This is a genomic window from Elusimicrobiota bacterium (assembly GCA_026388095.1).
In the GTDB taxonomy this organism is placed as follows: Bacteria; Elusimicrobiota; Elusimicrobia; order UBA1565; family UBA9628; genus UBA9628.
In genome coordinates this window covers 1-54,556 of record JAPLKL010000051.1, presented here as the reverse complement: position 1 = coordinate 54,556, position 54,556 = coordinate 1, and the positions used below count along the sequence as shown (strand labels likewise).

59 protein-coding genes (1 of these 59 cut by a window edge) are annotated in these 54,556 nt (G+C 67.6%); 14 read left to right on the top strand and 45 right to left on the bottom strand.

The window, feature by feature from the left end; genetic code table 11:
* The 9 genes in view from NTY77_13600 to NTY77_13560 are tightly spaced (at most 20 nt apart) and all read right to left on the bottom strand, a layout consistent with a single transcriptional unit that may run on beyond the window.
* A protein-coding gene (locus tag NTY77_13600) for a sugar phosphate isomerase/epimerase (GenBank protein ID MCX5796523.1) crosses the window boundary here: on the bottom strand, window positions 1-617 show its 5' portion. The gene continues 238 nt to the left of window position 1, outside the view; only the first 617 of its 855 coding nucleotides appear in the window; the start codon lies at window positions 615-617; its stop codon lies off the left edge, out of view.
* Window positions 614-1,051, bottom strand: a complete 438-nt coding sequence (locus NTY77_13595) for a VOC family protein (GenBank protein MCX5796522.1) — start codon at window positions 1,049-1,051, stop codon at window positions 614-616. Before NTY77_13595 ends, NTY77_13600 begins: the two co-directional genes overlap by 4 nt.
* Window positions 1,048-2,439 (bottom strand): aspartate aminotransferase family protein, encoded by a 1,392-nt coding sequence (locus NTY77_13590; GenBank protein ID MCX5796521.1) that lies wholly within the window; start codon window positions 2,437-2,439, stop codon window positions 1,048-1,050. The genes NTY77_13595 and NTY77_13590 overlap by 4 nt, the downstream gene beginning before the upstream one ends.
* Complete coding sequence (locus tag NTY77_13585; GenBank protein ID MCX5796520.1) at window positions 2,439-3,077, bottom strand: acylneuraminate cytidylyltransferase family protein; 639 nt, start codon at window positions 3,075-3,077, stop codon at window positions 2,439-2,441. Before NTY77_13585 ends, NTY77_13590 begins: the two co-directional genes overlap by 1 nt.
* Window positions 3,074-3,790: a class I SAM-dependent methyltransferase gene (locus tag NTY77_13580; GenBank protein ID MCX5796519.1), complete on the bottom strand. Its 717-nt coding sequence runs from the start codon at window positions 3,788-3,790 to the stop codon at window positions 3,074-3,076. Before NTY77_13580 ends, NTY77_13585 begins: the two co-directional genes overlap by 4 nt.
* Window positions 3,787-4,086 (bottom strand): hypothetical protein, encoded by a 300-nt coding sequence (locus NTY77_13575; protein ID MCX5796518.1) that lies wholly within the window; start codon window positions 4,084-4,086, stop codon window positions 3,787-3,789. Before NTY77_13575 ends, NTY77_13580 begins: the two co-directional genes overlap by 4 nt.
* Window positions 4,083-5,012, bottom strand: a complete 930-nt coding sequence (locus NTY77_13570) for an N-acetylneuraminate synthase family protein (GenBank protein MCX5796517.1) — start codon at window positions 5,010-5,012, stop codon at window positions 4,083-4,085. The genes NTY77_13575 and NTY77_13570 overlap by 4 nt, the downstream gene beginning before the upstream one ends.
* 20 nt (window positions 5,013-5,032) lie before the next feature.
* Window positions 5,033-6,796 carry a radical SAM protein gene (locus NTY77_13565; GenBank protein MCX5796516.1) on the bottom strand — a complete coding sequence of 588 codons (1,764 nt, stop codon included), beginning with the start codon at window positions 6,794-6,796 and terminating at the stop codon, window positions 5,033-5,035.
* A gap of 12 nt (window positions 6,797-6,808) precedes the next feature.
* Window positions 6,809-7,696, bottom strand: coding sequence for a class I SAM-dependent methyltransferase (locus NTY77_13560; protein MCX5796515.1), 888 nt, complete (start codon window positions 7,694-7,696; stop codon window positions 6,809-6,811).
* A 97-nt stretch (window positions 7,697-7,793) separates the two neighbouring features.
* Here NTY77_13560 and NTY77_13555 point away from each other — a divergent pair, with 97 nt between their 5' ends.
* Window positions 7,794-8,720: a phosphoglycerate dehydrogenase gene (locus NTY77_13555; GenBank protein MCX5796514.1), complete on the top strand. Its 927-nt coding sequence runs from the start codon at window positions 7,794-7,796 to the stop codon at window positions 8,718-8,720.
* An 8-nt stretch (window positions 8,721-8,728) separates the two neighbouring features.
* Complete coding sequence (locus NTY77_13550) at window positions 8,729-9,670, top strand: GDP-L-fucose synthase (protein ID MCX5796513.1); 942 nt, start codon at window positions 8,729-8,731, stop codon at window positions 9,668-9,670.
* Between the two features lie 28 nt (window positions 9,671-9,698).
* On the opposite strand, the gene NTY77_13545 is transcribed toward NTY77_13550, so the two are convergent.
* The 10 genes from NTY77_13545 to NTY77_13500 all read right to left on the bottom strand — a co-directional run bounded on the left by NTY77_13545 (window position 9,699) and on the right by NTY77_13500 (window position 19,949).
* A complete protein-coding gene (locus NTY77_13545; GenBank protein ID MCX5796512.1) occupies window positions 9,699-9,839 on the bottom strand; it encodes a hypothetical protein in 141 nt (46 codons plus the stop codon).
* Complete coding sequence (locus NTY77_13540) at window positions 9,836-11,383, bottom strand: radical SAM protein (GenBank protein MCX5796511.1); 1,548 nt, start codon at window positions 11,381-11,383, stop codon at window positions 9,836-9,838. The genes NTY77_13545 and NTY77_13540 overlap by 4 nt, the downstream gene beginning before the upstream one ends.
* Before the next feature lie 416 nt (window positions 11,384-11,799).
* On the bottom strand, window positions 11,800-12,516 hold the full coding sequence (locus NTY77_13535; protein ID MCX5796510.1) for a glycosyltransferase family 2 protein: 717 nt from the start codon (window positions 12,514-12,516) through the stop codon (window positions 11,800-11,802).
* Complete coding sequence (locus tag NTY77_13530) at window positions 12,513-13,736, bottom strand: DegT/DnrJ/EryC1/StrS family aminotransferase (protein MCX5796509.1); 1,224 nt, start codon at window positions 13,734-13,736, stop codon at window positions 12,513-12,515. The genes NTY77_13535 and NTY77_13530 overlap by 4 nt, the downstream gene beginning before the upstream one ends.
* An 8-nt stretch (window positions 13,737-13,744) precedes the next feature.
* Window positions 13,745-14,485, bottom strand: coding sequence for a sugar phosphate nucleotidyltransferase (locus NTY77_13525; protein MCX5796508.1), 741 nt, complete (start codon window positions 14,483-14,485; stop codon window positions 13,745-13,747).
* 1 nt (window position 14,486) lies between these two features.
* Window positions 14,487-15,497: a kinase gene (locus tag NTY77_13520; GenBank protein ID MCX5796507.1), complete on the bottom strand. Its 1,011-nt coding sequence runs from the start codon at window positions 15,495-15,497 to the stop codon at window positions 14,487-14,489.
* Window positions 15,494-16,975 carry a radical SAM protein gene (locus tag NTY77_13515; GenBank protein ID MCX5796506.1) on the bottom strand — a complete coding sequence of 494 codons (1,482 nt, stop codon included), beginning with the start codon at window positions 16,973-16,975 and terminating at the stop codon, window positions 15,494-15,496. Before NTY77_13515 ends, NTY77_13520 begins: the two co-directional genes overlap by 4 nt.
* The gene (locus tag NTY77_13510) at window positions 16,976-17,908 is read right to left on the bottom strand and encodes an NAD(P)-dependent oxidoreductase (GenBank protein MCX5796505.1); all 933 of its coding nucleotides are present in this window, start codon (window positions 17,906-17,908) and stop codon (window positions 16,976-16,978) included.
* The gene (locus NTY77_13505) at window positions 17,905-18,945 is read right to left on the bottom strand and encodes an alpha-ketoacid dehydrogenase subunit beta (protein ID MCX5796504.1); all 1,041 of its coding nucleotides are present in this window, start codon (window positions 18,943-18,945) and stop codon (window positions 17,905-17,907) included. The genes NTY77_13510 and NTY77_13505 overlap by 4 nt, the downstream gene beginning before the upstream one ends.
* A gap of 2 nt (window positions 18,946-18,947) precedes the next feature.
* Entirely contained in the window at window positions 18,948-19,949 is a 1,002-nt protein-coding gene (locus NTY77_13500) for a thiamine pyrophosphate-dependent dehydrogenase E1 component subunit alpha (GenBank protein ID MCX5796503.1), read from the bottom strand.
* Between the two features lie 120 nt (window positions 19,950-20,069).
* Between NTY77_13500 and NTY77_13495 the strand changes: the two genes are divergently transcribed.
* Window positions 20,070-20,723 (top strand): HAD family hydrolase, encoded by a 654-nt coding sequence (locus NTY77_13495; GenBank protein ID MCX5796502.1) that lies wholly within the window; start codon window positions 20,070-20,072, stop codon window positions 20,721-20,723.
* Here NTY77_13495 and NTY77_13490 read toward each other — a convergent pair.
* From NTY77_13490 to NTY77_13480, 3 genes are read right to left on the bottom strand one after another with little or no spacing between them, the layout of a single operon-like run.
* Window positions 20,720-21,481 (bottom strand): hypothetical protein, encoded by a 762-nt coding sequence (locus NTY77_13490; protein ID MCX5796501.1) that lies wholly within the window; start codon window positions 21,479-21,481, stop codon window positions 20,720-20,722. The two genes, NTY77_13495 and NTY77_13490, sit on opposite strands and share 4 nt — an antisense overlap.
* Window positions 21,478-22,440 carry a glycosyltransferase gene (locus tag NTY77_13485; GenBank protein ID MCX5796500.1) on the bottom strand — a complete coding sequence of 321 codons (963 nt, stop codon included), beginning with the start codon at window positions 22,438-22,440 and terminating at the stop codon, window positions 21,478-21,480. The genes NTY77_13490 and NTY77_13485 overlap by 4 nt, the downstream gene beginning before the upstream one ends.
* Window positions 22,441-22,461: 21 nt before the next feature.
* Window positions 22,462-23,199, bottom strand: coding sequence for a TlyA family RNA methyltransferase (locus NTY77_13480; protein MCX5796499.1), 738 nt, complete (start codon window positions 23,197-23,199; stop codon window positions 22,462-22,464).
* Between the two features lie 45 nt (window positions 23,200-23,244).
* On the opposite strand from NTY77_13480, the gene NTY77_13475 reads away from it, so the two are divergent.
* The 3 genes from NTY77_13475 to NTY77_13465 all read left to right on the top strand — a co-directional run bounded on the left by NTY77_13475 (window position 23,245) and on the right by NTY77_13465 (window position 26,437).
* Entirely contained in the window at window positions 23,245-24,114 is an 870-nt protein-coding gene (locus tag NTY77_13475; protein ID MCX5796498.1) for a DMT family transporter, read from the top strand.
* Between the two features lie 80 nt (window positions 24,115-24,194).
* Window positions 24,195-26,171: a hypothetical protein gene (locus NTY77_13470; GenBank protein ID MCX5796497.1), complete on the top strand. Its 1,977-nt coding sequence runs from the start codon at window positions 24,195-24,197 to the stop codon at window positions 26,169-26,171.
* A gap of 20 nt (window positions 26,172-26,191) precedes the next feature.
* The gene (locus NTY77_13465) at window positions 26,192-26,437 is read left to right on the top strand and encodes a hypothetical protein (GenBank protein ID MCX5796496.1); all 246 of its coding nucleotides are present in this window, start codon (window positions 26,192-26,194) and stop codon (window positions 26,435-26,437) included.
* 10 nt (window positions 26,438-26,447) lie between these two features.
* Here the strand turns inward: NTY77_13465 and NTY77_13460 are convergent, their stop codons facing one another.
* The 5 genes from NTY77_13460 to xseA all read right to left on the bottom strand — a co-directional run bounded on the left by NTY77_13460 (window position 26,448) and on the right by xseA (window position 29,810).
* Window positions 26,448-26,741, bottom strand: coding sequence for a hypothetical protein (locus NTY77_13460; protein MCX5796495.1), 294 nt, complete (start codon window positions 26,739-26,741; stop codon window positions 26,448-26,450).
* A 61-nt stretch (window positions 26,742-26,802) separates the two neighbouring features.
* A complete protein-coding gene (locus NTY77_13455; GenBank protein MCX5796494.1) occupies window positions 26,803-27,426 on the bottom strand; it encodes an HAD family phosphatase in 624 nt (207 codons plus the stop codon).
* Window positions 27,417-28,373 (bottom strand): RluA family pseudouridine synthase, encoded by a 957-nt coding sequence (locus NTY77_13450; protein MCX5796493.1) that lies wholly within the window; start codon window positions 28,371-28,373, stop codon window positions 27,417-27,419. The genes NTY77_13455 and NTY77_13450 overlap by 10 nt, the downstream gene beginning before the upstream one ends.
* Entirely contained in the window at window positions 28,370-28,609 is a 240-nt protein-coding gene (locus NTY77_13445) for an exodeoxyribonuclease VII small subunit (protein MCX5796492.1), read from the bottom strand. The genes NTY77_13450 and NTY77_13445 overlap by 4 nt, the downstream gene beginning before the upstream one ends.
* Window positions 28,584-29,810: an exodeoxyribonuclease VII large subunit gene (gene xseA / locus NTY77_13440; protein MCX5796491.1), complete on the bottom strand. Its 1,227-nt coding sequence runs from the start codon at window positions 29,808-29,810 to the stop codon at window positions 28,584-28,586. The genes NTY77_13445 and xseA overlap by 26 nt, the downstream gene beginning before the upstream one ends.
* 54 nt (window positions 29,811-29,864) lie before the next feature.
* Here xseA and NTY77_13435 point away from each other — a divergent pair, with 54 nt between their 5' ends.
* Window positions 29,865-30,554 (top strand): hypothetical protein, encoded by a 690-nt coding sequence (locus NTY77_13435; GenBank protein MCX5796490.1) that lies wholly within the window; start codon window positions 29,865-29,867, stop codon window positions 30,552-30,554.
* Window positions 30,555-30,557: 3 nt separating this feature from the next.
* Here NTY77_13435 and NTY77_13430 read toward each other — a convergent pair whose 3' ends face one another.
* The 18 genes from NTY77_13430 to NTY77_13345 all read right to left on the bottom strand — a co-directional run bounded on the left by NTY77_13430 (window position 30,558) and on the right by NTY77_13345 (window position 46,731).
* Window positions 30,558-31,919, bottom strand: coding sequence for a hypothetical protein (locus tag NTY77_13430; GenBank protein MCX5796489.1), 1,362 nt, complete (start codon window positions 31,917-31,919; stop codon window positions 30,558-30,560).
* Entirely contained in the window at window positions 31,916-33,217 is a 1,302-nt protein-coding gene (locus NTY77_13425) for a replication-associated recombination protein A (protein ID MCX5796488.1), read from the bottom strand. Before NTY77_13425 ends, NTY77_13430 begins: the two co-directional genes overlap by 4 nt.
* Before the next feature lie 4 nt (window positions 33,218-33,221).
* A complete protein-coding gene (locus tag NTY77_13420; GenBank protein ID MCX5796487.1) occupies window positions 33,222-33,530 on the bottom strand; it encodes a cell division protein ZapA in 309 nt (102 codons plus the stop codon).
* Between the two features lie 2 nt (window positions 33,531-33,532).
* Window positions 33,533-33,772, bottom strand: a complete 240-nt coding sequence (locus NTY77_13415; GenBank protein ID MCX5796486.1) for a hypothetical protein — start codon at window positions 33,770-33,772, stop codon at window positions 33,533-33,535.
* A complete protein-coding gene (gene pheT, locus NTY77_13410) occupies window positions 33,769-36,168 on the bottom strand; it encodes a phenylalanine--tRNA ligase subunit beta (protein MCX5796485.1) in 2,400 nt (799 codons plus the stop codon). The genes NTY77_13415 and pheT overlap by 4 nt, the downstream gene beginning before the upstream one ends.
* Window positions 36,152-37,144 carry a phenylalanine--tRNA ligase subunit alpha gene (gene pheS, locus NTY77_13405; protein MCX5796484.1) on the bottom strand — a complete coding sequence of 331 codons (993 nt, stop codon included), beginning with the start codon at window positions 37,142-37,144 and terminating at the stop codon, window positions 36,152-36,154. Before pheS ends, pheT begins: the two co-directional genes overlap by 17 nt.
* Window positions 37,145-37,231: 87 nt before the next feature.
* A complete protein-coding gene (gene rplT / locus NTY77_13400) occupies window positions 37,232-37,579 on the bottom strand; it encodes a 50S ribosomal protein L20 (protein MCX5796483.1) in 348 nt (115 codons plus the stop codon).
* Window positions 37,580-37,616: 37 nt separating this feature from the next.
* Window positions 37,617-37,814, bottom strand: a complete 198-nt coding sequence (rpmI, locus tag NTY77_13395; GenBank protein MCX5796482.1) for a 50S ribosomal protein L35 — start codon at window positions 37,812-37,814, stop codon at window positions 37,617-37,619.
* A 9-nt stretch (window positions 37,815-37,823) separates the two neighbouring features.
* On the bottom strand, window positions 37,824-38,315 hold the full coding sequence (gene infC / locus NTY77_13390) for a translation initiation factor IF-3 (GenBank protein MCX5796481.1): 492 nt from the start codon (window positions 38,313-38,315) through the stop codon (window positions 37,824-37,826).
* 118 nt (window positions 38,316-38,433) lie between these two features.
* Window positions 38,434-39,936 (bottom strand): glutamine synthetase family protein, encoded by a 1,503-nt coding sequence (locus NTY77_13385; protein ID MCX5796480.1) that lies wholly within the window; start codon window positions 39,934-39,936, stop codon window positions 38,434-38,436.
* An 89-nt stretch (window positions 39,937-40,025) separates the two neighbouring features.
* Window positions 40,026-40,799, bottom strand: a complete 774-nt coding sequence (locus tag NTY77_13380; GenBank protein ID MCX5796479.1) for a TSUP family transporter — start codon at window positions 40,797-40,799, stop codon at window positions 40,026-40,028.
* A gap of 88 nt (window positions 40,800-40,887) precedes the next feature.
* Window positions 40,888-42,195, bottom strand: coding sequence for a hypothetical protein (locus tag NTY77_13375; GenBank protein MCX5796478.1), 1,308 nt, complete (start codon window positions 42,193-42,195; stop codon window positions 40,888-40,890).
* Between the two features lie 16 nt (window positions 42,196-42,211).
* Entirely contained in the window at window positions 42,212-42,694 is a 483-nt protein-coding gene (locus NTY77_13370) for an anti-sigma factor (GenBank protein MCX5796477.1), read from the bottom strand.
* The gene (locus NTY77_13365; GenBank protein ID MCX5796476.1) at window positions 42,691-43,242 is read right to left on the bottom strand and encodes a sigma-70 family RNA polymerase sigma factor; all 552 of its coding nucleotides are present in this window, start codon (window positions 43,240-43,242) and stop codon (window positions 42,691-42,693) included. The genes NTY77_13370 and NTY77_13365 overlap by 4 nt, the downstream gene beginning before the upstream one ends.
* 38 nt (window positions 43,243-43,280) lie before the next feature.
* Complete coding sequence (locus NTY77_13360) at window positions 43,281-44,348, bottom strand: D-alanine--D-alanine ligase (GenBank protein MCX5796475.1); 1,068 nt, start codon at window positions 44,346-44,348, stop codon at window positions 43,281-43,283.
* A 7-nt stretch (window positions 44,349-44,355) separates the two neighbouring features.
* Window positions 44,356-44,622, bottom strand: coding sequence for a TMEM165/GDT1 family protein (locus NTY77_13355; protein MCX5796474.1), 267 nt, complete (start codon window positions 44,620-44,622; stop codon window positions 44,356-44,358).
* The gene (locus tag NTY77_13350; protein ID MCX5796473.1) at window positions 44,619-45,185 is read right to left on the bottom strand and encodes an O-acetyl-ADP-ribose deacetylase; all 567 of its coding nucleotides are present in this window, start codon (window positions 45,183-45,185) and stop codon (window positions 44,619-44,621) included. The genes NTY77_13355 and NTY77_13350 overlap by 4 nt, the downstream gene beginning before the upstream one ends.
* A gap of 1 nt (window position 45,186) precedes the next feature.
* On the bottom strand, window positions 45,187-46,731 hold the full coding sequence (locus NTY77_13345; protein ID MCX5796472.1) for a response regulator: 1,545 nt from the start codon (window positions 46,729-46,731) through the stop codon (window positions 45,187-45,189).
* Between the two features lie 83 nt (window positions 46,732-46,814).
* Between NTY77_13345 and hpt the strand changes: the two genes are divergently transcribed.
* From hpt to NTY77_13310, 7 genes are read left to right on the top strand one after another with little or no spacing between them, the layout of a single operon-like run.
* On the top strand, window positions 46,815-47,363 hold the full coding sequence (gene hpt / locus NTY77_13340; GenBank protein MCX5796471.1) for a hypoxanthine phosphoribosyltransferase: 549 nt from the start codon (window positions 46,815-46,817) through the stop codon (window positions 47,361-47,363).
* Window positions 47,353-49,158: an ATP-dependent zinc metalloprotease FtsH gene (ftsH, locus tag NTY77_13335; GenBank protein ID MCX5796470.1), complete on the top strand. Its 1,806-nt coding sequence runs from the start codon at window positions 47,353-47,355 to the stop codon at window positions 49,156-49,158. Before hpt ends, ftsH begins: the two co-directional genes overlap by 11 nt.
* A 10-nt stretch (window positions 49,159-49,168) precedes the next feature.
* Window positions 49,169-50,014, top strand: a complete 846-nt coding sequence (folP, locus tag NTY77_13330) for a dihydropteroate synthase (protein ID MCX5796469.1) — start codon at window positions 49,169-49,171, stop codon at window positions 50,012-50,014.
* Window positions 50,015-50,016: 2 nt separating this feature from the next.
* Window positions 50,017-51,387 (top strand): phosphoglucosamine mutase, encoded by a 1,371-nt coding sequence (gene glmM, locus NTY77_13325; protein ID MCX5796468.1) that lies wholly within the window; start codon window positions 50,017-50,019, stop codon window positions 51,385-51,387.
* Entirely contained in the window at window positions 51,384-52,106 is a 723-nt protein-coding gene (locus tag NTY77_13320; GenBank protein ID MCX5796467.1) for a pyridoxine 5'-phosphate synthase, read from the top strand. Before glmM ends, NTY77_13320 begins: the two co-directional genes overlap by 4 nt.
* Window positions 52,107-52,110: 4 nt before the next feature.
* Window positions 52,111-53,976 (top strand): glutamine--fructose-6-phosphate transaminase (isomerizing), encoded by a 1,866-nt coding sequence (gene glmS, locus NTY77_13315; protein MCX5796466.1) that lies wholly within the window; start codon window positions 52,111-52,113, stop codon window positions 53,974-53,976.
* Window positions 53,960-54,424: a hypothetical protein gene (locus NTY77_13310; GenBank protein ID MCX5796465.1), complete on the top strand. Its 465-nt coding sequence runs from the start codon at window positions 53,960-53,962 to the stop codon at window positions 54,422-54,424. The genes glmS and NTY77_13310 overlap by 17 nt, the downstream gene beginning before the upstream one ends.
* Window positions 54,425-54,556: the final 132 nt, after the last annotated feature.

Sequence of the window (54,556 nt, the reverse complement as noted above, 5' to 3'; positions counted from 1 at the left end):
CAGCGGCCGATGGCGGAGAATTCCTCCGCGGGGGCGTAGCCCAGGGAAGCGGAGTTCCCGATATCGTGGTTGGCGCGGACCGCGGGATGCCCGACAGCCTCCAGGAGCGAACGGAAGCGGACCGGCTCCAAAGAGGTCTCCAGGCAGAGCAGGACGCCGCGGCGCTCGGCCTCCGGGGCGGCGGCGCGCAGGACCTCGGTCGTCTCCGCGAAGGCGCGTCCGTCCTTGATGGCCGAGGCGTCCACGAACGGGATGTCGATGTGCTCCAGGCCCGCCTCTCCGGCGGCCGCGATGATCCGGGCGAGCATGTCCCGGCGGCGGGACAGTTCCGCGGGAGGCGCCGAGTGCAGCGGATGGACCATGAAGAGGTCGGCGCAGGCCGAGCGGACCTCGACTCCTGTGCGGCGCGCGAGGGCCGCGATCTCGGCGCGGCCTTCGCGGCTGAGCAGCGGGTTGGCCTCCCAGTCCGGCTCGTCGACGATCCACTCGATGCGGTCCAGGCCGCAGTCCCGGGCACGGGCGAACTCGTCGCGCCAGCCGCGGGCCGGGAAGGACTGTATGCGGCCGCCTTCCGGAGGCGAAAGCCGGCCTTGCATGACGGCCAAAGCGGCGCTCATCCCAGCTCCTCTACGAGCTCGACGATGGTCCCGTCCGGATCGTGGGCGTAGGCCACCTTGACTCGTCCGTCCGGCGACACCGCGGGAGCGCTGTTGACCTTGAGCCCGCGCCGCCGCAGCCGGCGGCAGAGTCCGTCCGCGTCCCGCACGGTGAGGGCGATATGGGAGGCGCCCACGTCCTGGGAGCGGACCTGGCGCCGCGCCGGCCGCGGATGGGAGAGGTACTGCAGGAGCTCGATCATCCCCCCTGCGGGCGCCTTCAGCTTGGCCCACCGGACCCGCGCGCCGCGCAGGCCGACGACGGAGTCGAGGTACGGGCCTGCTTCGGTCTCTTCCCGCCAGACGCGCAGGCCGAGGAGGCCGCGGTAGAACCTGAGGGAACGCCGCAGATCGGTGACGACGATCCCGGTGTGCCGCAGGGCGGGTCCTTTCATCGGCGCGCCGCCGCGGCCAGGCACTCGGCCAGGGCCTCCTCTATGACCCCGATCCCTTCCAGCAAGGCGTCTTCCGCGATGGTCAAGGGGGGGCCGAGCTTGATGGAGCCCACGCCGGTCCGGATGAGCAGCAGGCCTTTGTTCACGGCGGACTTGGTCACGCGGTCCGCCAACTCGGTGTCCCAGACGTCGGGTCGCGCGCCGGTCAGCAGCAGAGCCCAGACCAAGCCTTCGCCGAACACGTGCGCGACGTTATTCGGGAAGCGCCGCTGGATGGCGAGCAGGCGCTCGCGCACGACCGGGCCCAGGCGCGCGGCGCGCTGGGGCAGGCGTTCGTCCTGGAGGACCTCCAGGGTGGCCGCTCCCGCGGCCGCGCAGAGGGGATTGCCGGAATGAGTGCTGTTGAGGCTCGGGTCCGCGTCCAGGATCTCGGCGCTGGAGAGCACCGCTGAGAGCGGCACGCCGGAGCTGATGCCCTTGCCGCAGCAGATGATATCCGGCCGCACGCCATAGTGCTCCAGGGCGAACATCCGGCCAGTGCGTCCGAAGCCGGACTGCACCTCGTCGAAGGAGAGGAGGGCGCCGTGGCGGTCGGCCCAGGCGCGGACCGCCGGGATGTAGCCTTTCGGATAGAACATCGCGGACCAGCCCTGATAGCTCTCGATGAGGAATCCCGCGACATCCTCGGCGCGGATGCCGGAGGCGAGCAGGGCCTTCATGTCCCGCTCGAAGCGCTCCGGGCCCGTCAGGCGGGCGCCGGCATCCCAAGGGTAGGGGAAGGGCAGGTGGTGGATGTTCGGGTCCCGGGGACCGATCCAGGCCTTGGCGCTGTCGCGCCCGGCCATGGTCTGCGCCCCCAAGGTCTTGCCGTGGAAGGCGTTGCCCCAGCAGATCATCTTGAGCTTGGTCGCTGAGCGCTTGCGGCCGTGGAGGCGGGTCAGCTTCAGGGCGCATTCCGTGGCCTCGGCGCCGGTCGTGAGCAGGAAGGCTTTCTCGATGCCTTCGGGGGCCGCCTCGACCAGCCGGCGCACGAGCCGTGCGCGCACGGCGGAGGGGAAATAGTAGCTGTGCACCATCGAGCCTTCGACCTGCGCGCGCAGGGCCGCGATGACCTTGGGATGAGAATGGCCGGTGTTGGCCACGAAGATGCCCGAAGTGAAGTCGATCCAGCTGTTGCCCCAGGCGTCCCATACGGTGTGGCCCTCGGCGCGGTCCCAGAGGACGGGATATTGGTCCCAGGTCATGGAGGCCGGCTCGTAGCGGGAGAGCTCCCGCAGGATGGGGATGGCCTCGGGGGGCGGCTGCGGGGTGACGATGCGCCGATGCGCCGTTTCGACCTTGGGCACCGGGACCGGGACGAGGATGGGTGTGAAGAAAGAATCGCTCATCAGTCGAGACTCCCGTGGCGTTCGATTAGGTGGAGCATGATGGCCTCCACCGCCCAGAACTGCGTTTCGTTGTCGATCTCGTAGTTGTAGTGGTCCTCTATCACCAGAGGTTCGCGGCGGGCGCCGAACCAGCGGCCTTCGCCCAGGTGCGCCGCTTTGTGGACGTAGACGTTGCCGTCGTCATAGAACCAGCCCTTCATCTGCTGGCGGGGCACGTTGTCCATCGTCCCCCATTCATACTGGTAGGTGGTGAAGCCCGTGGCCAAAGTGTCGGCGCCGCTGGCGAAGAACCTCTCGATGGCCCGGTCGATGAGCCCGCCGATGCGCACCGGCGAGGTGGGCTGGAGCAGGACCAAGTGGTCGGGTTTCTCCTGGAGCACGATGTGCTTGAGGACCGCCGCCGTGGTGGCTCCGTCGCTGGCCAGCTCGGCGGGCCGCCAGAGCACCTCGGCGCCGGCCCGCTGGGAGACTTCGGCGATCTCGCGGTCCTCCGTGGAGACGACGAAACGGTCGAGGCGCCGGGCCCGGCGGGCCGCCTCGATGGACCAGACCACTAGCGGCTTGCCCGCGATCGGCCGCAGGTTCTTGCGCGGGATGCCTTTCGACCCGCCGCGCGCGGGGATCACGCCCAGGATCATGCGCCCTCCTTGACCGCGGTCCCCAGGAGCATGACCTCCTTGGAGAAGCGGATCCATCGGTTGAGCCATTCCGGCCAGGGCGCCCGGTCCCAGGGCCGGTAGGGCAGCGGCAACAGGGCCGTGGCGCGGGCGAGCAGCCCCAACGGGGGAAAAGCCCAGACCGCGGGCAGCTGCAGGAAATAGTCCACGCGCACCTGGCCGAAGCCGGCGAGGGTCAGCGCGTCGGACAGGGCGTTGGCGCCGAAGGGCCGGATATGGCCGAGGTCCTCGAAGAATATCCGCTGGGTGTGGCGCCAGCTCGGAGTCATGAGGACGATCCTGCCCCCGGGGCGCAGGACGCGCCGCGCCTCGCGGAGCAGGTGCTCGGGCCGGCTGAGGTGCTCGATCAGCGACTTGGAGAAGGCGTAGTCGAAGGAGTCGTCCGGGAAAGGCAGCCGGCCGCCCTCGAGGTCCACGGTGCTGACCTCGCAGCCGGCCGCCAGGAGGGAGGCGCTGGCCGCCCCGTCCACCCCGGCTCCGGTGAAGCCGAGGGAGAGGAACTGCTGGAGGAACTCTCCCCGGCCGCAGCCCAGATCGATGATCCGTCCCGGGCGGGGGAGGAAACGGCGCGCGAGATGTCCGGCCAGGCGCGCCGGATAGTCGGTCCGGGGCAGGCGCGCCTCCGAGTAGGTCAGCTCAAGGTAGTCCGGCTGCGCCCCTCGTTCAGCGCTCATCCCGCCCTCATCCAATCTGCCACGTTGACCGCCTTGTCGTCCACGTAGAGATCGGCCGTGGGCTTGCCGAAGTGGAGCTCGTGGTAACGGACTCCCCAGTCCGCCAGTTGGCGTTCGGTCGTTTGCCGCCAGTCGATGCCGGTCGTGGCGCCGCGCGCGGTCTGCAGGAGGATGCGGTGCCCCGCCGCGAAGAGAGCGTCGACCCTCGCGATGACTTCCGGCCGGGGCCGAGCCCGCTCATAGTCCCCCTCCGTGTTCGTGCAGAGCGTGCCGTCGATGTCGAAGCAGTAGGTCACCGGTTCTGTGAGTTCTCCGGGTGCCAGTAGGTGCGCAGCTTCTTGCTGTTGGCCGATTCTTTCGGCGAGACGGTCTTTTCCCCTGCCCCCAAAGCGCTGCGCAAGGAGCGGATATCGCGGACCATGTACTCGAGCCCCCGCGGCTCCAAGGACGCCGATTGGTCGCTTCCATACATGGAGCGGTTGAGGGTGATGTGGCGCTCGATGGCCGTCGCTCCCAGCATGACCGCCACCAGGGGACCGAAGACGCCGACCTCATGGCCGGAGTAGCCGACCGGGCAGCCGTAGCGCTCCCGGAGGGTCCGCAGGCAGAAGATGTTGAGCTCCGAGTCCTCGGCCGGATACACGGAGACGCAGTGCATCAGGGTGAACGGGCAGCGGTGCTTGCGGAAGACCTCCACGGCGCGGTCGATCTGAGCGAAATCGCTCATGCCCGTGGAAACGTAGGTGTGGCGGCCTTCTTTGGCGATCTCTTCCACCAGCGAGAGGTGGGTCAGGATGGGTGAAGCGACCTTGTTGAACGGGAGGTCGTACTGCTGCAGGAATCTCTGGCTGTCGATGTCCCAGGCCGAGGCCGACCACTGGAGGCCGGCCTTCTTGCAGTGGCGGTCGATCTCGTCGAATTCCTTCTTGCCGAACTCCAAGCCCTCTTTCTGGGCGCGCTGGGTCTTCCCCCAAGGGCTCTCGCGCGGGCTATCGAGGAATTCCCTGGTGTAGACCTTGTCGATGGTCCGTTTTTGGAATTTGACCGCGTCGCAGCCGGCCTGCCGGGCCGCGTCGATGAGCTGTTTGGCGGTCTCGATGTCGCCATTGTGGTTGATGCCGACCTCGGCGATGATGAAGACATGCGCCGGGATATGGATCGGTCCCCGGATCTCAAGGGCGGCCTGTTCTTTTTGGGCAACGGTTCCAGCGGTCTTGTTCATGGTCTCTCCGTTTTAGTGGACTAGCGGCCCTCCCGCAGCGCGGCCATCGCCGTTTCGCTCGGGGTCATGGGTTCGGGTCTCGATTCATGCATGAGTCTGCGCAGCGATCTGTAGTCGGCCGGCGCCGGCTGCGGCCGAGGCCGGGACAGCAAGTGCTGCTTGAGCCGGCTCCAGAAGACCGTCCAGGAGCTCCTTCGGAATTCCTGCCTGAGCAGCCACAGTAAGATGAGCGTCCGTCCGAAAGGATAGCAATAAGCCGAGATCAGGTCATAGCCGAGGCCCCGCTGCAGATTGAAAGGCAGGTCGGAAGAGCTCTCCGCGGCTCGACCGGTGCGCGCCCGCCTCGGGAACAGGATCTTTAGGATCGGGCGGGGCAGGCGGTGGGTCCGGCGATAGTGGTGGGTGACTTCGAGCAGGATGCGGCGGCGCCAGGACTGTACGGTGAGGAAATCATGGGTGGTCAAGTTCAGGAACTTCGTCTCGTCCGACGCGTTGATGTCCGAAATGGCCAATAGGTACCGCTCTTCTTCCCGCAAGGTGCGTCCGATGAGGCCGTGGTGCCGCGCGAATTCGTAGACCGGCGTTCCCGGCAGGGCTTGGATATAGTTGATGCTCAGACGCTCGATGGGAGGGTCGTCGAGGGATTCGGTCGCGCGTTTGCAGAACTCAGTGGTCTCCCGGATCGTCTTCTCCGTCTCGCCGGGCATGCCCAGGACCAGTTGGTATATGGTGTAGAGGCCCGCCTCGCGCGTCCAGCGCGCCGCATTCTCATTGTCCTGCTGGGAGGCCCGCTTGTCCATGACTTCGAGCATGTCCGGGCTGCCGGTCTCCATCCCGTAATAGACCGCCACGCAGCCCGAGTCGCGCAGGTCTCGGAGGATCTGCGGCGTGACGGAGCGCACCCGGACTCCGCCCACTCCATAGAGCACATCCTCGGCCTTGATGGACGAGATGAAAGCCTGGAGCTGGCGCGGGTCCGAGCCGAAATTCTCATCGGCGAACATGAAGAAGCCGACATCGTGGCGGTCCTTGAGATACCGGACGTGCTGCATGATGCGCTCGACCGGGATGGCGCGATAGCCCTTGTCCCAGCGATGGCAGAAGGTGCAGCGCCCGACGCACCCTTTCGAGGTGATCAGATTCGCCAGCTTCCGGCCTTGGCGCCGCGGCTCATGGGTGCGCGGGTCCTGCCGGAAGTCGGGACGGCTGGAGGGATCGCCGATGAAATTTTCGATACGAGAATGCTTTTCCAGGACGCCGAAGTCCACATCGAGGAGCTCCGCGGCCGGGAGGGGGCGCTCATAGCCGGTGAACCGCAGGTCGCCATTCCGATCCAGATACGTGATGCCCGGGATCCGGGAGCAGGCGTCTCGGTCCTGATCGGGATCCTCCGCCAGGTGGCGCAGCAGGTTGCGGGCGACGAGCTCGCCTTCGCCTATGACGCAAAAGTCGACGGCGGCCAAGCGGTGGAGTATCTCGGCCGAGGCCGCCAGGTTCCCGCCCACTATGACCCGGGCCCGCGGAGCGACCCGCTTGATCATGGCGGAGAGCCGCTTGGTGTAGGCGTAGGCTGTCGAGACCACGGCCGATATGGCGACCACATCCGGCTGGAACTCCGCGACGAAACGTTCGACCTCCTCGAAGGGCGGCCGCAGTCCGTCGATGTCGTAGAAGCGGGGGTCCCAGCCGTCCCGCCGCAGGCTTTGGATGACGGCGAGCGCGCCGAAGGGCGGGAAGTCGGTCGGGACTTGCCGGATCGGGGTGGTGCAGACGAGGATTCTCATTCGTCGGCGGTCCTAAGATCCGTTCTCGAGCACGGCCCAGAGGGTGTCGGCGTGCCCGGCGCGGACCAACGCCTCGCCGTAGGCCTGGTCGAGGGAGCCCGGGAAGAGTCGCCCATAGAAGCCGAGGCCTCCCGGCTTGCCGGTGAGCATCCAGCGCAGGTGGTTCGATAGATCGTAGCGCTGCACCCCCGAGATCTCGGGGCGGGCGCCGGCTTGGCGCGCGGCCTGTCCCAGGGTCTGCGGGGAGAAATACCAGAGGTGCGCATCCTGGTAGTAGAAAGGGGCATAAGCCGGGAGCCGGTAGAGGGCGATGAGGGCGTCGTCCACGCTAGGCACCTCGACGACGACCCGGCCTCCGGGCTTGAGCCGGCCGAGCAGACCGCGCAGGAAAGCGACCGGGTGGCGAACGTGCTCGAGGACGTGGAAGAGCACGATGCGGTCATACCGCTGTTCTCCCAGTGCGTCCAAAGCGTCGACCATGGCCAGCCGGAGCTCCGCCGAAGCCCAGGCGCGGTGCCGGTGGGAGGGCTCCACGCCAGTGACGCCGCCCAGGAAAGGACGGGCCGCGTCCAGGAAGGCGCCGGAGCTCGCGCCGATCTCGAGCAGGGACAACTCGGGGGCCAGCAGAGTCTTGAGGCGCTCGACCCGTCTTCGGGCCTCGGGCAGTTCCTGCCTATAGGCCTGTGCGGGGGGGACCCCGGGTTCGTGTTCGTCTCGGTAGTGCTCGGAATAGAACTTCGCCAATTCGTCTTCCGTGGGCAAAGGGTCCAGGAAGACCAGGCCGCAGCTTCGGCAGCGCATGACGCGCCGAGCGGCGTCATGCCGCACGCCTTCCTGGATCACGGTAGGATTTCCCTCGGCGCAGAGTTCGCAGCGCAGGTCCGTGGCCATCTTGTTCATTTCGTGAACATTATACATTATCTTGAGGTGGGGACCTGCCTGCCGGCAGTCATCCATTCAAGGTTGCGCGGGCAAGTTTTGTATCATAGCTCTCAAGATGCGTCTAGCGGTCACTCCCCAATCTTTCTCCAAAAATCCGGTCTTGCGGCGGGAGCTCCTGCAGCTTTTCCCGGACTGCGTGTTCAACGAGCATCTGAGCCATCCCACCCAGGCGGAGCTGGCGCGGCTGCTGGAGGGCTGCGACGGCGCGGTGGTGGGCCTGGAGCCCATCGGCGAGAAGCTCATCTGCCGTCTGCCGCAGCTCAAGATCATCTCCAAGTACGGGGTGGGGCTCGACAACCTCGACCTGGCGGCCTGCGCCAGGCATGGCGTCATGGTGGGCTGGACCCCGGGCTTGAACCGGCTCTCCGTGGCGGAGATGACCTTGGGCATGATGCTGGCCCTGCTGCGGCACATGGTCTCCACCTGCCACAAGCTCAAGGACGGCTGCTGGGAGAAGGCCATCGGCGCCGAGCTCACGGGCAAGACCGTGGGCATCATCGGCGTGGGGCATGTGGGCAAGGAGGTGGCCAGGCTCCTGGAGCCTTTCCACTGCCGCATCCTGGCCAACGATATCCTGGACCTCGGCGCCTACTGCCGCAAGCACGGGCTCATCCCCGCCACCAAGGCGCGCATCTGGAAGGAGGCGGATCTGGTGACCATCCACGCGCCTCTGACCCCGCGCACGCGCCGCCTGGTGGACCGCAAGGTCCTGAGCCGGATGAAGGAGACCTCTTTCCTCATCAACACGGCCCGCGGCCCCATCGTGGATCCCAAGGCCCTCAAGTGGGCGCTCCAGAAGGGAGTCATCGCGGGCGCGGCCTTGGACGTCTATTGCGAGGAGCCGCCCCAGGACAAGGAGTTCCTCAACCTGCCCCACCTCATCTGCACGCCGCACCGGGCGGGCAGCTCACGGGAAGCGGTGCTGGCCATGGGCCGCAGCGCTATCGCTCATCTCAAGAAGTTCTTCCTGGCCGGGATGTAGGCGGCTCCATGGACAGGGATTGCGCGATATACGTGAGCGGCCATGCCGGCTTGGTGGGTTCGGCTTTGGTGCGCCTCCTGCGCCGCAAGGGCTTCCGGCGCGTGGTCACCCGGTCTCGCCGGCGGCTCGACCTGACCGACCGGGCCGCGGTGGAGCGGTTCTTCCGGTCCTGCCGGCCGCGGTACGTCTTCCATGCGGCGGCCGAGGTGGGCGGCATCTCGGCCAATTCCAGCCGGCCCGCGGATTTCATCTATCAGAACTTGGCCATCCAGACCAATGTCATCGACGCGGCGCACCGGCACGGAGTCGAGCGGCTCATCTTCTTCGGAAGCTCCTGCGCCTATCCCAAGTCGGCGCGCGTGCCCATCCGCGAGGACAGCCTGCTCACCGGAGCCTTGGAGCCCACCAACGAGCCGTATGCGGTGGCCAAGATCGCGGGGCTCAAGATGTGCCAGGCCTACAATCGGCAGTATGGCTCGGATTTCCTGACCGTGGTCCCCGCGAACCTGTACGGCCCCGGCGACCATTTCGCCGAGGACGGGCATGTCGTGGCCGGCCTCATGCGCAGGTTCCATGAGGCCAAGGTCAGCCGCTCGCCCGGCGTGACTCTCTGGGGCTCGGGGCGGCCCCGGCGGGACTTCCTTTACGTCGACGATCTGGCCGAAGCCTGCCTGTTCCTGATGCGGCGGGCGGAGCGCCTGCCTTGCGATCTGATCAACATCGGCTCCGGCCGGGAGACCTCGGTCCGGGACTTGGCCCGCTCAGTGCTTCGAGTCGTGGGTTATCGAGGCCGCATCGCGTTCGACGCCTCTAGGCCAGACGGCGCGCCGCGGCGATTTCTGGACAGCCGGCGCATCGTTGCGTTGGGCTGGCGGCCAAGGACGGCTTTGGCGGAAGGACTGCGGCTGACTTACGCTTGGTACCGCCGAACCCGGGCATCCCGGCCATAACACGGGCCCCCCCAAGCCCGGCCGGGCGTCAGGCTCGCCCTTGCGGCAGCAAGGACAGCACGAGTTTCGACAGGCGCACGACGATGAGGGCCCCCGCGGCCATGACGACGATGATGGGGGACAAGAGGAGGACCCACACGACGAGAAGCGCCCGCTTGGCGGCATTCATGCGATGTTCAGTTCGCTCTTATAGAACAGCTCGTGGCGCAGGCTGCGGATGAGCCGCAATTCCGGCGCCCAACGATACATCCTGTTCCGCAGTTTCAGCGAATAATAGTGGCCGACGAAGCGGGCGGCCGCCTGGGCGGCCACGCGCAGAGGAGCGTTCTTGAGGCTCCCCATGACATTGGTCAGGGCGTGGGCGAGGATGCTCATGTAAGAGATGTTGCCGAGATAGCGTCTCCCCTCGGCCCCGAACCAGGGGTTGCGCAAGCCTTCGGTGTCATAGTCGTCGAATATCCAGTCCGCCCAGCCCTCCAGGCTTTGCGGCGGACGCAGGCCATGGTCGAGCGCCAGCTGGAAATCCGGCGTGCCGGGAAGCGGCGTATAGATGGCCATGGTCTCGAGCTGGCAGTCGGGATTCTCATCTTTGAGCCGGAAGGCCAGGTCGATGGTCGCGTCGATGTCGTCGAAGGTCTCGGTCGGATAGCCGATGATGAGGCTGAAGGCGGGGATGATGCCGTGCTCCCGGCACCGTTGATTGGCGGCCAAGGTCTGCTCGACCGAGATGCCTTTGTTCATGAGCTTGAGGATGCGGGGGGACCCGGATTCGGCGCCGAACTTGAGCGTGTGGGCGCCGGCTCTCTTGAGGGCGGAGACCTCGGCATCCGTGGCCTTGCAGAACACGTCGACCCGGGTGCCGGAGGTGTAGAACGAGATGCCGAGGCCGCCGGCGATGATCCCCTCGCAGATGGCGTTGGCCCGGCCCCGGTTGATGTAGAACTCGTCATCGCGGAGCCAGATCCTATTGAGGCGGAAGCGCCGGACCGTCTCCGTGATCAGGCCCAGGCTCTTGGCCACCGACATGGCCCGCCATTTGTGCTGGCGGATGGCGGCGCTGCTGCAGAACCCGCACTGGAACGGGCAGCCGCGGCTGGTCTGGCCGATATCGAGGGCGCGCGAGCTCTCTTGCAGGTACATGTCGGGGTGGATGTATTTCTCCACGTCGACCAGGTCCCAGGGGACGGGAAGCAGCCCCTCGACGTCCAGCAGCGGCCGCGGCTCGGTCCTGACGGCCCGGCCGCCCTCCTTGAACGCGATGCCCTTGATCTGACGCAGGCCGGCCTTGCGGGACAGAGCCGAGACCAGTTCCAGGGCGGTCTCATCGCCTTCGCCGATGCAGACGATATCGACATCCGCATGCTGGACGGTCTGCTCGGGCAGGACGGACGGGTGGCAGCCGCCCCAGACCAAAGGCACGCGCCCTCCCGTCAGCTCCCGGCACATCCGGGCCAGGCGCAGGGCGTGTCGGACCTGCGTCCCGGTCATGGTCGATATGCCGATGCAGAGGAGCTCGCTTGAGATGTGGGTCTTGAGGGTCTCCTGGGTGATGGCCTGGGTCCTCTGATCGAGGACCGTGACCCGGTAGCCGGCCTTGAGCAGGGGCGCGGCCACGGCCAGGACGGCGTGGGGCGGCGCGATCGTGGAGCCGAAATCCATGCCGGTCTTCGGGTAGAGCAGCAGGACGTTGGGCTTCAGCTGTTGCTCAGGCATAGAGGGATCAACGGGGGATGATGGCGTGCATAGTATATCAACAATCCCTGACGGAGGTCGGCTGGCCCCAGGGAAGGGGTGCGCCCACTGAAAGTAGGTAGTCTGGCGAAATGCCGTACCGGCCCTGGCGGCGCAGAGCGCCGCCAGGCGCGCGCCCCCACTATTCCTCTGGGGCGCGCAACTTCATGAAAGAATCTTTTATATGTTCGCCGCGACAGAGGAAGGGTCGCGGCGGGCTCGCGGCCATACGGGCCGCGAGCGCAGGACGCAATGAGGCCGACGGCGAAAGGGTTATCCACCGACTCTGTACGTACAGAGTCGGTGGATAAAATCGGACGGCAGGTCCGGAGATTCACCTACTTATGATGGGTGCACTCCCAGGGAAGGCGGGAGAACAGCGGCGGGCCCGGGCGCGCTCAGACCTTGCGGGACGGCTTCCAACAGACGGTCTCGGTCAGGATCTGGGCGTAATAGGCCGCGCCCCAGCGCAGGACCTGGAGCTTGCGCACGCCCCCGATGCGGTCCGGCTCGTCCACGGGGATCTCTCCGACGCGCAGGCGGCTCTTGGCCGCCCGGATGGAGAGCAGGGGCTCCACCCCGATGACGGTCCCGAACCACTTTTCGGTGAAATAGGACTCTTCCTTGTGCAGGTCGAGCTCGTTGAACAGGCTCGTCCGATAGATGCGGTAGATCACCATGGCGTCGGTGTAGCGGCCGCCGTGGAAGAGGTTGATGGAGGCCGTGAAGAGCCAGTTGCCGAAGGCGGTCACGGCGTCGTCGTCGTCGCTCTTGGCGCCTGTCTTGTACCGGGACCCGATGACCATGTCGTAGCCCTGCTGGAAGGCCGCGATCAGCTTGGGGATGGCATCGGGAGGCGAGTTGCCGTCCGGGCTGAACGTGATGACCGTGTCGCCCTTGACCAGGGGCCAGGCCTCGATGTAGGCGTGGCGGATGCCGCGCTTCTTCTGCACGTAGAGGTCATAGCCCTGGGCCCGGGCATAGTCCTGGGTGCCGTCCGTGGAGCCGCCGTCCACGATCAGGATCTGGTCCACCCATTCCTTGCGGATCTGGGGCATGATGACCTTCATGCCTTCGACCTCGTTCATGGTGGGGACGAACAGCGTCGTCTTCATCGCGCCGCTCCCCGCGTCCGCCCGAGCTTGCGCGCGGACAAGAAGCGCTCCACCGTCTCCAGCAGATAAGCCACATGCTCCGGCCCCAGGTCCTGATGCACCCCGACGTGCAGGCCGTTCTCTCCGAGGTATTCCGCTTCGGGGAACTGCCCCTTGCGGTAGCCCAGGAACCTGAAGCCGGGGCACTGGGTCGGCATGGAGCTGAACAGGTGCCGGGTCTCTATGCCGTTCTTCTCCAGGAACTCTCCCAGCTCGTTGCGGCTGAAGGGCGCGTCCTCGCCCAGGATGATGGGAAACGCATGCGGGCCGATCCGTTCATGCTTCTCTTCTTTGAACGTTCGCAGATAGGGGGCGAAGCGGCGCAGGCCCCGCATCAGCGCGAGCAGGTTGCGCCGTCTTTTGGCGATGATGCCTCGGTACAGGTCCAGGCTGCCCAGCCCCACCGCCGCCTCCAACTCGTTCATCTTGCATGAGTAGCCGATGCGTTCGAAGACGAAACGGATGTCGGTGCCCTGGCCGAACTTGAAGCGCCGCGGGCAGAACTCGGCCTGGCCCGTGTTGAGCACGCAGACTTCGCACTGGCAGGCGCGGCCGTGGCTGCGCAAAGAGCGCAGGATGGCGGCGAACTCGGGCCGGTCGGTGGTGACCACGCCGCCCTCGATGGTCGTGATGATGTGAGCGATGTAGGTGCTGAACGCTCCCAGGTCTCCCAGCCCGCCCACCGGCCGGCCTTTGTAGAGCGCGCCGTGGGCCTCCGCCGCATCCTCGACTACGAGCAGCTTGCGCCTCCTGGCGATGCGGTTGATCGCGTCCATGTCCGCGGGCTTGCCCATGAGGTGGACCGGCATGAGCGCCCGCGTGCGGCGCGTGACGGCCCTTTCGATGCGCGCGGGGTCGATGTTGAGGGTGTCCCGCTCCACGTCCACGAAGACCGGCTTGAAGCCCGCGTGCAGGACCGCGTTGCCGGTGGCGACGAAGGACAAGGCGGGCACGATCACCTCGTCGCCGCGCCGGGCGCCGAGGTCGTGCAGCACGGCCAGGGCCAGGATGTCGGCGTCCGTGCCCGAGCTCACGGCCACGGCATGGGCGGCGCCCGTCGCTCGCGCGAACTTCCGCTCGAATTCGCCGACCAGCCTCCCGCTGGAGACGCGGCCGGCGTCGAGCGCCTCGTCGATGAGGCGGCGGGCGCGCGGGGTGATGGTGATGGTGCCGAATGGCATGTGCACGGTCATCCTCCTGGCGGGGGCTCCGCGCGCAGCCGGGCATCAGCCTCGGCGTAGCGTTGCGGAGTCCCGATGTCCACGACGCGTTGCGCTACGGGCCAGCCCCAGGCCAGGCCCTCGCGCGCCAAAGCCGGCAGCAGGTCGCGCTCCAGCGATGTCGGGCGGCCTGCGGGGATGGCTGCGAGGGCGGCCCCCGTGAAAAGGTATATGCCGGCGTTCATGAGCTGTCCCGGGCCCGCCTCGGACTTCTCGACGAATCCTGTGACGCGGCCCTGCGGGTCCAAAGACACGGAGCCGTAGTCGGACCCTGGTTCCGGGGGGGCCAGCACCACGCTGGCTCGGCTGTCGTGGCCCTGATGGAAATCCCAGAACCGGCGCAGATCGGCCCGGCAGAGGGAGTCGCCGTTCATGACGAAGAATGACGAGCTGCGCAAGAGGCTCTCGGCGTTCTTGATCGCGCCGGCGGTGCCCAGCGGCCGGTCTTCGCAGGACACCAGGACTTCCCGGCCGGATGCGGCGCTGGCGACGTAGTGTTTGCGGATGCGATCGGCCATGTAGCCCGCGCAGAGGATGAAGCGCCGGGAGCCGAAGCCGGAGACATAGTCGAGCAAGATGTCCAGGAAGGGCCGGCCGGCCACCTCGGCCATGGGCTTGGGCCGGTCCGGGACCGCTTCGCGCAAACGCCGGCCCAACCCGCCGCAGAGCACCAGCACGTCCGCGGCCTGGAGCGCCGAGCCTTGGGCCATCCTACAGCGCCTCACAACCATGGGGGTCGCTGGGGCTGTAGAAGATGATTCGGCTGCCCATGCTCTCGAACTCGAAGGGGACATGCAGGAGCTTCTTGAGGCGCTTGCAGATCCCGGGCTGGTCCTCCGGCTTGGCGAAGAGCAGGATGAAGCCTCCTCCGCCGGCGCCGAGGATCTTGCCGCCCAGGGCCCCGGCGCTCCGGGCCGTCGCGTAGATCTCGTCGATCTGCGGATTGGAGATCTTGCCGGTCAGGCTGCGTTTGATGAGCCAGCCTTCATGCAGGAGCCGGCCGAATTCCGTGATGTCGCGATTGCCGTTGAGGACCTCCAGGGCCGTGTCGGTCAGCTCGCATATCGCCTTGAGCTCCCGGCTGCGCGCCTTGGTCCTCTTGACCTGCTCCTGGGCGATATGGGACGAGATGCGCGGCACTCCGGTGTAGAACATCATCAGATGCCGCTGCAAAGAGGAGATGCGTTTGGGGGGCAAGGTGACCGGCCGCAGCTGGAGATGCCGGGTGCCTCCGAAATAGATCAGATTGAACCCGCCGAAGGCGGCCAGCATCTGGTCCTGGGCGCCCACGTTCTCCTTGAGCACGTCCTGCTCGATATGGATGGCGTTGGTGGCCAATTGCCGGCGCGTGGGCATGATGCCCTTCAATCCGTAGAGGGCGTGCAGCAGGCCCACGGTGAAGGCCGAGCTGGAGCCGATGCCGGAGCGGGCGGGCAGGTCGCCGTCGTGGTGGATCTCCATGCCGTCGCGGATATCCATGAACTGCAGGCAGGCGCGCGCCGAGGGATGGTGGATCTCCGCGATCTGCTGGACGTTCTCGATGCGGGAATAGACGATGCGGTGCTTGTGCTCGAAGAACGGCGGCAGATAACGGCAGGTGATGTAGCAGTACTTGTTGATGGTGGTGGCGAGGACCTGCCCGTAATTGGCCTCATACCAGACCGGGTAATCGGTGCCCCCGCCGAAGAAGGAGATGCGGAAAGGCGTTCGGCTGATGATCATGAGGCCTCCTGGGGCGCGGCGTGCTTGCGGCGGAGCTTGTGCTGGAGCATGCCCTCGATGTGCTTCAGGGTCTCCGGGCCGAACTTGCGCAGGACCATGTCGCGGTACTCCGGACGCCGGTAGTAGCGGTCGAAGGCCGAGTCCCGGAAGCGCAGGACCTCGCCGGCGCTCAGATGCCGGGTCGGCAGGGGCAGGGTCTCTTCCGAGAACTGGGAGTACCCGGTCCAATGCTCCGGCAAAGGGGCCCGGTCGCGCAAGGAGTCCTCGTAGAGGCGCGAGCCCGGATAGGCCATGGCCACGTAGAAGTTCGCGTACTCGCAGTTGAGCTCCGCAGCCAAGTCATAGGTCTGCTGGAGGCTGAGGCGGTCGTCCTCGGGCAGGCCGAAGATGAAGTTCCCCACCACGTGGATCCCGGCCTCATGGGTCATGCTCACGGCGCGGCGGATGCTGTCCTGGCTCAGCTTGCCCTTGGCCACGCCCCGGCGCACCTCCTGGCTGCCGGATTCGATCCCGTAGGCCAGCCAGTTGACCCCGGCCTGCTTCATCTTGGAGAGCATCCGCTCGTTGACGGTGTCGACGCGAGCGTAGGCCCAGATGTTGAGTCCGTAGCCGCGCGCGATGAGCAGGTCCAGGAGTTCCAGGACCGCCGACTCCTTGAGCACGAAGAGTTCGTCCAGGATCTTGATGTTGCGCACGCCGTACTTCGTGGCAAGAAGGTCCACGTCCTGCGCCACCCGGGCCGGGCTGCGGAATCGGATGCCGGGCCGGCCGTCGTAGAGGGCCGACACGTTGCAGTAGGTGCAGCCGAAAGGGCAGCCCAGGCTGGTGTAGATGACGCCATAGGGCTGCCTTTGGTCGAGGCGGTCGAAGCAGTGCCAGTTATGGGCGCGGTACTTCTCCATGGGCAGGAGGTCCCAGGCGGGCGCCGGGAGGCCGTCGAGGTCTTTCAGGAGCTCGGCCCAGCCCGCGCCGCCCCGATGGGTCCAGATGCCCCGGATGCCTTCCGGGCCGCGGCCGGCCTTGAGCGCCGCCAGGAGCGCGTCCAAGGCCAGGAAGGTCTCTCCTCGGCAGACGAATTCAGCCCCGGTCTCCTCCAAGGTTCGCTCGGGCAAGGCCGAGGGGTGGATGCCATAGACGATGACCGGCACGCCCGGCAGCCGCTCGCGCAGGGCCCTGCAGAGACGGATGACGGCGTCCATCTTCGGCGTGGATGACGCGGAGGGGTTGGCCCCCGCCGCGGCGACGCCGATGAGGCGGGGCGCGAGATCCCGGGCGGCGGCGTCGGCCGCGCGCTCGGGCGACCAGCCCGCCGCGTCCGCGTCCATGATCCTGGCGGAATGGCCCTTCTCACGCAGGAAAGCGGCGGTCAGGGCGGTCCAGATGGGAGGTTCGCAGCCGGAAAGGCTCCCGGCCAAGGCCCCGTACATCCGGTCCCTGTCGCCCGGGTTGATGAAGAGGATATCGACGGGCTCGGGCATTCAGTTGTTGGCGAAGGCGTCGCGCTTGAGCACCTGGTAGCCCTTGACCAGTTCCCGGATGCCCTCCGACAGGGAGACCTTCGGCTTGAACCCGGTCTTTTCGACCTTCTCGTTGCTGACGATGTAGTTGCGCTTGTCCGGGTCCTCTCCCACCTTGGCTTCCACGAAGTAGAACTCGGGGACCTGCTTCTTGATCTCCGCGCAGAGCTCTTCTTTGCTGAGGTTGGCGTCGCTGAGGCCCACGTTGTAGGCCTGTCCCTTCATCTGGTCGAAGTTGGCCATGGCGTGCAGGAAGGCCGCGGCCACGTCGCGGACATGGATGAAGTTGCGCTTGAAGTTGGCCTCGAAGAGCACGATGAAGCGGTCGTTGACGGCCCGGTAGGTGAAGTCGTTGACCAGGAGGTCGAGCCTCATGCGCGGGCTGACGCCGAAGGCTGTGGCCAGGCGGAAGGTGACCGTGTCGCCGGCGGCGAGGAGGAGCCGCTCCGCCTCGACCTTGAGCTTGCCGTAAAGGGAGATGGGCCGCAAGGGGGTCTCCTCGGTGCAGTGGACCCCGTCCTGGCCGATGCCGTAGCCGGAATTCGTCGTCGGATAGAGGATCCTCTGCCCCGGCCGGCGCAGTTCGACGAGGAGCTTGAGGGCGTCCACGATGATGCCCTGCGCCTCCTGGGGGAACCGGTCGCAGAGGGGGGCCCCGGTGAGGCAGGCCAGGGGGATGACGTACTGCGCGTCCTTGAGGTGTTCCTCGATGAGCTTGCGGTCCCGGGCGTCGCCCCGCGCGATGGTGAGCCTTCGGTCGGCGCAGCAGTCCAGCAGCGAGGTCTGCCGGTACATGAAGTTGTCGATCACCGCCACCTCGTGCCCCTGCTCGAGCAGGCGCGGCACGAGGATGGAGCCGATGTAGCCCGCGCCGCCCGTCACCAAGACCTTCATGCCATGACCTCCTGGACCGCTTTGACGATATCGGCTGAGCCCGGGTAGAACGCCTTCTCCAAAGTGTAGCCCGCCGGGGTCGGGACATCCGCGCAGGCGATACGCTTGACGGGCCGCTTGAGGTAGGCGAAGCCCTTCTCCGCCGCCAAGGCGGCGAGCTCCGCCGTGACCCCGCCGGTCTTCCACCCGGTGTCGCAGACCACCAGGCGCCCGGTCTTGCGCAGGGACTTCAGGATGGCCGTCGTGTCCAGCGGGCACAAGGTCCGCGGGTCGATGACCTCGGCGGAGATTCCCTGCGGGGCGAGCTCATCGGCCGCGGTCAGAGCTTCGATGACCATTTGGGAGACCGCCACTACGGTCGCATCCTTACCGCGCCGGCGCACCAGGGCCTTGCCGAAGGGGACGCGGTAGAGCGTTTCTGGGACGTGGCTCTTGTGCTTGTAGAGCCAGCGATGCTCCAGGAACAAGACCGGGTTGCCGTCCGCGATGCTGGAGAGCAGGAGGCCCTTGGCGTCGTAAGCCGTGGCCGGCATGACGATCTTGAGCCCGGGGATGTGGAGGAAGAGCCCCTGCAGGGCTTGCGAATGCTGAGCGGCCGAGCCCCAACCCCGCCCGGTCACCGCCCGGATGACGAGCGGGACATGGCTGCGGCCTCCGAACATGTAGCTCCATTTCGCCGCATGATTGGCGATCTGATCCATGGCCAGGAGCAGGAAATCAGGCCGGTTGTGCACGTAGACCGGCCGCAGGCCGGCCAGGGCGCTTCCTACGGCCATGCCGGTGAGGGCGTTCTCGGAAAGGGGCGTGTCGAAGACCCTCTTGCTGCCGTATTTGCGGTGCAGGTCCAAAGTGCTGCCGAAGATGCCGGATGGGTCGTCGACGCCTTGCCCCATGACATAGACCCGGGGGTCGCGCTCGAGGGCCTGGTCCAGGGCCTCGCGGATGGCTTCGCCGTAGGAGAGCTTGCGGGCCTGGCGCCCCGCGTGTTCGTCGAAATCGGGAGCGGACTTCTCGACGAGGACCTTGGTCCAGGGCATGGCTAGGCGGCTCGCTCCGAGAAGAAGAGATGCCGCTCCAGGGCCTCGGGCCCCGGCAGGGGGCCGGCCTGGGCGAAACGGAACGCCTCACGTATCTCGGCCGAGATGCGCTCCTGCATGCCTTGGATGTCCTGAGGGCGCACGGTGCCGCTGGCTAACAAGCGTTTTTCCAGAAGGCGGATCGGGCAGCGCTTGAGCCAGCGCTCCGCCTCGCCGGGCTTGCGATAGCGCTCGGCGTCCGGGTCCCCCGCTCCGGAATGGGCGCGCCAGCGATAGGCTTGGCATTCCAGGAAGTAGGGGCCCTTGCCGCGGCGGGCGTGGGCCACGGCTGCCGCGGCCTTGCGATAGACATCCAGGACGTCCGTCCCATCGACCTGGGCCGCGGGGATGTCGAAGGCCCGGGCTCGCAGGACGATCTCCCGCGTATGCTGGCGGGCGTCGATGTGGGAGCACACGGAGTAGAAGTTGTTCTCGCAGACGAAGACCACGGGCAGCTTCCAGAGCCGGGCGCAGTTCATGCTCTCGTAGAAGGCGCCCTCCTCTGAGGCTGCGTCGCCAAAGAACACGACCGCGACCCGATCTTGGCCCAGGCGCTGGGAGGCGAGCGCGGCGCCGACCGCGAGGGGGACGCCCCCGCCCACGATGGACGAGGAGCCCAGCAGGCCCACCGCAGGGTCGATGAGGTGCATGGAGCCGCCGTGCCCCCGGGAGCAGCCGGTCTCGCGGCAGTAGAACTCCGCGATCATGGCCTTGAGATCGCCGCCTTTGGCCAAGTAGTGGCCGTGGCTGCGGTGGTTGCTCAGGACGTAGTCGTCTTGGCGCAGGTTCGCGCACACACCGACCGGGACCGCTTCCTGGCCGATGCATAGATGCACCGGCGTCTTCATCTCGTCCTTCGGGTATTCGGCCTCGATGGCCAGTTCTACGCCTCGGATGCGCTTCATGGCGCGCAGGAGTTCCCGCTGTACGGTGCGCGGGGGCTTGGGAGCGGATGAGCGCCTCATGCCGGGGATTCTATCATTTGCCGACGAGCCAGAGTAAGGCGCTGTCCTCGTAGGCCGGGGGGACTTGGAATGGCGTACAGCCGTTGCGGCCACGGACGGGACAATGCTACAAAATGGACGGTGAAGATCGAGGCCGTCGTTTTCGATTGCGATGGGGTCATCCTGGAATCTACGGATATCAAGACCGAGGCCTTCCGCGCTCTGTTCCGGAAAGACCATCCGCGACGCATCCCGGAGATCTTGGACTACCACGTGCGCCACATGGGCATCTCCCGGCACGTCAAGTTCCGCCACATCTGCACCGAGATCCTGGGCGAGCGCTACACCCCGCGGCGCGAGGCGCAGCTGGCCGCGGATTTCTCCCGTCTGGTCTTCGACCGGGTCCTGAAGTGCCCGGTCGTGCCCGGGGCGCGGGAGTTCCTGCGCAGGGGGCGGGGCCGCTACCGCTTCTTCGTGGCTTCCGGCACGCCCCACGAAGAGCTCGAACGCATCCTGCGCCGCCGCCGTCTCCTGGCGTATTTCGAGCGGGCTTGGGGCTCGCCGGCCAAGAAGCCGGACGTCATCCGCCGCGTCCTGCGGGATGGGCCGTTCCGGAAGGGAGAGGTGGTCTTCGTGGGCGACGCGGAGAGCGACTGGCGCGCGGCCAAGGAGACGGGGGTGCGTTTCGTGCGCCGCGTGGGCTCTCCCGCCGAGTGGAAGCTGCCGCCCTGCCCTTGGGAGGTCAAAGACCTGCGCGGTCTCCCCGCCGTGCTCCGGGAGATGGAGCGCGATTAACGGCGGTCGCCTTTGGGCGAGAGCTGGGGCTTGGGCAGGGGCTGGCGCTCGAGGTTGGCGGACAGGTCCGGGACGCCGTTCTTCTTGAGCCAGTACTCCAGTCCCGGGAGCTGCCAGTGGTAGTCGATCAGGCCCGGACCCCAGGTCTTGATGGGCAGGACCTTTCGGCCCAGCCAGGGCCAGGTGCCGCCGCCGGCCGCCGGCTCGACGTTGCCGGGCCTGAGCACGGTCACTCCCCAGGTGGGATGCCAGGCCGGCCCGGCCGCGCTGGCCGGCGGCAGAAAAGTCTCCAGAAGGCCGTCGCTGGTCTGCTGCCGCGTCAATCCCGGCGACCAGCGCTCCAACGGTGCCACGCTCAAGGCCGAATCGAGCTCCGGTCGGTCAAGCAGGGCCTCGACTCCGGAATCGATCATGTCCTTGGTCACGGCCGGGGCGTTCGGGAAGAGCATCACGAGCAACTCCAGCCCGGCGTCCTCGCGGCTCAAGTCCGCCGTGGCCTGGCGCAAGCCGTGCCGCAGGTAGTCTTCCAAGGAGGGCTTGCCGGCCGGGGGGTCGATGATGATGGCGTCGTACTGTAGGGCCGCCGCCTTGACCGGTGGAGAGCCCGTGACCGCGTAGACACGGCGCACATGGGCCGAGGTGCGAGCCGCCATGAGGGGATAGGCGGCCAGGGGCCGGCCCAGCACCGAGCCCTCGCTGCCTGGGAAATCCACGGCGTCATCGAGGTCGACCAGCAGCGCGCAGACGAGCTTGGTCATCGCGCCATGCCCTCCAGCGCGTCGAAGGCCGCCGCCACGGTGGCGTCCCAGGTGTGGCGCTCCACGGTCTTGATGCCCTCGGCGATGAGCTGCAAGGACAGGCCGCGCACCGACCAGAGGGTGACCAAAGCCTGGGCGAGCGAGGCGGCGTCGCCCGCGTTGAAGAGCATGCCGTTCTTGCCGTCCGTGATGAGCTCGGGGACCGCGCCGCAGCGGGGCGCGACCACGGGACAGCCCTCGGAGAGTGCGTAGAGGGACATGGCCGGGAAGCCTTCGGAGCCCGTGGGGTTGACGTAGACCTTGGCGGAGCGGAAGAATTCCATGACCTTGAGATGAGGCAGCTCGCCGGCGAAGAGGACTCTCTGCGCGGGCAGGATTCCGCGGGAGCGCTCCTGGACCGAGGCCAGGAGCGGGCCCTGGCCCAGTATGGTGAGATGCCAGTCGAAGCGCAGGCGGCTGGTCGCGGACATGAGCAGCTCCAGGCCCGGGCGGCAGGCCTCGCTGAACTTGCAGGTGGTGATGATCTGGAAGTCGGCCGGCCGGGAGGCGCGCATGGTGACCAGCGCGACTTTGTTGGCCATGACCCGGTCATAGGCATAGGGCACGGGCAGGGCCTTCCCGTTGACTCCCCAGGACTGGGCCAAGTCCGCGAGATAGCGGCTGGGGACCAGGAGGCGGTCCGCCTGGCGCAGGGCGTCGAGTATCGGAGGCAGTTCCGCGGCCGGCACCTCGGCGAAGGAGTCGATGAGCCGGACCGCCACCTTCCTGCCGGCGGCGCGGGCGGCGCGTATGGGCGCGGCCTGGAAGCTGTTGATGAGCACGACGTCGGCGTCGCGCGCGGGATCCCCCTCGGCCATCACCGTCTCATGGCCGCGCGAGGCGGCGCGTTGGGACAGCTCCCGGCAGAAGGCGTCTTCGCCGTAGGGAGAGGCCGGGTCGGGGATGAGGAGGATCTTCATGGGAGCGCCACTTTCATTCTATCAAACTGACGTGAGATGCACGAAAGATTCGATGTTGCCCTTCGGGCCGTGGACCGGGCATTCCAGGACGCCGGCTTCCCTGACGGGCAGCGCGCCCAGGCTCTCGCGCACCCGATCCAGGGCCAGGGCGCGGTGCTCGGGCCGGCGCACCACGCCCTTGGGCGCGAGCTTGGGCTCCAGCTCGAATTGGGGCTTGACCAAAGCCAGGATGTCGAAGGGCCGGGCCAGGCAGGGCAGGACGTGCGGCAGAACCTTGGCCAGAGAGATGAAAGAGACGTCTACCACCGCGAGGTCCGGACGGGGGTCGAACATCCCGGGGCGCAGGTCCTTGGCATGGAACTGCTCGAAGCTCTTGACGCGGGGGTCGGCCCGGAGCTTGGCGTGGAGCTGGGCCGTGCCCACGTCCACGGCGTAGACCCGGGCCGCTCCGCGCGAGAGCAGGCAGTCCGTGAAGCCCCCGGTGGAGGCGCCGACGTCGAGGCAGACCCGGCCCGCGACCGCGACGGGGAAGCGGTCCAGGGCTGCGGCGAGCTTGAGTCCGCCTCGGGAGACGAAGGGGTTGGGGTCGCCGATGACGTCGACGCGCGCGTCCGCGAGCAAAGAGGTCCCGGCCTTGGCATCGGGATGACCGTCCACCTTGACCTGGCCGGCCAGGATGGCGGCCTGGGCCCGAGCCCGGCTCGGAAAGAGGCCGCGCTCGACCAGCAGGGCGTCTAGACGCAGTTTCGGGGTCTTCATGGCCGAGGGGCGATGCCTGCATTCTATGATAATATTATCGCGCTCATGTCCTATCTCGGGCTCGTCTACTGCTCCGCGGTCTGGGGCGCGACCTTCTTCATGGTCAAGGACGCGCTCGCGGATGTGGGGCCGGTGGCCATGGTGGCCTACCGGTTCCTCCTGGCGGCGCTGTGCCTCCTGCCTTGGGCCCTGAGGCGGCGGCGGCCGACGGCGCTGATGTGGGAGGGCTTCGTCCTCTCCCTCATCCTGGCCGGGCTCTACGTGTCCCAGACCGTCGGCCTGGGGTTCACCACGGCCTCGAATTGCGCCTTCATCACGGGGCTCTTCGTGGTGTTCGTCCCAGTCTACATGCTCGCCCTTTACCGCAAGGCGCTGGCTCCCTCGCAATGGCTGGCCGTCGTGGTCGCGGTCGGCGGACTCTGGCTGCTCACGGGGGGGCTTGCGGGCGTCAATCGGGGCGACGCCTTGAGCCTGGTCGCGGCCGCGACTTATGCCGGCCACCTGCTCTTCACGGACAAGTGCGTGCGGGCCGACGCGGACGTGGTTCTGCTGGCCTTCCACCAGTTCTGGATGACCTCCGTCCTGGCATTCCTGGCTTGCGCGGCCCTGCGCCTGCCCATGGCCGTGGCCGCGCCCAGGGGCTGGGAGGTCATCCTGTTCTTGGCCTTGTTCCCGACCTTGTCCGCGTTCTTCCTGCAGATCCTCATCCAGAAGAAGCTGCCGCCTCTGACCGTGAGCCTGGGATTCTCTCTGGAGCCGGTCTTCGCCGCGCTCTTCGCCTGGACCGTGGGCGGGGAAGCCTTCGTGGGCCGCAAGGCCGTCGGCGGCCTGCTGATCGTAGCGGCCATGGTGCTCGGCGAGCTGCATCGCTTCGACTTCATCAAAGCTCGGCGCAAGGAAGTCCTGCCTCTCTGAGGCGGGCTTCTTCCTTAATACTACCGATGGCCTTGACAAATCAAGGTTCCGGGGCCAAACTCTTCTATGGAGACCCCTCCATGCTAGCCCCGGCTCTGGCTGTCCTCATCTGTCTCTTGTGCGCCGCGCCGCGCGCCTTTGCCGGCAGCACCGCGCCTCCCGCGCCGATCGATTGGGTCGCCAACTCCGGGGCCTTCCTGACTCTTTATCGGGACGTCCAGACGCAGGCCGCGAAGGCATATCTGGCGGGCGATCCCATCGAGAAGGCGCTCAGCAGCGGGGTCCTCCAGCAGCTTTCGGGCAAGATTCCACCGGACAACGGCGCCCAGGGCGTCGCCATGGGGGCCATCCCGGCGCCTCTCGCCCGGGATAAAGTGCGCGGCCTCAGCGCCCTAAGGGAGCAGGCCATGGCGGTCCAGCTAGGACGCCATCCCGACGACCCCATCGAAGTGCACCACCAGGCCATCGGAATCGCGGCCGAAGGCCTGCTGGGACGCAAGCCCGCGGACACGGAGAAGGCCCAGCTCCTCAAGCTGTATGGGGACAGGGTCCGCGGCGGGGCCGCCCAGAACAAGCCCAAGACGCAGGCCGAGCTCATGATGGACGCCGAGGCCGCGCGCCGCCTGCTCGCGGACGCCCGGCTCAGCCCCCAGGTCTCCAGCCGGGTGACGGCGAAAGCCGGCGAGTATGCCAAGGCCCTCGGCGGGCTCCTCTTCACGGACGGCAACGGCAACGCCGTGATCGTGGGCCGGCGTGACCCCAAAGCCGTGCTCACGCAAGCCGAGCTTGCGGCCATCGCCAGACTCCCCCGGGTGCAGCTGCCCGCGGGGCTGGGGGGCCTCGACCGGAAGGTCCCGGCCCCTGTCTCCGCCATCTCCGAGAAAGCCCCGCAGATGGGAGAGCCCGGCTTCGAGTACGGCTGGGCCACGGGCGCCTGGAAGTTTTGGGATGACATGGAGAAGCGGCAGGACGACGTCGCGTCCCAGGGCCATTGGATACAGGCCGGCACGGTGGCCACGGGCGCCAAGGTCATGAAATTCTTCTATCATCTCAGCGGCTTCGGCGCCATGGAGAAGAGCGGCGACCAGACGCGCTGGGACAAGAACCGCGGCGCCGGCGTGGGCACCCTCATATGGGACGGCACCAAGGTCGCGGCGAACACCGCCCTGGCCGCGCTCAACTTCGTCCCGGTCGTCGCCGCCGTGAGCAAGGCCGGGGGGCTGGTCAACTCGGCGCGCGGCATCGTCAGCGGCACAGAGGTATACCGTACGGCCCGGGCTGGCTCCGAGATCGTCGAACTGAGCGGAGGGGTCGGCAAGACGGTGGCCGGCGAGGTGGCCGGCGAGGTGCGCGGCATCGTCCAGGCCGCGGCCGGAGAGGGCGCGCAGGTCACCACCAAGACCGCCCGGCAGGTCCTCACCGGCCTCAAGGAGGCGGGCGCGAGCAAGAACGTCGGCATCACCGTCGTCGAGGACCGCAGCCTGCTCGGCATGGGCATGGCCGAGGGCGATGCGAGCACCATCGTCATCAACACGCGGCTCGGAGGCGCCCACGAGGTGACCCACGCGGTCCAACAGTACCAGGTCCGCGCCACTTTGCTCAGGCAGATGGGCAAGAGCTATGACAAGCTTTCCGAAGCGGAGAAGCTCGTCTTCGCCGATCGCGTGAAAGCCGTGGAACTGCAGGCCTACAACCAGTTCGAGAACGGGGCCTATCGCGCGACGGGCTGGATGGGCTCGGGTTCATTGAACGGCGCGCGCTACGCCAAGGGTCTGGAGGCCAACATCTCGGCCTTCGAGGGGGGTCTGGCCGGAGGCACCGTGCCGAAGTTCGCCCTCACCCGCTACTCCCCGGGCGCCACGGCCTATGGCGCCCTGCCCAACTGGCTCGGCCGCAGTCAGGTCCAGATCGGCACGAACATCGGCGCGGTCATCTCCATGGGCCGTCCGCTGGGTCCGACGATCAACGACGTGGTGGGCGCCGGCGTCGAAAAGACCATGGACTTCATCTATGCCGCGCCGGCGGCCCCCGTCGCTCCCAAAGGCGGCAAACGGTAGGATAGGCGCCCGGCTCCGACATGTACCAACAAGACCAAGGCTCGGGGATGCTCACCGCCATATTCATCGCCGCGGGCCTGGTCCTCCTGGCGCTGGGCTGGTGGCTCTTCCGGAGGTACCGCGACGACCGGCCCGAAGACCAGAAGGGTTTCCGGGATTTCGGCCTCGGTCCGCGGGGCTTGCTCGCCTACGGCGGGATCGTCCTGATGGTGCTGGGAGCATCATTGGGCCTGGTCGGGCTCTTCCTTCCTATGATCCTGCGCTAACGGCGCGGACTCAAGAGAAGTACTCCATCCACAGCACGACCAGCATGGAGTCTATGACCGCCAGGGCCGTCACATCCTTCCAGAGTTGGGGGCCATCGAGCTTTCCGGCGTAGATCCTGGCGTAGCGCCGGCCGACGAAGAAGAGCATGACGCCGTAGAGGAGTCCGTGCGCGCCGGCGGGGTTCCCTCGGCCCAGCATCAGGAGACAGAGCACGAGCACGTAGCACAGCGCCGCGATGAGCGGCAGATAGAGCGCGTGGGCGGCGAAGCGCAGGACGGAGGTCTTCCGGGGCTCGTCTATCATGCGGCGCAGACGGATTCTAGCAAATCGCCGGGCGGGAGTCGGCGGTCTTCCGTAAGGCGTTCTAGGCGAGCAGCCCGAAAGACCTCAAGCGTCGGGCCAAGTCCTCCGGCCCTTGGTAATGGATGGCCTGCAGGCCGGCCTTGCGGGCGCCCTGGACGTTGAGATCCAGGTCGTCGATGAAGAGGGCCTGCGCGGGCTCGCTGACGCGGGCGAGCTTGAGGGCCGCACGGAAGATGCGCGGCTCCGGCTTGCGCATGCCCAACTCGTGAGAGAGCGCGGCTCCGCGCACGCATCTGATGAAGGCGTATCGGGCCTTGATGAAATCGTAGTGGAGCGCGTGGGTGTTGGAGAGCAGGTAGGTGGGCACCCGCCGGGAGACCTTCTTGAGCAGAGCCGCGGTGCGCCGCTCCAAGGAGAAGTGGTCGCACCAGAGCTTCTTGAACTTCGGGAAGCTCCCGCGGTAGCCCAGCTCATCGCGGAAGATGCGGTAGAGCTCGTCCGAGCCGATCTTGCCGCGCTCCAAGGCCGAGATGCGCTTGGTGTCCAGCAGGATGCGCGCGACCTTGATGGGATGGCGGCCCAGGGCCGCGGAGATCTCCGCGAGGATGGCGGGGATGTCGAAGTGCAGTAGGACGTTGCCGATGTCGAAGAAAACGGCCTTGATGGGGGGGGGGCTTACGGCCATGAGATCCCGGCTCCCTGCAGCAGACGGCGGAAATCCTCGGGTAGCGGCGCGGTCACGGAGAGTTCCCGGCCCGTCTCCGGATGGGGCAGGCGCAGGCGCTGCGCGTGGAGCATCTGCCGGGGAGCGCCGAGCTTGGCCAAGTCGGCTTCGGTGAGGGATTTTCTCACCGCCTTCATGTAGAGCTCTCCTTTTCCGGTATAGAGCTTGTCTCCCAGGACCGGATGGCCGAGATGGGCCAGGTGCACGCGGATCTGATGCAGACGGCCGGTCAGGGGCCGGGCGAGGACCAAGGAAAGCCCCGCGCCGCAGGCCAGGAGCTCGAACTCGGTGCGCGCTTCGGCCCCTGCGCCCACCGCTTGCCGCACCTTGATCTCCAGCCCTTCTTTGCCCAATGGCGCATCCACGGTCTGCCGGCGCCAGGAGACCTCTCCGGCGACCAAAGCCAGATACTCCTTCTTCACCTGCCGGCTGATGAAATGGGCCGCCAACCGGCGCGTGGTCCCGGGATCCTTGGCCAGAAGCAGAACCCCGCTGGTCTCCCGGTCCAGGCGGTGGGCCAGGTGCAGGCGCAGGCCCGGGAACTGCTTCTTCAAGACGGAAGTCACGGTGTTGTTCTGGATCTTGTCCGTGGGATGGCATAAGAGCGGCGCGGGCTTGTCCACGGCGAGCAGGACTTCGTCTTCATAGAGGACCGGCAGCTCTTCGTGGAGGCAGGGCAGCTCCTCATGGCGGGGATAGCGGATGAACACGGTCTCGCCGGAGGCGACGCGGGTCGCGGGCTTGACCGTCTTGCCGCGCAGGAAGACCCGGCCTGCGTCGATGAGTCGCTGGACCTGGCTGCGCGAGTAGCGGTGCAGGCGCGCGGCGAGATAGGAGTCCAGGCGCAGGCCGTCCTGGGGCTTCTGCACCTCGAAGGGGACCTCGACCCAGGCCCCCGCTGCGCTCATCCCTGGGCCTCGGCGAAAGGCTTGCGTGAGAGCTTGCCGCCCTCTTTGGTGAGGACCTCGACCTTGCGCTTGGCGTCTTCGAGCTGGGCGGTGAGGCCCTTGGCCAAGGTCACGCCCTTCTCGAAGAGCTCCAAAGACTCTTCCAGGCCTTTCTCCCCGGACTCCAGCTCCCGGACGATGCCTTCGAGCTTTTTCAGGGAGGTCTCGAAGTCAGGCTTGTCTTCTTTCTTGGGCATCTTTCACCTCGCAATGGATCTCGCCTTGGTGCAGGCGCACGCGCACGCGGTCGCCGGGGCGCACTTGCTCCGCGCTCCGGAGTATCTCGCGGCCGGGCAGCTTCTCGGCGATGGCGTAGCCGCGGCCCAGGACCTTCAAGGGGCTGAAAGCGTCGAGCTTCTCCATCTGCAGCCGCAGGTCCTTCTCCGCGTGCAGCAGGACCTGGCGCAGGGCCTCGGGCAAGCGGCCGAAGAGCTCATCGACGCGCTTGCTGCGCTCCTCGTACATGCGGTGGGGGCTCTGCAGGAAGGGATGCCGCCTGGCGAAGTCGAGCCTTTCGGCCAGGCCGCGCAGGCGCTCCTGGATAGAGGCCAGCAGCCGGCGCCGGGAGTCCGTCACCTGGGCCAGGACCGCGGCTTGCTCCGGGACCGCCAGCTCGGCCGCGGCCGAGGGGGTGGGGGCCCGCACGTCCGCGACGAAATCCGCGATGGTGAAGTCCGTCTCATGGCCCACGCAGGAGATGACCGGGATCTCGGAGGCCGCGATGGCCCGGGCCACGAGCTCCTCGTTGAAGGCCCAGAGGTCCTCGATGGAGCCGCCGCCGCGGCCCACCAGGAGTACGTCCGTGTCCGGCAGGAGCTCGTTGAAGTCCGCCACGGCCCGGGCGATCTCCTCCTTGGCGCCGTCGCCCTGGACCTTGACCGGGTAGACCAGGATCTCCAGGCCCGGCCAGCGGCGGGAGAGGACCGTGATCATGTCGTGGACCGCCGCGCCCTGCGCGGAGGTGACGATGCCCACTCGTTTCGGGAAGGGGGGCAGCGGCTTCTTGCGGGCCTCGTCGAAGAGACCTTCCGCCGCGAGCTTGGCCTTGAGCTGCTCGAATGCGAGCTGGAGCGCTCCTTTCTCCCGCGGCTCCAGCGCGCTGATGATGAGCTGGACGTCGCCGCGCTTGACGTAGGAGGACACCCGCGCCCGGACCAGCACCTTGAGCCCGTCAACGGGCTTGAACTTCACGCCGAAGGCCGCGCCCTTGAAGAGCACGGCCTGGATCTGGGCGCCCTCGTCCTTGAGGGTCATGTAGGTGTGGCCGGAGGGGTAGGCGCGGCAGTTGGAGATCTCGCCTTCGACCCAGAGCTCGGGGAAGGAGGCTTCCAGGAGCTCGTGGATCTGCGCGTTGACCTGGCTGACCGTGTAGACCTTGCGCGCTCCGGCCATCTCCAGGCTCAGTTGCTCCGGCATGAACTCATCGTATCAATTTAGATATGATGTCGGCCCATGCTGATCCTGACTCCCGAGGTCCTGCCCGCGGTCATCATGGGCGGCGTCATCTTGCTCATCGGCGGCGCGGCCGCCCTGCAGTATTTCTCCGAGAAGAAGCGCCGGGAGGCTTTCGCGGAGGCCGCTTTGCGCCTGGGCTTGGAGTACCAGGCCGGCGACCCGGGACTGGCCCGCGAGCAGTTCTCCGATTTCCCATGCTTCTGCATCGGACACAGCCGCCAGTTCTCCAACGTGCTGCGCGGCAAGCTGGACGCCGAAGCCGCGCTGGCCTTGTTCGACTTCAGCTATGTCACGGGCAACGGCAAGAGCCGGCACACCTACCGGCAGACCGTGGCCGGCTTCCACGTCCCGGGCCTGGGCCTGCCCGCTTTCGAACTGCGCCCGGAGAACATCCTCCATAAGGTGGGAGGCCTCTTCGGCTATCAGGACATCGATTTCGACGCGAGCCCGGAGTTCTCCGGCAAGTACCTGCTGAGGGGCAAGGAGGAAGCGGCCGTGCGCCGACTCTTCGACGCCGCGGTCCTCAACCACTTCGCGCTCCACTCGGGCTGGCGGGTGGAGGGCCAGGGCGAGTGGCTGGCGGTCTGTCGGGAGGGCCGGCGCGTGGCCCCCGCGGACCTCAGGAACTTCCTGGACGAGACCAAGACGACGCTCTGCGCGTTCCGCAACCGATCGTCACACGGCTGAGCGCTAGGCGCCCCGGCGCATGGCCTGGAGTCGCTGCCGGGCCAGGGCAGCGAGCCTCTGGGCGGCCGGTCCGGGCGAGCCCGGCAGCAGCCAGGCCGCGCAGGAGAGCGCGGCGATGACGGCCCAATAGGAGTAGCGGAAGTCCACGCCGCCGAAGCCGGCGACCGCGTAGCTCAGCACGTAGAGGAAGCCGCTGGCGGAGAGACAGCCCAGCACGAGGTCCTTCCACAGCAGGGCCAGGACGAGGGCCAGACCGCAGGCCGCATAGTAGGGGAAGACGTGGAACCAGAGGCTGTTGCGGATGCTCCAGAGCTCTCCGTAGACCGCCGAAAAGGCGGCGCCGCGCGCCTTCTCGATCCCCCAGGGGTTGGGGAACACGCGGCAGCAGATGGGGATGGTCGGGGGGCCGCCGTCGAGGTTGAGGGTGTATTTGAAGGCGGAGAGGCGGTGGCCCAGGTAGCAGGCGGGATGCCTAAAGACCTGGCCCAGCCAGTAGGCTGAGACGGCTCGGTCGAAGCCCGGCAGGTCGGCGCGCGGCGCGAAGAGCAGGGCGGGCCTCCAGTCGCCGGGATGGTAGCGGTCCCGGATCTTCTCCAAAGTGACTTCTTCTCTATAGAGGACCGGCGGATAGAGCGGCTTCTGGGCACAGAGGGAGATCCCGGCCAGGTCGAAGAACGCCAGCTGCGCTCCCATATGCTCGCGGTGACCCGATGCCAGCCAGCGGTTGAGGCCCAAGGCCAGCATCCAGAGGCCCAGGCTCAAGGCGAGCCCGGCCGCGGCTTTCTTCCAGAAGGAGCGCAGCGCCGGCCGCGTCGCGTCCACGAAGAGCAGGGCCAGGGGGAGCAGGGCGGGCAGCGAGTTGTGGCGCACCGCGGTCCCATAGAAGAGCGGGAGCAGGGCCGGCCAGAGCGGCCAGCGACGCGAGCGGGCCAGGACCAGCCAGGAAGCCCCCAGGAAATAGGAGGTGGAGAGCCCGACGTCTTTCCAGACGACCCCGAGTTGGGTGAACACCGAGGGCACCGCCGTGAAGCCGAGGACCAGAGCCGCCCGGCCGAAGCGGCCGAAACGGCTGGCGCGCGCCAGGCAGGCCAGGCCCCCGAAGAAGAGCAGATTGTGCAGGACCAGCATCCCGGCTGGTCCGAAATGGATCTTGTTGAGCCAGTGCCAGACGCAGCGCATCAGGGCCGGATGCCAGTCGCCGTAGACGCCGCTCTGCGCCTGGGCCAGCTGGGTGATGGAGTCTATGGTGATGAAGCCGGGCCAGTGGACATGGAGGGAGAAAGCGAAGAGCGCCAGGCAGAGGAGCAGGTCCGCTTGCTGAGCCAGCCTCCGGCCCACCGCGGAGGCGAGTCCTCCGCGGTTCACGAGCCCCTGCGCAGGGCCTTGAGGAACTCCTTGATGCGCTTCTCGTCGCCGAGCTCCGTGGGCTCGTAGAAGCGCCTGGGCTCGGGCATGTACTCCTGCGGCGTGTAGTGGCCCGGGAAATCGTGCGGGTACTTGTAGCCCTGGCCGTGCCCGCGCGTCTTTGCGTCGAGGCTGGCGTCGCGCAGGTGGAGGGGCACCTCCCGGGAAGGGCCGTTCTGGGCCTCGGCCATGGCCGCGTCTATGGCCAAGTAGGCCGCGTTGGACTTGGGCGCTGCCGCCACATAGATCGCGGCCTGCGCCAAGGGGATGCGCGCCTCGGGCATACCCAGCACCTCGGCCGCGTGGAAGGCGGCGGAAGCCACCAGGACCGCGCGGAAATCCGCGTTGCCCACGTCCTCCGAGGCGCAGATGAGGATGCGGCGCGCGATGAAGCGGGGGTCCTCTCCGGCGGCCAGCATCTTGGCCATCCAGTAGACGGCCGCGTCCGGGTCCGAGCCGCGCATGGACTTGATGAAGGCCGAGATGTGGTCGTAGTGGTCGTCGGACCTCTTGTCGTAGCGGATCGACTTGCGCTGGATGGACTCCTCGGCGACCTCCAAGGTGATGTGCCGCACCCCGTCGTGGCCGGGGGCGGTGGAGAGCGCGGCCAGTTCCAGGGCGTTCAGAAGCTTGCGCGCGTCGCCTCCGGACATGCGGGTCAGATGCGCCTCGGCCTGCGCCGCGAGCTTGAGTTTGAGCCTGGCCAAACCGCGGTCCTCGTCCGACAGGGCGCGCTGGAGGATGGCCTTGAGGTGAGCCTCGGCCAGGGGCTGGAACTCGAAGGCCGTGAAGCGCGAGAGCAGCGCCGCGTTGACGTAGAAGGAGGGGTTCTCCGTGGTCAGGCCGATGAGCAGGATGTCCCCGCGCTCCACCGAAGGCAGGAGCACATCCTGCTGGGTGCGGTTGAAGTGGTGTATCTCATCGATGAGGACCAAGGTGCGGCGGCCCAGGTGGGAGGATGAGTACTTGGCTTGCTCCAGGACCTTCTTAAGGTCGGCCACGCCAGCCGCGACCGCGTTGAGCTCCACCACCTCGGCCTGCGAGCGCGCCGCGATGAAGCGGGCCAAAGCGGTCTTGCCCGAGCCGGGGGGGCCGAAGAACAGGGCCGAGGCGAAACGGTCGGCCTCGATGAGGCGGCGCAGCATCTTGCCCGGGCCTAGGAGATGCTCCTGGCCGGAGAACTCGTCGAGCGTCTTGGGAGCCAGGCGCGCGGCCAAAGGCTGGTCCGCGCCTCGGGAGGTGAAGAGTTCGTCGGCCACGAGGCTATTCGGCCTCGACGCCCGCCGCCTTGAGGGTCTGCTGCAGGGTCTTGTCGATATGGTCGAGCGTGTTTTCCGTGGCCTTGCGGTTGGTGGATTCTGCCTGCTGCAGTTTGTAGAGGTCTATGGCGACGTAGAGAGCGGTGTAGACCGCGAGCCTCCGGGTGTCGACGACATTCGGATAGAGGGCCTTGACCTCCTCGAGCTTGTCGTTGACCAGGTTGGCGATGCTGCTGACCTCCATCTGCAGGAGGCCTTCGACTTCGACCTCGAGATGCAGCCCCGCGATGATGACCGGAATCTTCTCGTTCATGCTCATGCGAATTTCTCCAGCTTCAAAGCGAGGCGATCGAGTCGGCCTTTCACCTTGTCGTGCCGGGCTAAGACCGCGCGGGCTTGGCGCAGATCGCTGTGCAGCTGGCGATTCTCGGCTTCCAGCTTGGCGTTGGATTCGGCGAGCTTCTTGTTCCGGGCGGAGAGGGCCAGGAGGGCCTTCGAGGTCGTGTCGACGACCTTTTCGAGGTGTTTGAGCCTGGACTGCTGCTCCTGAATCATGACCGCAGGACCGCGCCAAGCTTGCCCTGCAGTCCGGCCAGGATGCGTTCCACGGCCGCGGACACCTCTGCGTCCTTGAGGGTGCGGTCCGCGAGGCCGAAGCTCAGGCGCACGGTCAGGCTCTGCCGGCCCTCGGGCACTCCCTGGCCGGTGAACTTGTCCACGAGCTCCACCGCGCGCAGCCCGGCGGCGCCGGCTGAGCGCACCGCGGCCAGGACCTCTCCGAAGCGGACCGAGGACGCGACCAGGAAGGACAGGTCCCGGCTCGAGCCCGGGAAGACGCTGAAGGCGGCGAACTTCGTCATGGACCCTTCCAGCCGGGCGATGAGGTCGAGGTCGAGCTCGAAGAGCGCCGCCTGCTCGCGCTCCAGGTCCCAGGCTCGGGCCACGACGGGATGCAGCAGGCCCACGGTGCCCAGAGCCCCCGTGGGGTGGCGCAGGCGCAGGCTGGCGCGAGGGTGGAAGAGCGAATCCGCAGGAGCCCGGCCCGCGTCCGGGTCGGAGAGCGGCAGCCAGTCCAGGGCGGGCAGGCCGGCCAGGAGTTCCTCGACCACGCCCTTGGCGTCGTAGAAGTCGAGCCTGCGGCCGCGCGGAGCGGTCCAATGCCGCGCCGCGGGTCCCAGCAGCAGGCCCGCGGCCTGGGCCGTCTCCGCCGCGCCTTTGCCCGAGGGGACATAGGCCTTGCCCAGCTCGAAGAGCCTGACCTCTTCGGCCCCGCTGTTGAGGTTGCGGCGCGCGTTGCCGAGCAGCCCGACCAGGAGCGTGGGCCTGAGGTTGGCGTACTCCTCGGAGAGCGGGTTCTTCACCCGCAGCAGCGGGGTCTTGAGCCGGGCCTGGGCCGCGAACTTGTCCGATATGAAGTCGTAGTTGTAGGCCTCGCAGAGGCCCAAGGCGGCCAGGCGCCGGCGGGCGCGGTCGGCCGCGCTCTGGGCGGGCAAGCTCAGCGAGGGCTCCAGCGCCGCGGCCGGGAGGCGGTAGGGGATCTCGTCGTAGCCGGCCAGCCGGGCGACCTCCTCGGCCAGGTCCCAGACCGTGGCCAGGTCGTGCCGGTAGGAGGGCGCGGTGAAGCGGATGACATCGCCCTGCTGCTCGAAGGCGGCCGAGATGGACTTGAGTGCCGACTCCACCGAGCCGGCCGCGAAGGCGGAGCCGAGGATGGAGTTGATGCGGGCGCTGGTGACCGTGATGGGGGCCGGGGCGGCGGCCGCGGCCCGGCGGTCGAGGGGCTCGGAGACCTGGGCGCCTCGGCCGCAGAGCTTGAGGATTAGCTCCGTGGCGCGCAGGGAGGCGGTCCCGGCCGCCTCCGGGTCGGTGCCGCGCTCGAAGCGGTGCGAGGAGTCGGACTTCAGGCGCAGGGCCTGGGAGGTCCGGCGCACGGTCGGCGGGTCGAAATAGGCGCTCTCCAGGAACGCGCGCTTGGTCTTTTCCGTCACCCCGGTGTGGAGCCCGCCCATCACCCCCGCGATGGCCACGGGTTTCTTGCCGTCCGCGATGACCAGGCAGCGCTCCGTCAGGGAGTACTGCTTCTCGTCGAGGGCCGTGATCGTCTCGCCGGCCTCGGCGAAGCGCACGCGGATGGAGCCTTCCAGCTTGTCCGCGTCGAAGGCGTGCATGGGCTGGCCCACATCCATGAGCAGGTAGTTGGTGATGTCCACCAGGGCGTTGATCGGGCGCAGGCCCACGGCCTCGAGCTTGGCGGCCAGCCAGCCGGGGCTGGCGCCGATGGCGAGCCCTTCGAAGCTGCGGCCCACGTAGCGGGGGCATGCCGCGGGGGCCTCGACGCGCACGTCCAGGCAGGGCAGAGACCCCGCCGGCAGGGCCGGGGCCGGCCGCGGCCGCAACGGGATGCGCAGGTAAGCGGAGAGCTCGCGGGCCAAGCCCAGGTGCGAGAGACAGTCCGCCCGGTTGGGGGTGATCTCGAGCTCCAGGATGGAGTCGGTCTCGCCCAGGCCGGCGGCCACGTCGCTGCCGATCTGCGCGGATGGCTCGAGCACCCAGATGCCGGCGGCTTCCTCGCCCAGGCCCAGCTCTTTGCGCGAGCAGATCATGCCCTGCGACTCGACGCCGCGGATCTTGGAGCGCTCGATCTTGAAGCCGCCGGGCAGGACCGCGCCGACGCGGGCCAGGGCGATCTTCTGCCCTGCGGCCACGTTCGGAGCCCCGCAGACCACGGAGTACTTCTCGTCGCCGACCTCCACGACGCAGAGGGAGAGCCGGTCCGCATTGGGGTGCTTATCCTTGGAGAGCACGGCGCCGACGACCACGCCGGTGAAGGCGGGGCCCCGGGTCTCCACCGAGGCGACCTCGAAGCCCAGCAGGGGCAGGCGCGCGGCCAGGTCCTGGGCCGGCAGGTCCAGGGGCAGGAACTCCTTGAGCCAGCTATACGAGATTTTCATCGAATTGGCGCAGGAAGCGCAGGTCGTTCTCGTAGAAGAGGCGCAGGTCCGGCACGCCCAGGCGCAGCATGGCCACGCGGTCCACTCCGATGCCGAAGGCGAAGCCGGACCAGGTCTCGGGGTCGTAGTCCACGGCCTTGAATACGTTCGGGTGGACCATGCCCGCGCCCATGATCTCGATCCAGCCGGAGTGCTTGCAGATGGGGCAGCCCGAGCCGGAGCAGAAGATGCACGAGGCGTAGACGTCCGCCGAGGGCTCGGTGAAGGGATAGTACGAGGGCAGGAAGCGCGTCTTGGTCTTGGGGCCGAAGAGCCTCTGTAGGAAGGTCTGCAGGGTCCCCTTGAGGTCCGCCAAGGTTATGCCCTGGTCCACGGCCAGGCCTTCGACCTGGTGGAAGACCGCGGAGTGGGTGGCGTCGATGGCCTCGTGGCGGAACACGCGCCCGGGGCAGATGACCCGCAGGGGCGGCCGCACGTTTTCCATGGTGCGGATCTGCACCGGCGAGGTGTGGGTGCGCAGCAGCAGCGGCACGTCCTGGAGGTAGAAGGTGTCCTGCAGGTCCCGCGCGGCGTGGTGCTCCGGGATGTTGAGGGCCTCGAAGTTGTGGCGCTCATCCTCGACCAAGGGCCCCTCGGCCCAGGAGTAGCCCATGAGGCTGAAGATGGAGGCCATCTCCTGGAGGGTCTGGGTCAGGGGGTGCAGGCGGCCCCGCGTCGGCGCCAGGGCCGGAAGGGAGAGGTCCAGGTCGAGGCTCTGCAAGGACGCCTCGTCCGCCAGGGCCTCCAGCTCGGCGCGGCGTCGGGAGACCAGGGTCTCCAGCTCGGCCTTGAGGGCCTGGATCTTGGGTGCGAACTCGCGCTTCTCTTCGAGGGAGAGGTCCTTGAGCCCTTTGAGGAGCTCGGTCAGCCCGCTCTTGCGGCCCAGGGCTTCGACCCGGACCGCCTCGAGCTCCTCAGCGGTCTTGGCCGAGGCGATGGGGTCTCGGAAGAGAGGGCCAGAGAGGCGGGCGTAAGCGGCCTCCAGGTCGGCGCGCGTCACCGGGGACACGGCGTGCCCCCGGACTCAGGCGCCTTGGGACAGGGCGACCAGCTTCTTGAAGGAGGAGCCGTCCCGGATCGCCATCTCCGAGAGCATCTTGCGGTTGAGGGTGATGTTGGCCTTCTTGAGGCCCGCCATGAACCGGGAGTAGCTCAGGCCGTGCTCGCGGCAGGCGGCGTTGATGCGCTCGATCCAGAGGGAGCGGAAGTCGCCCTTCTTGTCCTTGCGGCCGACATAGGCGGCGGCCAGGGACCTCTCGACCGCCTGCTTCACCTGCCGCCACTTGCGGCTCTTGTCGGAATAGAAGCCTTTGGCTAGGCGGAACTTCTTCTTCTTGTGATGTCGGGTGGTGACGCCGGATTTTATTCGCATGGTTTGACTCCCGTCCTAAAGTAGAGCCCCGCCCCTCTCAGGCGTAGGGGAGGTAGCGCGCCATGATCTTCTCCTCGGTCTTGTTGAGGAAGCTCTTGGTGCGCGTGAACTGCTTCTGCTCTCCCGACCTGGGCGAGAGCAGGTGCCGCCGGCCGGCGCGGGCGTGCTTGAACTTGCCGGTGCCGGTCCTGAAGAAGCGCTTCTTGGCGCCGCTGTGCGATTTCATTTTAGGCATAGTTGGTCCTTAGTGCTTGGGGATGAGGGTCATGACCAGCCGGTTGCGGTCCGGCATGGGCGCCTGCTCCACCGACGCGATGGCGTTGAGGCGCTCTTGGATCATTGCCAGCAGCTTCATCCCTAGGTCTCGGTGCTGCATCTCCCGGCCGCGGAACACGACGGTGAGCCTCACTTTGTCGTGCGCCGTGATGAACTCGGTTATGTGCTTGAGCTTCGTGTCCAGGTCGTGCGCTCCGATGTGCGGCTTGAAGCGCACTTCCTTGAGCATCCCCGCCTTCTGCTTGCGCCGCGACTCCCGGACCTTCTTCTCCTGCTCGTAACGGTACTTCGGGTAGTCGAGGATCTTGCAGACCGGCGGACTCGCCTGCGGAGCGATCTCGATGAGGTCCTTGCCCCGCTGACGCGCCAGGGCCAGTGCTTCAGAGAGAGGCTTGATGCCGACTTGCGTCCCATCCACGTCTATGACGCGGACTTGGCTGGACGTGATCCGATTGTTGATCCGCGTCGTATCCTTGGCAGTCTTGTAGATTATAGTGGTATCGCTCTCCCTCTTTCGGCACTCCCCGTCGGAACTCGTCCCGCGAGATGGTTAATGTATCAACTTTTGGCCCGCCCCGTCAACAATAGAGGAACTCGTCGACGATCTTCTTGATCTCCTCTTCCTTGCCGAAGAGCCGCTCGCTGAGGTCACGGTCGTTGAAGGCCTGCAGCCGGCGGGCCATGCCGTCGATGACCACGGGGGAAAAGACGCCGTCCGCCTCGTAGACCGCGCGGTCGTGCAGGAGGCACTCGGCCGACTCGGCGCAGGAGGCGGGCAGCTGCGGCAGCTTGGCCTGCAGGGCCTTGTTCTCGGCGGAGAAGACGTTGCCGTCCACGTGGAGCCGCCGGGCCACAGCCAGGGCGTCGCGCATGCCCAGGCCGTGCCGGGCGGCCACGGCCAGCCCGGCCATGAGCAGGTGGATCTGAGCGGAGCCGTCCGGGGCGCGAAACTCCACGGTCTGGCTCTGGGACCCGGCCTCCGGGTTGGCCTTCTCGCGGGGGTTGGCGTCCTTGACCATGTCCGAGGAGTGCAGCCAGCCCAGGGGCACCCGGACCAAGGTGGAGCGGTTGCGCTCGCCCCAGCAGATGTTGGTGGGCGCCTCCTGGTGGGGGACCAGGCGCAGGTAGGCGGTGGGCACGGTGTTGCCGAAGGCGGTCAGCGACGGGGCCAAGGACAGGTAGCCGGCGATGAGCTTGCGCGCCGGCTCGCTCAGCGCGCCCTTGGACACCATGACGTTGCGGCCGTCCTGCATCAGCCGCGAATGGACGTGCAGGCCGCTGCCCGCGTGGCCCACGGAGATCTTGGGGGCGAAGCTGACCCGCACCCCGTGCTTGTGCCCAAGCACGCTGAGGATCCACTTGGCGATGACGATCTGGTCAGCCGCGTCGGCGATGGGAACGGGGAGGAACTCGATCTCGTGCTGGGCCATCTCCTGGTCCTCGCCCCGGATGTGGCCGACCTCGGAGTGGCCGTACTTGATGGCGCCGCCGGCCTGGGCGATGGCGGCCATGGCGTCGGTGCGCAGCTTCTCCCACTTGGAGAAAGGCGCGGACTCGTGGTAGCCCTTCTGGGCGGTGATGGGGTAGTAGGGCTGGCGCTCGGAGAGGATGTAGTACTCGAGCTCGCCCATGGCCTCCAAGGTGAAGCCCGTGCGCTCCTGCAGGGCTTCCTGGGCCCGGCGCACGACGTTCTCCGGGGAGCTGGGCAGGCGCGAGCCGGTGCTGGTGTAGAAGGCGCAGAGGATGTCCAAGGTGGGGATCTCGGCGAAGGGGTCGAGGAAGGCGGTGCGGTAGCGGGGCACGACGTAGAGGTCGCTGGAGGATGAGTCGATGTAGGTGAAGAGGCTGGAGCCGTCCACCCGCTCGCCGGTGGAGAGCAGGCGGTCGAGGTGCTGGGGGCCGGAGATGACGAAGTCGAGGGTCTTGAGGCGCCCGTCTCCGCCCACGTAGCGGAACTTGACCATGCGGATGCCTTTCTCCGATATGTACCGGACAAGGTCCTTCTTGGTGATATCGGCGGGGGCCTTGTCCAAGAAAGCCGCGACGGGGTTGGGAGAGAGGGCTGCGGTGGTCGATTTCATGGTCGGCTATTATAGCATTGGGGTCAGGTCTTGACATTTGACATACGCGTCTCCCGTCCGGATGTGTCCAATGTCAAGACCTGACCCTCTTAATGCAGGGTGTCGCGCAGGATTTTTAGGAAGAGGCCGGCGCAGACGAGGGCGACGGCGGGGCGGATGATCCGTCCGCTGTGGCGCAGGCCGAGGTGCGCTCCGAGCCAGTGGCCGGCCGCGCTGGCCGCGGCCATGGCCAGGCCGAGCGCGATGTGCAGGCGGCCGGAGATGAGGAAGACGGCCAAAGCCGCGAAATTAGTGGTGAGGTTGAGGAGCTTGGCGCGGCCGGTGGCGCCTAGAAGGTCGTGGCGGCACCAGCGCGCCAAGGCCAAGGCGAAGAAGGTCCCGGTGCCGGGGCCGAAGAAGCCGTCGTAGGCGCCGACCGCGGCGGAGATGGCGCAGGAGCGGTTCCTTAGGGTCTTCGGCTTGAGTTCAGCGCTGCGGTCTGACTGGCCGAACTCATGGCGGGTGAGCACGGCGATGGCGACCAGCGGGAGAGCGGCTAGCAGAAGGTAACGGATGAATGCGGCTTTGAGGCAGAGGGCGAGCCCGGCTCCGAGCGCGGAGCCGAGCGCGGCGCAGAAGAGCAGGGGGGCGAAGGGCTTGAGGGGCAAGCGCAGGCGGTGGAGGTAACGGCCGGCTGAGGCGATGGTCCCTAAAGAGGAAGAGAGCTTGTTGGTTCCCAGCAGCAGGGCTGGGTCCAGCCCTGCTGCTAGGTAGGCGGGCAAGGTGATGAGGCCGCCGCCGCCGGCCAGGGCGTCCACCACGCCGGCGAAGAAGACCAAAGTGGCGAGGACGAGCAGTTGGGTCACTGTGAAGTCGGCGAGCATCAGGAGAGATTATAGCTTCCCGGGGAGGGAGGTTGCCGCAATTCGCGGCAATCTCGATTTTCTCCTGCGGGACTAGGATTCGAACCGCCTAGCGGGACGAGGCGGATGCCAGCTCGATCTTCTTGATCTCCTGGGTGGCGCTGTTGTAGCGCAGGAGCTTGACCTTGTCGCCGGGCTTGACGTCGGAGAGCTTGGCCGATTTCTTGTCGCGCAGGATCTCGGTCGCGTCGGTCACCGTGAATTCGCGGCCTTTGGCGCCTTTGGCCTTGCTCTTCACCAACAGGCGGCTGGCGGAGAGCTCCACCGAGTCCACGCTGCCCGCCATCTTGGTCCAGCGGATGCGCCCTTCCGGCGTCTGCGGCGCCACCGCCGCGGCGATGGGCTTCGTTTTCTTGGCCGCTTTCTTGGGCGGGGCCACCTTCTCGGCGATGCGCTCGAGCAGGTCCCGCGACACGTCGCTCATCAAGGTGTAGTACTGCTTGCCGCGCTGGAAAGCGAAGACCTTGCCCGTGCTGGAGAGCCGCAAAGACCCCGGCGGCGAGAGCTGCGAGGAAAGCCGCATCGAGCCGCCGGCCGGCAGGCGCACCGGCTTGTCGGTCAGGAAGACCGAGAGCACGGCCAGCCCGTCCGTGAAGCGCAGGTGCCGGACGCTGTCCTTGCCCACGTCGAAGTAGTCCGCGCTCTCGAAGGCGAAGCCGCCGGGCAGCTCGTCGGGCAGCTCCGTCTCCCGGCCGGTCGCTTTCTCCAGCTCGTCGATGGACAGGAAATCCGGGGTCATGTCCTCGGTGACCGGAGTCGTCGAGTCCATCTGCAGCGCGAAGAGCGATTCGGGCAGGGGCGTCTTGAGGTCGAAATGGGTGAAGCGGGACCAGGCCGCGAACTGCTTCTTGGGCAGATATCTCCTGATGGAGAGGATGATCTGCGTCTCGGTGTCGATCCAGAGCAGCTGATGCGGCTTGCCCGCGACCATGGGCCGCAGGTCCAGCACCCAGGCCTTGCGGCCCGCCACCAGGTCGGGGCCGGTCACGGAGAGATGGTAGTTCCTGAGCAGGAGCCCCTTCTCCCGCTCCGGCATCATGAGCTTGGTCGCGCTGCGCATCGCCTCGCCCGGCACGGTCTTGCCCGGGCGCACCAGCAAGGTCGTCTCGTTGGAGCCGTCGCTGACCGCCACGCGCGAGGCGCTGCCGTCCGGGGCCAGGAACTCCCAGCGGTAGCGGTTGGTCGGGCTGTAGTAGACCTCCACCTCTTCGGCGCGGGTCTGCCGGCCGGACCACTCGGTCACCGTTAGGTGGCCGTGGTAGGGCCGGTCCGGGGCGCTCAAGGCAGCGTCGAGCAGGTATTGGGAATCCGGCGGCACGGGGACGCCGGCCCCTGCAGGGGCCGCCAGGAGCGTCAAGAGCAGGACAGTCAGGCTACTCCTGGTCTGGCGAATCCCCATAATAGGCGTTGAGCTGGGCGGAATAGTTGGCCGCCACCAGCTCGGTGGGCGGGACCAAAGCCTCGGCCGTGTAGCGGGAGTGGGCGGCGAGCAGGGGCTCCAGCGGGATGGATTGGTCGGGGGCGGCCCGGCGCGCGCCGAACCAGACCACGGCGAGCAGGGCCGCGGCCGCGCAGGCGCCGGCCGGGACCAGCACCGGCATGGGGGGCAGGAGGCGGTCGAGGACCTGCCGCCACAGAGGCCGCGCCAGGCGGCCCTCGATCTGGGCCACCAGTTCCGGGGGCATGGCCCGCCGGGGGGCCCGGGCCAGCAGAGACTTGGCCGCGCGCAGGGAGGCGTGCTCTTCGCGGCAGGAGGGGCAGGAGGCTATGTGCGACTGGACCGCCTCCGCCTCTTCCCCGCAGAGCTCCCCGTCGAGATACGCCGAGATCAGTTCGCCTTCGCCGTGTATTTTCATGAGTGTTCCACCTTCGTCTTCTGGAGTTGCGCGAAAGCCTTGCGCACCAGTTCCCGCCCCTGGTGCACGCGCGAGCGCACGGTGCCCACCGGGCAGGACATGATCTCGCTGATAGCCTCGTAAGAGAGCCCTTCCATGTCGCAGAGCGCCACCGCGGCGCGGTAGTGCGGCGGCAGCGAGTTCAAGGCCTTCTGTGCCATCTCGTCTTCCTCTCGGCGCAGCAGCCCCGAGTCGAGCTCGGGGTCCTGCCCCGGCAGAAGCTCGTCCCAGGACGTGTCCTCGCGGGGCGCCGGCGCGTCCAGCGACACGGTGTGGCTGTGCGCGTAGAGCCGGACCTCGTCGAGGTAAATGTTGTGCAGGATCTTGTAGAGCCAGCTCTCGAAAGGCTTGTCCGCGTCATAGGAGCCGAAATGCTCCCAGGCGCGCACGAAGGCCGCCGAGACCAGGTCCCGGGCATCCTGCTCGTTGCCCGAGAGGCGGAACGCGAAGTTATAGGCCTTCTCCCCGCACCGCCGGATCAATTCCGAGAAATCCCCGGAACCGCCCACCCCTTTATTACGGGCGAAAGGGCGAAAGGTTCGCGGGGTCACGGGGCCGTTTTGAGCCGCGCGCGCGCGCGGGCGCGGCGCAGGGCGAGCTGGATGAGCCGATGGACCAGCTCCGGGGTGTCGACCCCCGACTCCTTCCAGAGCCGGGGGTACATGCTGATGGAGGTGAAGCCCGGGATGGTGTTGACCTCGTTGAACCAGATCTCGCCGTTGCGGCGGTCCATGAGGAAGTCGGCCCGGGCCATGCCGTAGCCGTCCAGGACCCGGAAGGCCTTGAGCGCGAGTTCGCGGACCCTTCGGGCGGTCGGGGTCGGAATCGGCGCCGGGACCTTGAGTTTGGCCCCATCCGGGTCGAGGTACTTGGCTTCATAGGTGTAGAATTGGGCGTTGGGCGCTATCTCGCCGCAGATGGAGGCCTTGAGCTCCAAGGGTTCGCCCGGCCTGGCCCAGGGGTCCCCCAGGACGGCGCACTCGATCTCCCGGGCCGGCACGCCTTGCTCCATGACCACCTTGTCGTCATAGCGGAAGGCTTCGCGCAGGGCGGCCGCGAGCTCCGCCCTTTTCGTGACCTTGACCACCCCCACGGAAGAGCCCATGCGCGCGGGCTTGACGAAGATCGGCCAGCCCAGGCGCTTGGCCAGAGCCGCCGCGTGCTCCGGATGGCGGGCCACGGCGTAAGGCAGGATCGGCAGGCCGGCATGCATGCAGAGGCGCTTGGAGACCTCCTTGTCCATGCCCACGGACGAGCCCAGGACTCCGCAGCCCACGTACGGGACGCCGGCGACCTCCAGGAGCCCCTGCATGGTGCCGTCCTCGCCCAGAGGGCCGTGCAGGACCGGGAAGACCGCGTCCGCGGCGGCGAGGACCTCGAACGGCGCGGCCGGCCGGGAGCCGGCCAGCAGGGCATCTTCGCTGGCGCCCACGTGGTCGGTGAGGAGTCCGCGCCGGGAGCGCCGCCAGCCGCCTTTGCGGTCGATGTAGACCAGCTTGGCTTCATAGCGGCGGGGATCGATGTTGGAAAGGACCGTGCGCGCGGAGACCAAAGAGACCGAGTGCTCGGCGGACTGCCCGCCGCAAAGGACCAGGACGCGGAGTCTTTTCAAGATGACCTCCTCAGGGTTTGACCCACATCCACACGCCGATGGCGATGAAGGCCGTGGCCGCGATGCGGTGCATCGTCTCCGGCGGCACGAAGCGCGCCGCGACCTGGCCGAAGAGCACCCCGATGGCGGTCACCGCGGTCATGGCCAGGCTCGCGCCCAGGAACACCGCCCAGGGCTTCTTGGTCGATGCCGTCATGGTGACCGCGACCAGTTGGGTCTTGTCCCCGAATTCGGCCACGAACACGGCCGCGAAGGCTTCCCACAGCACTTTCATCATCTTCGGTTCAGATCCTTGGCCAGGCCGTCGAGCGCGGCCGCATAGGCGGAATAAGTGCCGGGGTCGAAGAGCACGAACACCGCTTCCCCGATAGAGCCGGCTCCTGCCGCCAGGAAATCGGCCACTGCGCGCAGGGCCACGGCCGCGGCTTGGTCCACCGGATAGCCGTAGACCCCGGTCGATATGGAGGGGAAGGCGACGGTCCTAGCGCCGCGTTCGGCGGCCAGCGCGAGGCTGGTCCGGTAGGCGCTGGCCAGCAGATCCGCCTCCTTGCCGCCTCCGCCGCGCCAGACCGGGCCCACGGCGTGGATGACCCACTTGGCGGCCAGGGCCCCGGCGCCGGTCGCGACCGCGCTGCCCGCGGGGCAGCCTCCCCGGGGGCGGACGCGGTCGAGTTCCGCCATGATGGACGGCCCGCCCGCGCAGTGGATGGCGCCGTCCACGCCCCCGCCGCCCGCCAAGCGCGAGTTCGCAGCGTTGACCACGGCGTCCGCCGGGACTTTGGTGATGTCCCCGGGCATGAGCCGGATGCGGGCCGCTCCTACGGCGAGCTCGGCGGGCATCCTAGTGTGCGGTATCGGCCTTCTGAAGCAACTCCAGGACCTTGGCGACGAAGACCTTGCGGTCGAACGGCTTGACGAGGACCTCTTGAGCCCCAGCGTCGCGGGCCCGCTGCGCGGCGTCGACGTAGCCGGTCAGGACCAGCACCGGGATGCGGCTGGACTCCGGGACCCGGCGCAGCCTGTCCAGGAGCTCCAGCCCGCTCATGCCCGGCATCATGATGTCCAAGATGATGAGGTGCGGGACCTGGTTCTGGATGCTCTCCAGGGCCTCGAAGCCCGAGTTGGCCATGGCCAGCTCCAGGTTGTCGCTGATGGCGGCGACGAAGAGCTTGATGATCTCGATGATGTCGGGATTGTCTTCCACGATGAGCACCCGCTTCTTCTCCACGGGCGCGGCCTGGGCCACCACGGTTTCCGGGGCCTCGGGCTGGGTCAGCGGCAGATCCACATGGGCGGTGCAGCCCTGGCCGGGCTGCGGGGACTCCAGCCAGATGCTGCCTCCGTGCAGCTCCACGGTCTGCCGGGAGATGGCCAATCCCAAGCCCAGACCGGTCCGGCGCCTGGTTGGCCCGCGCGTGGCGGCGGTGGCGAAATCTTCGAAGATGTGCGGCAGGAGCTCCGGGGGGATGCCGGGCCCCTGGTCCTCCAGCATCATCCAGGCGCGGCCCTCGGAGGCGCCCACGGCCAGCCGGATGAGGCCGCCCTTGGGGCTGAATTTGATCGCGTTGGAGAAGAGATTGGCGCAGACTTCAACGAAGGCGGCGGCGTCGGCCATGACCCAGACGGGGCTCTGGGGCAGGGCCAACTCCAGGCGCAGCTCCTTGCGCTCCAGGTCCTTGGCGGCTCTCTGGGCGCAGTCCCGCCAGAGCTCGCGCAAGTCCGTGGGCTTGAGGGTCGCGAGCTGGCGTCCCTCCAAGGTCTCTCGCGCGCGCAGGATCTGGTTGAGGGTGGCGAGCAGCTCTCGGGAGCGCGCGGCGATGGACTCCGCGGCTTTCCTCTGCTCGGCCGTGAGGTCCCCCAATGTCCCGTCCTGAAGGCTGTGCGCGTAGCCGAGGATCACGGTCAGCGGCGCGCGCAGCTCGTGGGAGACGTTGGCGATGAATTCGTTCTTCATCTGGTTGACCTGGCGCAATTCCATGTTCTGGTTGACCAGGTTGCGGGTCTCCACGAGGCGGCTCAGGATGGGGCCGAAATCGGTGCGGGGCAGGTCCCCCCGGACCAGGCAGTCCAAGGCGCCTTTCTTCATGGCCGACACCGCCCAGGCCGTGTCGGGCTCGGCGCTGGTGACGATGACCGCGGACTTGGGATGGAGCTGGCGGACCCGGTCCAGCAGAGGCAGACATTCTCCTTCCGGCAGGCGCCGGGCCAGGAAGACCAGATCATAACTGCGTTCCTTCAAGGCCGTCGTGGCGGCCGCGAAGTCTGCGGCCTGGCCGATGGTCAAGGACCAGCCGGGGGCGGCCTGGAGACGGCCCTGGAGCTCGGCGCGGTCTCGCTCGTCGCGGTCCACGATGAGGACCGCGAGGGATTCCACTTTCAGGTTCATGGCCTGTATTCTACCACCCTTGATTCGACGGTGCAATAAAGTTATTCTAAATGCCCCCTGCTTCCAGGGGCCAATCCTCTATAATGACGGACAGACCCAGTCCCATTCATCCGGACGTGGAGAAGGTCCTTATCGACCCGGCCGCCCTGCGCAAGCGCGTGCGCGAGCTGGGGGCGGAGATATCCCGCGACTATGCGGGCCGCCATCCGACCTTGCTCGGCATACTCAAGGGCTCGGTCGTATTCCTGGGCGACCTGCTGCGCTCCATCACCTTGGACTGCTCCGTGGACTTCCTCAGCGTCTCGTCCTACTCCGGGCGGGGTTCGACCGGAGAGGTGCGCATGCTCCTGGACCTGCGCGAGAGCGCCGCGGGCAAGGACCTCATCATCGTCGAGGACATCATGGATTCGGGCCTGACTCTGCACTACCTGCTCGACAGCCTCAAGAACCGCGGCCCGCGGTCCTTGGAGGTCTGCACTCTCCTGGACAAGCCGGACTGCCGCAAGATCGCCGTGACGGCCAAGTACGTGGGCTTCCCCATCGCCAACGAGTTCGTGATCGGCTACGGTCTCGATTACAACGAGAAGTACCGCAACCTGCCTTATGTCGGGGTGCTCAAGAGTGGAAAATAAGAACATCAAGCAGCTCATGATATGGGTCCTGGCTTTCGTCCTGCTCATCGCCCTCTTCCAGAACCTCAAAGGCCCTCAGACCGAGACGGAGATCCCCTACTCCGTCTTCAAGGCCAAGCTCCGCCAGGGCCTGGTGACGGACGTCAAGGTGCGGCCCGACCTCATCCGCGGGGATTTCAAGGCGGAGAACGGGCAGGCCGAGCACTTCCGGACCCTGCCCATGCCCGACACCAAGCTGGTCGAGGACCTGGAGACCAACAAGGTCCAGATCTTTCAGGGCGAGCCGGACCGCAGCTGGCTGACGGGCCTGCTGGTCAACGTCGGCTGGATCCTGCTGCTGTTCGCGCTCTGGTGGTTCTTCGTCATCCGCCAGGTCCAGGTGGGGGGCAAGCAGGCCCTCTCCTTCGGCCGCAGCAAGGCCCGGCGCATAGACGACAAGAAGAAGGAGACCACCTTCGCGGACGTGGCCGGCTGCGACGAGTCCAAGGAGGAGCTCCAGGAGATCGTGGAGTTCCTCAAGAGCCCGGAGAAGTTCGAGAAGCTCGGCGGCAAGATGCCCCGCGGCGTGCTGCTCTTCGGCGCGCCGGGGACCGGCAAGACCCTTCTGGCGCGGGCCGTGGCCGGCGAGGCCGGCGTGCCCTTCTTCTCGGCCTCGGCCTCGGAGTTCGTGGAGATGTTCGTGGGCGTGGGCGCTTCCCGCGTGCGCGACCTCTTCGACCAGGCCAAGAAGGCCGCCCCGGCCGTGATCTTCGTCGACGAGCTCGACGCGGTCGGCCGCCACCGCTTCGCCGGCATCGGGGGCGGGCACGACGAGCGCGAGCAGACCTTGAACCAGCTGCTCATCGAGCTCGACGGCTTCGAGCAGAACCAGGGCGTCGTGCTCATCGCGGCCACCAACCGGCCGGACGTCATCGACCCGGCCCTGCTGCGGCCCGGCCGCTTCGACCGGCAGATCGCCATCCCCCTGCCGCACCTCAAGGGCCGCGAGGAGATCCTCAAGGTGCACGCGCGCAAGATCAAGATGGGCCCGGACGCGGACCTCTCGGTCATCGCGCGGCGCACGCCCGGCTTCTCCGGCGCGGACCTGGCCAACGTGATCAACGAGTCGGCCCTGCTGGCCGCGCGCAAGAACAAGACCGGCGTCGAGCTCGCCGACCTCGAGGAGTCCATCGAGCGCGTGGTGGCCGGCCCCCAGCGCAAGTCGCGCATCATGTCCGACGCCGAGAAGAAGATCGTGGCCTACCATGAGTCCGGCCACGCGGTGGTCGCCAAGCTCCTGCCCGCCACCGACCCGGTGCACAAGGTCTCCATCGTCTCCCGCGGCCACGCCTTGGGCTACACCCTGCAGCTGCCCAAGGAGGACAAGCACTTGACCTCCCGCAGCGACATCCTCAACCGCCTGGCCGTGCTCCTGGGCGGCCGCTGCGCCGAGGAGCTGGCCTTCTCCGAGATGACCACGGGCGCGGCCGACGATCTGTCCAAGGCCTCGGCCTACGCCATCCGGATGGTCACGGAGTTCGGCATGAGCGACAAGGTCGGCCCGCTCTCGCTTAAGGAGCCGGACCGCGAGATCTTCCTGGGCCGCGATATCTCCCAGGGCGCCGGCTATTCGGAGAGCACGGCCGAGCTCGTCGACTCCGAGGTCAAGCGCATCGTGATGGAGGCCCACTCCAAGGCCCGGGAGTTGCTGACGGCGAACCGCAAGAAGCTTGATGTCCTGGCCGCCAGGCTCATAGAGGTGGAGTTCCTTTCCGGAGATGAGATCGATGTCCTGTTCCAAGGCGCCGCCGCTTAAGCGAGTTCCGATGCCGAAGACATCGGAACAGGATTTTTGGGCGCTCCTTAAGCGGCCTAGCCGCAGCCCCTTGGTCATGGGCATCGTGAACGTGACGCCGGATTCCTTCTATGCCGGCAGCCGCTTCAAGACCGGGGTGGCGGCCGACGAGGTCCTGCGCCAAGTCGAGGCCGGAGCCGACCTGGTGGATATCGGCGGACAGTCCACGCGGCCGGGCTCGGACCCCGTCGCGGTCGAGGAGGAGCTGGCGCGCACCGTCCCGGTCTTCGAGTCCCTGGCCGGCCGGGTGACGGCGCCGCTGTCCATCGATACGGACAAGGCGCGTGTGGCGCGCGAGTGCTTGGCCGCGGGGGCCATGATCCTCAACGACGTCTCCGCCTTGCGCGGCGACCCGGCCATGGCCGAGGCGGCGAAGGCCGCGCCGGCCGTCATCCTCATGCACCGCGGCGGGGACTCGCCCAGGACCATGCAGGACGCTCCGCAGTACGGCGACGTGGTGGGCGAGGTCAAGGCTTTTCTGGCCGAGCGGCGCGAGGCCTTCCGTCTGGTGGGCGGCGACCCGGCGCGGGTCCTGTTCGATCCGGGCATCGGCTTCGGCAAGGATCTTGACCACAATCTCTCTTTGCTCAAGCATCTGCGGGAGCTATCGGGGCTCGGCCCCCTGGTCTTAGGCGTCTCGCGCAAGTCCTTCCTGGGGCGGGTGACCGCGGATTCCGGCCCCCAGGACCGGCTGGAAGGGTCGCTGGCCGCCGCCTGCTGGGCCGCCTTGCAGGGGGTGAGGGTCCTGCGCGTGCACGATGTGCGGGCCACCAGGCGGGCCCTGGCCGCTCTCGACGCCATCCTGGGGGCGGTCTAGACATGCCCCATCTCTTCGGGACCGACGGCGTGCGGGGCATCCCGGGCCGTTATCCCCTGGACGAAGGCACGGTGGCCGAGATCGCGGAGACCGCGGCGCGGCTGCTCCTGGCGCGGGGCTCGCGCAACGGGGCGCGGCCCATAGTGCTCATGGGCCGGGACACGCGCGGCTCGGGCCCGGCCCTGGGCCGCTGGCTGGTGGAGGGCTTCGCCGCGGCCGGCTGCCGGTCTTTGGATCTGGGAGTGGTTCCCACGCCCGCGGTCGCCTACCTGACTCCCCGCACGGGAGCCCTCTGCGGAGCCGTGGTCTCCGCCAGCCACAACCCGGCCAAGTTCAACGGCATCAAGTTCTTCACCAGCGACGGCTACAAGATGTCCCCGGCGCTAGAGGAAGAGGTCGAGGCGGGCCTCTCGCCCGAGGGTCGGGCCCGTCCACGGCGGCGCGGCGTCCGGGCCGAGGACGGGCGGGCCCTCGTGCGGCGCTACGAGGACTTCCTGCGCAGCACCTTCCCCGCGACGGAGGACCTCTCGGGCCTGCGCGTCGTGCTGGATTGCGCCAACGGGGCGGCCACCCGCATCGCGCCGCCGCTCTTCGCTGGTCTGGGAGCGCGAGTCCTGACTTTGGGCTGCGGCCCGGACGGCCGCAACATCAACTTGGGCTGCGGGGCGCTGTATCCGCAGCGCATGCAGGCCGCGGTCCGGCGCCTGCGCGCCGACTGCGGGATCTGCTTCGACGGCGACGCGGACCGCGCCATCTTCGCCGATGAGAAGGGCCATCTCCTCGACGGCGACAACCTCGTCTGCCTTTCCGCCTTGCGCCTGCACCGCCTGGGGCTGCTGCGCGGCTCCAAGGTCGTGCTCACGGTCATGTCCAATTTCGGGCTGGTCCGGTTCTTGGAGCGCCGCGGCATCTCCGTGGAGTCGGTCCCGGTCGGGGACCGTAACGTGACCGAGGCGATAGAGGCCGAGGACCTGAGTCTCGGCGGCGAGGCTTCGGGGCACATCATCTTCCGCGCGTTCGCCTCGACCGGAGACGGCATCCTGACCGCCCTGCAGACTCTGGCCGCCCTGCGCGAGTCCGACGGGCGCTTGAGCGCCTACCGCAAGCTCTACCGCCCCATGCCTCAGCTCATAAAGAACCTCTCTGTGGAGCGCAAGGTGCCGCTGGATAGGCTGCCGCACCTCAATGCTTTGGTGGGCCGCTGCGAGCGGACGCTCAAGGGCGAGGGGCGGGTCTTCCTCAGATATTCCGGGACGGAACCCTTGCTGCGCATCATGATCGAGGGCCCCAGCCGCCCCCGCATCGCAATCATGGCCCGACAGTTGGCGTACGCTTACCTCGACGAGACGGGCCAACAGGAGTCGACCCTATGAAGACCAACGCTGTGAAGCTCGGAGTCAACATCGACCATATCGCCACCCTGCGCCAGGCGCGCCGGGACGTGGATCCCGACCCGGTCGCCGCGGCCCAGGTCTGCCGGCAGGCGGGAGCCGACCTGATCGTCTGCCACCTGCGCCAGGACCGCCGGCACATCCAGGACGCGGACCTCTTCAAGCTCTGCGAGCTGAAGGGCGAGACGCACCTCGAGATGGCGGCCGTCCCGGAGGTCGTCGCCCTCGCCTTGCGGGCCAAGCCGGACTCGGTCTGCATCGTCCCGGAGGGCCCCCGCGAGGTGACGACCCAGGGCGGCCTCAACCTCAAGACCCAGGCCAAGGCCGTGGGCCAGGCCATCGCCAGGCTCAAGAAGGCCGGCATCGAGGTCAGCCTCTTCATCGACCCTGAGGCGGCCAGCGTGCGCGTGGCCAAGTCCCTGGGCGCGGACGCCGTCGAGCTGTGCACCGCGGCCTACGCCGAGGCCAAGGGCAAGCACCGGCGCTCGGCCGAGCTGGAGCGGCTCGAGCTGGCCGGTTATCTGGCCGACGAGATGGGTCTGGTGCTGCACGCGGGGCATGGCCTCGACTACCACAACGTGCGCCCGATCGCCCGGATCCCGAGGCTGGGGGCGCTCAACATCGGCTTCTCCATCATCGCCCGCTCGGTTTTCGTTGGTCTTAAGACCGCCGTTCTGGAGATGAAGCTGCTTCTGAGCTAGGCTCATGTGCGGCATCGTCGGCTACGCGGGGCGAAAGCAGGCCACGCCCTTCATCCTGGAGGGCCTCAAGCGCCTCGAGTACCGCGGCTATGACTCGGCCGGGATAGCCGTGGCCGAGGGCGGGGTGATCACGCGCTGCCGCGCGGCCGGCAAGCTCGTCAATCTGGAGAATCTCCTCAAGAAGGCCCCCCTGCCGGGCTCCGTGGCGCTGGGCCACACGCGCTGGGCCACGCACGGCAAGCCCTCCGAAGAGAACGCCCATCCCCACTGCGACTGCACGGGCGAGCTGGTGGTCATCCACAACGGGATCATCGAGAACTATGTGGAGATCCAGGAGCGGCTCGAAAAGGCGGGCCACAAGTTCGCCTCGGAGACCGACACCGAGGTGGTCGCCCACCTCATCGAGGAGAAGCTCAAGGGCCTGCACCGGCCGGGCGCGACCCCGGGCTTCGCCGAACCCGCGCTCTTCGAGGCCGTGCGCTTGGCCCTGGGCGAGGTGAAGGGAGCCTACGCCCTGGCCGTGCTCTGGGCCAAGGCTCCGGGGGTCATCATCTCGGCCAAGACCGCCTCGCCGCTCATCATCGGCCTGGGCGAGGGCGAGAACTTCCTGGCCTCCGACGTCCCCGCTTTCCTGGCCCACACCCGCAAGGCGGTATTCCTGGAGGACGGGGAGATGGCCGTGGTCAAGGCCGACGGCTGCCGCTTCTTCTCGCTGGCCGGCAAACGGCTGGAGAAGGCCCCGGTCACGATCCAGTGGGACCGGACCATGGCGGAGAAGGGCGGCTACCGCCACTTCATGCTCAAGGAGATCCACGAGCAACCCACCGCGTGCGAGGACACCCTGCGCGGCCGCTTCTTCCCCCTGCGCGACGGCATGCTCCAGCGCGAGGCGGGCATACCGGCCGCCGCGCTCAAGTCCATGCGCCAGGTCCACTTGGTCGCCTGCGGCACCGCCTACCACGCGGCCCTGGTCGCCAAGTACTGGCTGGAGGAACTGACCGGCGTGCCGGCGCACGCGGAGACGGCCTCCGAGTTCCGCTACCGTCGGAGTACATTGAGCAAGGACGATCTGGTCATCGCCATCAGCCAGTCCGGCGAGACCGCCGACACCTTGGCCGCGGTGCGCAGCGCCAAGGAGAAGGGCGCCAAGGTCCTCTCCATCTGCAACACCTTGGGCGCGGCCATCCCCCGCTCCGCCGATTACAACCTCTACACGCACTGCGGCCCGGAGCTGGGCGTGGCCTCGACCAAGGCCTTCATCGGCCAGATGTCGGCCCTGGCCGTCTTCACCATGCACGCGGCCCTGGCCCGGGGCGCCATGAGCGAGACGGACGCGCGGGAGCTGGTGGACCAGCTGGTTCGCCTGCCCGGGGACATCCGCGCGGTGCTCAAGCTCGACCCTCAGATCCTGGACATCGCGGGCCGGTTCCACAAGAAGGGGCATTTCCTCTTCATCGGCCGCGGTCTCAACTACCCCATCGCCCTGGAAGGTGCGCTCAAGCTCAAGGAGATCTCCTACGTGCACGCGGAGGGCTACGCGGCCGGCGAGATGAAGCACGGCCCCATCGCCATCATCGACGAGGAGGTCTCCATCGTGGCCATCGCCACGCGCGCGGCGACCTACGACAAGATGGCGTCCAACTGCCAGGAGGCCAAGGCCCGTGGGGCGCAGGTGATCGCCTTGGTGACGGAGGGCGCGCCGCCCCTGCCCGGGGCCGACTACCAGATCAAGCTGCCGCCGGTGCCGGAGCTGCTCTCGCCGATCGTCAACGTCGTGCCCCTGCAGCTCTTCGCCTACCACATCGCGGACCTGCGCGGCTGCGACGTGGACCAGCCGAGGAACCTGGCCAAGAGTGTCACCGTCGAGTAACCTGCCGTCCTGGTCGCACTTCTCCCGGCCTCAGCACGTGGGGACGCGGTCCTTCGTGCTGGGAGTGCTCGTGGGCATCCTGATCGCGCTGCTGCCATGGGAGCCTGTTTTCGTTTGGCTGGCCGGCCGCTTCGACTTGGCCCGCGCCCGCCACGAGGAGCAGAAGTCCCTCTCGCCCCAAGCCGCGCTGGCGTACCGGCTCGATCTGACTTATGAGCAGGTCGCGGCCAAGCCGCAGGATTTCGTGGGCAAGCCGGTGGTCTGGTGCGTGGACCATCCGGATCCGAACGTCTCCTTCCTGGAAGGGCGACCTTCGCAGCCGTTGGTCTGGTCCAACGACGAGGCCGTGCTGCGCACGGGGCCCAAGGGCCACTGCACCAGGATGCTCGCCGTCGTCGAAGGCGCGGGCCTGCAGGGCGTGCGGCTGCGCTTCATCGGCTTGCCCTGACACCTCATGGAGATCGGGCTCGACATCGTGGAGGTGCATCGTATCCGCCGGGTGATCCGGCGCACGCCGGGTTTCCTGGCCCGGGTGTTCACCAAGGACGAGATCGCCTACTGCCGCGAGCATAAGGACCCT

Coding starts and splice junctions, on each gene's coding strand:
- NTY77_13595 (MCX5796522.1), bottom strand. CDS start 1,051: ATGAAAGGACCCGCCCTGCGGCACACCGGGATCGTCGTCACCGATCTG.
- NTY77_13590 (MCX5796521.1), bottom strand. CDS start 2,439: ATGAGCGATTCTTTCTTCACACCCATCCTCGTCCCGGTCCCGGTGCCC.
- NTY77_13585 (MCX5796520.1), bottom strand. CDS start 3,077: ATGATCCTGGGCGTGATCCCCGCGCGCGGCGGGTCGAAAGGCATCCCG.
- NTY77_13580 (MCX5796519.1), bottom strand. CDS start 3,790: ATGAGCGCTGAACGAGGGGCGCAGCCGGACTACCTTGAGCTGACCTAC.
- NTY77_13570 (MCX5796517.1), bottom strand. CDS start 5,012: ATGAACAAGACCGCTGGAACCGTTGCCCAAAAAGAACAGGCCGCCCTT.
- NTY77_13565 (MCX5796516.1), bottom strand. CDS start 6,796: ATGAGAATCCTCGTCTGCACCACCCCGATCCGGCAAGTCCCGACCGAC.
- NTY77_13560 (MCX5796515.1), bottom strand. CDS start 7,696: ATGAACAAGATGGCCACGGACCTGCGCTGCGAACTCTGCGCCGAGGGA.
- NTY77_13555 (MCX5796514.1), top strand. CDS start 7,794: ATGCGTCTAGCGGTCACTCCCCAATCTTTCTCCAAAAATCCGGTCTTG.
- NTY77_13550 (MCX5796513.1), top strand. CDS start 8,729: ATGGACAGGGATTGCGCGATATACGTGAGCGGCCATGCCGGCTTGGTG.
- NTY77_13545 (MCX5796512.1), bottom strand. CDS start 9,839: ATGAATGCCGCCAAGCGGGCGCTTCTCGTCGTGTGGGTCCTCCTCTTG.
- NTY77_13540 (MCX5796511.1), bottom strand. CDS start 11,383: ATGCCTGAGCAACAGCTGAAGCCCAACGTCCTGCTGCTCTACCCGAAG.
- NTY77_13535 (MCX5796510.1), bottom strand. CDS start 12,516: ATGAAGACGACGCTGTTCGTCCCCACCATGAACGAGGTCGAAGGCATG.
- NTY77_13530 (MCX5796509.1), bottom strand. CDS start 13,736: ATGCCATTCGGCACCATCACCATCACCCCGCGCGCCCGCCGCCTCATC.
- NTY77_13525 (MCX5796508.1), bottom strand. CDS start 14,485: ATGGCCCAAGGCTCGGCGCTCCAGGCCGCGGACGTGCTGGTGCTCTGC.
- NTY77_13520 (MCX5796507.1), bottom strand. CDS start 15,497: ATGATCATCAGCCGAACGCCTTTCCGCATCTCCTTCTTCGGCGGGGGC.
- NTY77_13515 (MCX5796506.1), bottom strand. CDS start 16,975: ATGCCCGAGCCCGTCGATATCCTCTTCATCAACCCGGGCGACAGGGAC.
- NTY77_13510 (MCX5796505.1), bottom strand. CDS start 17,908: ATGAAGGTCTTGGTGACGGGCGGCGCGGGCTACATCGGCTCCATCCTC.
- NTY77_13505 (MCX5796504.1), bottom strand. CDS start 18,945: ATGCCCTGGACCAAGGTCCTCGTCGAGAAGTCCGCTCCCGATTTCGAC.
- NTY77_13500 (MCX5796503.1), bottom strand. CDS start 19,949: ATGAGGCGCTCATCCGCTCCCAAGCCCCCGCGCACCGTACAGCGGGAA.
- NTY77_13490 (MCX5796501.1), bottom strand. CDS start 21,481: ATGACCAAGCTCGTCTGCGCGCTGCTGGTCGACCTCGATGACGCCGTG.
- NTY77_13485 (MCX5796500.1), bottom strand. CDS start 22,440: ATGAAGATCCTCCTCATCCCCGACCCGGCCTCTCCCTACGGCGAAGAC.
- NTY77_13480 (MCX5796499.1), bottom strand. CDS start 23,199: ATGAAGACCCCGAAACTGCGTCTAGACGCCCTGCTGGTCGAGCGCGGC.
- NTY77_13475 (MCX5796498.1), top strand. CDS start 23,245: ATGTCCTATCTCGGGCTCGTCTACTGCTCCGCGGTCTGGGGCGCGACC.
- NTY77_13470 (MCX5796497.1), top strand. CDS start 24,195: ATGCTAGCCCCGGCTCTGGCTGTCCTCATCTGTCTCTTGTGCGCCGCG.
- NTY77_13465 (MCX5796496.1), top strand. CDS start 26,192: ATGTACCAACAAGACCAAGGCTCGGGGATGCTCACCGCCATATTCATC.
- NTY77_13460 (MCX5796495.1), bottom strand. CDS start 26,741: ATGATAGACGAGCCCCGGAAGACCTCCGTCCTGCGCTTCGCCGCCCAC.
- NTY77_13455 (MCX5796494.1), bottom strand. CDS start 27,426: ATGGCCGTAAGCCCCCCCCCCATCAAGGCCGTTTTCTTCGACATCGGC.
- NTY77_13450 (MCX5796493.1), bottom strand. CDS start 28,373: ATGAGCGCAGCGGGGGCCTGGGTCGAGGTCCCCTTCGAGGTGCAGAAG.
- NTY77_13445 (MCX5796492.1), bottom strand. CDS start 28,609: ATGCCCAAGAAAGAAGACAAGCCTGACTTCGAGACCTCCCTGAAAAAG.
- NTY77_13435 (MCX5796490.1), top strand. CDS start 29,865: ATGCTGATCCTGACTCCCGAGGTCCTGCCCGCGGTCATCATGGGCGGC.
- NTY77_13420 (MCX5796487.1), bottom strand. CDS start 33,530: ATGAACGAGAAGATTCCGGTCATCATCGCGGGGCTGCATCTCGAGGTC.
- NTY77_13415 (MCX5796486.1), bottom strand. CDS start 33,772: ATGATTCAGGAGCAGCAGTCCAGGCTCAAACACCTCGAAAAGGTCGTC.
- pheT (MCX5796485.1), bottom strand. CDS start 36,168: ATGAAAATCTCGTATAGCTGGCTCAAGGAGTTCCTGCCCCTGGACCTG.
- rplT (MCX5796483.1), bottom strand. CDS start 37,579: ATGCGAATAAAATCCGGCGTCACCACCCGACATCACAAGAAGAAGAAG.
- rpmI (MCX5796482.1), bottom strand. CDS start 37,814: ATGCCTAAAATGAAATCGCACAGCGGCGCCAAGAAGCGCTTCTTCAGG.
- NTY77_13385 (MCX5796480.1), bottom strand. CDS start 39,936: ATGAAATCGACCACCGCAGCCCTCTCTCCCAACCCCGTCGCGGCTTTC.
- NTY77_13380 (MCX5796479.1), bottom strand. CDS start 40,799: ATGCTCGCCGACTTCACAGTGACCCAACTGCTCGTCCTCGCCACTTTG.
- NTY77_13370 (MCX5796477.1), bottom strand. CDS start 42,694: ATGAAAATACACGGCGAAGGCGAACTGATCTCGGCGTATCTCGACGGG.
- NTY77_13355 (MCX5796474.1), bottom strand. CDS start 44,622: ATGATGAAAGTGCTGTGGGAAGCCTTCGCGGCCGTGTTCGTGGCCGAA.
- NTY77_13350 (MCX5796473.1), bottom strand. CDS start 45,185: ATGCCCGCCGAGCTCGCCGTAGGAGCGGCCCGCATCCGGCTCATGCCC.
- NTY77_13345 (MCX5796472.1), bottom strand. CDS start 46,731: ATGAACCTGAAAGTGGAATCCCTCGCGGTCCTCATCGTGGACCGCGAC.
- hpt (MCX5796471.1), top strand. CDS start 46,815: ATGACGGACAGACCCAGTCCCATTCATCCGGACGTGGAGAAGGTCCTT.
- folP (MCX5796469.1), top strand. CDS start 49,169: ATGCCGAAGACATCGGAACAGGATTTTTGGGCGCTCCTTAAGCGGCCT.
- glmM (MCX5796468.1), top strand. CDS start 50,017: ATGCCCCATCTCTTCGGGACCGACGGCGTGCGGGGCATCCCGGGCCGT.
- NTY77_13320 (MCX5796467.1), top strand. CDS start 51,384: ATGAAGACCAACGCTGTGAAGCTCGGAGTCAACATCGACCATATCGCC.
- glmS (MCX5796466.1), top strand. CDS start 52,111: ATGTGCGGCATCGTCGGCTACGCGGGGCGAAAGCAGGCCACGCCCTTC.